The 42,624-nt window shown below is 73.1% G+C and carries 34 protein-coding genes and 1 tRNA gene; 20 read left to right on the forward strand and 15 right to left on the reverse strand.

What is annotated here, in order from left to right; all coding sequences use genetic code 11:
• Positions 1-244 precede the first annotated feature (244 nt).
• Positions 245-1,225, forward strand: a complete 981-nt coding sequence (locus tag V1260_RS07540) for a formylglycine-generating enzyme family protein (protein ID WP_329746202.1) — start codon at positions 245-247, stop codon at positions 1,223-1,225.
• Between the two features lie 279 nt (positions 1,226-1,504).
• The gene (locus tag V1260_RS07545; protein WP_329746203.1) at positions 1,505-3,781 is read left to right on the forward strand and encodes a glycoside hydrolase family 3 C-terminal domain-containing protein; all 2,277 of its coding nucleotides are present in this window, start codon (positions 1,505-1,507) and stop codon (positions 3,779-3,781) included.
• Between the two features lie 146 nt (positions 3,782-3,927).
• Here the strand turns inward: V1260_RS07545 and V1260_RS07550 are convergent, their stop codons facing one another.
• The 3 genes from V1260_RS07550 to V1260_RS07560 all read right to left on the reverse strand — a co-directional run bounded on the left by V1260_RS07550 (position 3,928) and on the right by V1260_RS07560 (position 6,948).
• The gene (locus V1260_RS07550; protein WP_329746204.1) at positions 3,928-5,049 is read right to left on the reverse strand and encodes a LacI family DNA-binding transcriptional regulator; all 1,122 of its coding nucleotides are present in this window, start codon (positions 5,047-5,049) and stop codon (positions 3,928-3,930) included.
• A gap of 100 nt (positions 5,050-5,149) precedes the next feature.
• Positions 5,150-6,142, reverse strand: a complete 993-nt coding sequence (locus V1260_RS07555; protein WP_329746205.1) for a hydroxyacid dehydrogenase — start codon at positions 6,140-6,142, stop codon at positions 5,150-5,152.
• Entirely contained in the window at positions 6,139-6,948 is an 810-nt protein-coding gene (locus V1260_RS07560) for a sugar phosphate isomerase/epimerase family protein (protein ID WP_329746206.1), read from the reverse strand. Before V1260_RS07560 ends, V1260_RS07555 begins: the two co-directional genes overlap by 4 nt.
• A gap of 299 nt (positions 6,949-7,247) precedes the next feature.
• Here V1260_RS07560 and V1260_RS07565 point away from each other — a divergent pair, with 299 nt between their 5' ends.
• Positions 7,248-8,483, forward strand: a complete 1,236-nt coding sequence (locus V1260_RS07565; RefSeq protein WP_329746207.1) for a multidrug effflux MFS transporter — start codon at positions 7,248-7,250, stop codon at positions 8,481-8,483.
• 86 nt (positions 8,484-8,569) lie between these two features.
• On the opposite strand, the gene V1260_RS07570 is transcribed toward V1260_RS07565, so the two are convergent.
• Positions 8,570-9,307, reverse strand: a complete 738-nt coding sequence (locus V1260_RS07570) for a CE1759 family FMN reductase (protein ID WP_329746208.1) — start codon at positions 9,305-9,307, stop codon at positions 8,570-8,572.
• Positions 9,307-10,470 carry an LLM class flavin-dependent oxidoreductase gene (locus V1260_RS07575; RefSeq protein WP_329746209.1) on the reverse strand — a complete coding sequence of 388 codons (1,164 nt, stop codon included), beginning with the start codon at positions 10,468-10,470 and terminating at the stop codon, positions 9,307-9,309. Before V1260_RS07575 ends, V1260_RS07570 begins: the two co-directional genes overlap by 1 nt.
• A 110-nt stretch (positions 10,471-10,580) precedes the next feature.
• Between V1260_RS07575 and V1260_RS07580 the strand changes: the two genes are divergently transcribed.
• Positions 10,581-12,677, forward strand: a complete 2,097-nt coding sequence (locus V1260_RS07580) for a S9 family peptidase (RefSeq protein ID WP_329746210.1) — start codon at positions 10,581-10,583, stop codon at positions 12,675-12,677.
• 75 nt (positions 12,678-12,752) lie between these two features.
• Here the strand turns inward: V1260_RS07580 and V1260_RS07585 are convergent, their stop codons facing one another.
• From V1260_RS07585 to V1260_RS07600, 4 genes are all read right to left on the reverse strand, one after another.
• Positions 12,753-14,222 carry a hypothetical protein gene (locus tag V1260_RS07585; protein ID WP_329746211.1) on the reverse strand — a complete coding sequence of 490 codons (1,470 nt, stop codon included), beginning with the start codon at positions 14,220-14,222 and terminating at the stop codon, positions 12,753-12,755.
• Between the two features lie 337 nt (positions 14,223-14,559).
• The gene (locus V1260_RS07590; protein WP_329746212.1) at positions 14,560-15,081 is read right to left on the reverse strand and encodes a GNAT family N-acetyltransferase; all 522 of its coding nucleotides are present in this window, start codon (positions 15,079-15,081) and stop codon (positions 14,560-14,562) included.
• 66 nt (positions 15,082-15,147) lie between these two features.
• Positions 15,148-15,235, reverse strand: a tRNA-Ser gene (locus tag V1260_RS07595).
• Between the two features lie 251 nt (positions 15,236-15,486).
• A complete protein-coding gene (locus V1260_RS07600) occupies positions 15,487-16,587 on the reverse strand; it encodes a LacI family DNA-binding transcriptional regulator (protein ID WP_329746213.1) in 1,101 nt (366 codons plus the stop codon).
• A 133-nt stretch (positions 16,588-16,720) separates the two neighbouring features.
• On the opposite strand from V1260_RS07600, the gene V1260_RS07605 reads away from it, so the two are divergent.
• The 4 genes from V1260_RS07605 to V1260_RS07620 all read left to right on the forward strand — a co-directional run bounded on the left by V1260_RS07605 (position 16,721) and on the right by V1260_RS07620 (position 22,357).
• On the forward strand, positions 16,721-18,574 hold the full coding sequence (locus tag V1260_RS07605; RefSeq protein WP_329746214.1) for an HAD family hydrolase: 1,854 nt from the start codon (positions 16,721-16,723) through the stop codon (positions 18,572-18,574).
• A 143-nt stretch (positions 18,575-18,717) separates the two neighbouring features.
• Positions 18,718-19,650 (forward strand): cell division protein FtsQ, encoded by a 933-nt coding sequence (locus tag V1260_RS07610; protein WP_329746215.1) that lies wholly within the window; start codon positions 18,718-18,720, stop codon positions 19,648-19,650.
• Positions 19,651-19,676: 26 nt separating this feature from the next.
• Entirely contained in the window at positions 19,677-21,533 is a 1,857-nt protein-coding gene (locus V1260_RS07615) for an ABC transporter ATP-binding protein (RefSeq protein ID WP_329746216.1), read from the forward strand.
• The gene (locus tag V1260_RS07620; protein ID WP_329746217.1) at positions 21,533-22,357 is read left to right on the forward strand and encodes an energy-coupling factor transporter transmembrane component T family protein; all 825 of its coding nucleotides are present in this window, start codon (positions 21,533-21,535) and stop codon (positions 22,355-22,357) included. The genes V1260_RS07615 and V1260_RS07620 overlap by 1 nt, the downstream gene beginning before the upstream one ends.
• 179 nt (positions 22,358-22,536) lie before the next feature.
• Here V1260_RS07620 and V1260_RS07625 read toward each other — a convergent pair whose 3' ends face one another.
• Positions 22,537-22,647, reverse strand: coding sequence for a methionine/alanine import family NSS transporter small subunit (locus V1260_RS07625; protein WP_329746218.1), 111 nt, complete (start codon positions 22,645-22,647; stop codon positions 22,537-22,539).
• Positions 22,648-22,789: 142 nt separating this feature from the next.
• Positions 22,790-24,439, reverse strand: a complete 1,650-nt coding sequence (locus tag V1260_RS07630; protein ID WP_329746219.1) for a sodium-dependent transporter — start codon at positions 24,437-24,439, stop codon at positions 22,790-22,792.
• A 276-nt stretch (positions 24,440-24,715) separates the two neighbouring features.
• Between V1260_RS07630 and V1260_RS07635 the strand changes: the two genes are divergently transcribed.
• The 3 genes from V1260_RS07635 to V1260_RS07645 all read left to right on the forward strand — a co-directional run bounded on the left by V1260_RS07635 (position 24,716) and on the right by V1260_RS07645 (position 28,528).
• Positions 24,716-26,107 (forward strand): M20 family metallopeptidase, encoded by a 1,392-nt coding sequence (locus tag V1260_RS07635; RefSeq protein ID WP_329746220.1) that lies wholly within the window; start codon positions 24,716-24,718, stop codon positions 26,105-26,107.
• A 52-nt stretch (positions 26,108-26,159) separates the two neighbouring features.
• On the forward strand, positions 26,160-27,743 hold the full coding sequence (locus tag V1260_RS07640) for an AbgT family transporter (RefSeq protein WP_329746221.1): 1,584 nt from the start codon (positions 26,160-26,162) through the stop codon (positions 27,741-27,743).
• 227 nt (positions 27,744-27,970) lie between these two features.
• Positions 27,971-28,528, forward strand: a complete 558-nt coding sequence (locus tag V1260_RS07645; RefSeq protein ID WP_329746222.1) for a pyridoxine/pyridoxamine 5'-phosphate oxidase — start codon at positions 27,971-27,973, stop codon at positions 28,526-28,528.
• A gap of 115 nt (positions 28,529-28,643) precedes the next feature.
• Here the strand turns inward: V1260_RS07645 and V1260_RS07650 are convergent, their stop codons facing one another.
• Positions 28,644-29,147 (reverse strand): GNAT family N-acetyltransferase, encoded by a 504-nt coding sequence (locus V1260_RS07650; protein ID WP_329746223.1) that lies wholly within the window; start codon positions 29,145-29,147, stop codon positions 28,644-28,646.
• A gap of 306 nt (positions 29,148-29,453) precedes the next feature.
• Between V1260_RS07650 and V1260_RS07655 the strand changes: the two genes are divergently transcribed.
• Together V1260_RS07655 and V1260_RS07660 are read left to right on the forward strand one after the other, a co-directional pair.
• Complete coding sequence (locus V1260_RS07655) at positions 29,454-29,951, forward strand: CidA/LrgA family protein (RefSeq protein WP_329746224.1); 498 nt, start codon at positions 29,454-29,456, stop codon at positions 29,949-29,951.
• Positions 29,948-30,646, forward strand: coding sequence for an LrgB family protein (locus V1260_RS07660; RefSeq protein WP_329746225.1), 699 nt, complete (start codon positions 29,948-29,950; stop codon positions 30,644-30,646). Before V1260_RS07655 ends, V1260_RS07660 begins: the two co-directional genes overlap by 4 nt.
• Positions 30,647-30,656: 10 nt before the next feature.
• Here the strand turns inward: V1260_RS07660 and V1260_RS07665 are convergent, their stop codons facing one another.
• Positions 30,657-31,457 carry an SDR family NAD(P)-dependent oxidoreductase gene (locus V1260_RS07665; RefSeq protein ID WP_329746226.1) on the reverse strand — a complete coding sequence of 267 codons (801 nt, stop codon included), beginning with the start codon at positions 31,455-31,457 and terminating at the stop codon, positions 30,657-30,659.
• Positions 31,458-31,854: 397 nt separating this feature from the next.
• On the opposite strand from V1260_RS07665, the gene V1260_RS07670 reads away from it, so the two are divergent.
• The 4 genes from V1260_RS07670 (at position 31,855) to V1260_RS07685 (ending at position 38,372) form a co-directional block, all read left to right on the forward strand.
• On the forward strand, positions 31,855-33,618 hold the full coding sequence (locus V1260_RS07670; RefSeq protein ID WP_329746227.1) for an ABC transporter ATP-binding protein: 1,764 nt from the start codon (positions 31,855-31,857) through the stop codon (positions 33,616-33,618).
• Positions 33,615-35,645 carry an ABC transporter ATP-binding protein gene (locus V1260_RS07675; protein WP_329746228.1) on the forward strand — a complete coding sequence of 677 codons (2,031 nt, stop codon included), beginning with the start codon at positions 33,615-33,617 and terminating at the stop codon, positions 35,643-35,645. Before V1260_RS07670 ends, V1260_RS07675 begins: the two co-directional genes overlap by 4 nt.
• A gap of 240 nt (positions 35,646-35,885) precedes the next feature.
• Positions 35,886-37,049, forward strand: coding sequence for an FAD-dependent oxidoreductase (locus V1260_RS07680; protein WP_329746229.1), 1,164 nt, complete (start codon positions 35,886-35,888; stop codon positions 37,047-37,049).
• Between the two features lie 96 nt (positions 37,050-37,145).
• Positions 37,146-38,372, forward strand: a complete 1,227-nt coding sequence (locus V1260_RS07685) for a hypothetical protein (RefSeq protein ID WP_329746230.1) — start codon at positions 37,146-37,148, stop codon at positions 38,370-38,372.
• A gap of 249 nt (positions 38,373-38,621) precedes the next feature.
• On the opposite strand, the gene V1260_RS07690 is transcribed toward V1260_RS07685, so the two are convergent.
• Together V1260_RS07690 and V1260_RS07695 are read right to left on the reverse strand one after the other, a co-directional pair.
• The gene (locus V1260_RS07690) at positions 38,622-39,191 is read right to left on the reverse strand and encodes a dihydrofolate reductase family protein (RefSeq protein WP_329746231.1); all 570 of its coding nucleotides are present in this window, start codon (positions 39,189-39,191) and stop codon (positions 38,622-38,624) included.
• Between the two features lie 247 nt (positions 39,192-39,438).
• The gene (locus tag V1260_RS07695) at positions 39,439-39,858 is read right to left on the reverse strand and encodes a monooxygenase family protein (protein ID WP_329746232.1); all 420 of its coding nucleotides are present in this window, start codon (positions 39,856-39,858) and stop codon (positions 39,439-39,441) included.
• A gap of 318 nt (positions 39,859-40,176) precedes the next feature.
• Here V1260_RS07695 and V1260_RS07700 point away from each other — a divergent pair, with 318 nt between their 5' ends.
• The 3 genes from V1260_RS07700 (at position 40,177) to V1260_RS07710 (ending at position 42,465) form a co-directional block, all read left to right on the forward strand.
• Positions 40,177-40,806 carry a MerR family transcriptional regulator gene (locus tag V1260_RS07700; RefSeq protein WP_329746233.1) on the forward strand — a complete coding sequence of 210 codons (630 nt, stop codon included), beginning with the start codon at positions 40,177-40,179 and terminating at the stop codon, positions 40,804-40,806.
• 126 nt (positions 40,807-40,932) lie between these two features.
• Entirely contained in the window at positions 40,933-41,451 is a 519-nt protein-coding gene (locus V1260_RS07705; RefSeq protein ID WP_329746234.1) for a hypothetical protein, read from the forward strand.
• 9 nt (positions 41,452-41,460) lie between these two features.
• A complete protein-coding gene (locus V1260_RS07710) occupies positions 41,461-42,465 on the forward strand; it encodes an aldo/keto reductase family protein (RefSeq protein WP_329746235.1) in 1,005 nt (334 codons plus the stop codon).
• Positions 42,466-42,624 lie beyond the last annotated feature (159 nt).

The raw sequence follows: 42,624 nt of genomic DNA on the forward strand, positions 1-42,624 counted from the left end.
CTGGTCCTGCCCCACGCGTGAGCCGGGGCAGCGGGACGCGGGTGATGCGAGCTGCACATATCCGCACCTCGCATCACCCGCGTCCCGACCTCCACATGCGCCCCCGACGGCGACGCGCGCCGTCTCGCCCGGCCTCGCTCGGGTGACACGCGCTCCCGCGCCGGGGCCCGGGCGAGGGAGGATGGAGCCCTCGGCCCGGGGACGCACGGCCCAGCCGGAACCACCGGCGACAGGAGACTCCTCGATGACCAACGGATGCGGATGCGGCTGTGGCACCCCGAGCCGGGAGCAGCTGCTGGGGATGCCCGCCCCTCGCCCCGCCCCCGCGCCGAGCGCGCCCGCGACCGGACGCCACCCGATCGAGCAGATCAGCGTCCCCGCGGGCACCTTCACGATGGGCGACTCCTCCGGGGACCGGAACCGGGCAGATGGCGAGGTGCCGCGGCACGAGGTGTCGATCAGCGCCCTCGAGATGGATGCCACGACGGTCACCAACGACGCCTTCGCCCGCTTCGTCGAGGACACCGGATACGTCACTGAGGCGGAGTCCTTCGGGTTCTCGGCCGTCTTCCACCTCGCGATCGCCGCCGCGCCCGAGGACCTCATGGGCCCGGCGTCGGGCACGCCCTGGTGGGCCGGCGTCCGCGGCGCCGACTGGCGCCACCCCGGTGGTCGGCGCTCCGACCTCGACGGGCTCGGTGACCATCCCGTCGTGCACATGAGCTGGAACGACGCCCAGGCCTATTGCGCCTGGGCGGGCCGCCGCCTGCCCACGGAGGCCGAGTGGGAGTTCGCCGCCCGCGGCGGCATCGAGGGGGCGAAGTACCCCTGGGGCGATGCCGAGGTCGACGAGGGCGGCTGGCGCGCCAACATCTTCCAGGGGGACTTCCCGCGGGAGAACACCCTCGAGGACGGCTATCTCACCACCGCCCCCGGACGCTCCTTCGCACCCAACGGCTACGGACTGTGGCAGATGGTCGGCAACGTGTGGGAGTGGTGCGAGGACTGGTTCCACCCCGCCGCCTACCGTCGGCCCGGCCTACGCGGCGAGATCCTCGACCCGACGGGCCCCGAGGAGGGGCAGGCGCGGGTCCTCCGCGGCGGCAGCTACCTCTGCCACATCTCGTACTGCAACCGCTACCGCAACTCCGCGCGCTCGCAGAACACCCCCGACTCCTCGATGGGCAACGCCGGCTTCCGCACGGTCGCCCGCCGGGAGGGGTAGGTCTCGCGGCGGCCGAGCACCGTCAGGCGCAGGTCAGAGCCGCCCCAGACCCCGACGATCGCACCGTTCAGGCCACGCTCCGGGGCGCTGACACGCGGGGGCGCCGACGGGGTGACTGTCATGGGGAGCCCCCATCAGTCAGGTGGGGCCCACCTCAGCGGTCAGGTGGCGGTGCGGGGAAGAGGTGGCGTCCCGTCGCCCCCTGCCCAACCCCTGGCTCCCCTCCGGTTACTCGTGTAAGTTTTGGCCATCCCGTCTGAGCACGCAGAGGAGCTCGCCATGACCACCCCGGATCACGCCACCACCGCGCCCACCCATCCGCTCCTGCGCGGCAGCGACGAGGTCGCCGCCCTGCCCGCCGCCGAGAAGGTCGCGCTGACCGGCGGAGCGGACTTCTGGTACACCCACGGCGCACCGAGCCTCGGCCTCGAGGCCGTCATGACCAGCGACGGCCCGCACGGCCTGCGAACCCAGAAGGCCGACGCCGACCACCTGGGCCTGCACGACTCGGTCCCCGCCACCTGCTTCCCGCCGGCCGTCGGCCTCTCCGCCTCGTGGAGCCGTGAGACCGCCGCCGCCGTCGCCGCCGCGATCGCCGAGGAGGCCATCGCCGAGGGCGTCTCCGTCATGCTCGGCCCCGGCATGAACATCAAGCGCTCACCCCTGTGCGGCCGCAACTTCGAGTACTTCTCCGAGGACCCCCACCTCGCGGGCGAGATGGCCGTCGCCTACGTGAACGGCATGCAGGACCGCGGCGTCGGCACCTCCGTGAAGCACTTCGCGCTGAACAACCAGGAGACCGACCGCATGCGCGTCGACGTCTCCGTCGACGAGCGCACCCTGCACGAGATCTACCTGCGCGCCTTCCGCGCCGTCGTCACCCGCGCCCAGCCGTGGACGATCATGTGCTCCTACAACTCGGTGCTCGGCACCCTCGTCTCCCAGAACCCCTTCCTGCTTTCCGAGGTGCTCCGTGAGCAGTGGGGTTTCGAGGGCCTGGTCGTCTCCGACTGGGGCGCCGTCGTGGACCGCCCCGCCGCCGTCGCCGCGGGCCTGGACCTGCAGATGCCCGCCGATCCCGGCGCCGAGCAGGCCCTCGCCGCCGCCCTCGAGGCCGGCGAGATCGACCCCGCGCACGTGGACCGCGCGGCGACGAAGGTGGTCGAGCTGCTGCGGAAGTCCGCCGCCGTCCGCTCCGCCGACGCGACCTACGACGTCGACGCCCACCACCGGGTCGCGCTCGAGGCCGCCCGCCGCGCGATCGTGCTGCTGCGCAACGAGGACCAGCTGCTGCCGCTCGACCCCGCGGCCGCTGCTGCGGACGGCGGCCTCGCCGTCATCGGCGACTTCGCCCGGACCCCTCGCTACCAGGGCGCCGGCTCCTCGCACGTGAACGCCCACCGCCTCTCCACCGCGCTCGACGCGATCCGCGAGACCGCCGGGGAGGTCCCCTTCGCGCGCGGCTTCGTCCCCGGCGGTGCGGAGAGCCCGGCCGACGACGACGCCCTGCGCGCCGAGGCCGTCGAGGTCGCCCGCGCCGCAGGCACCGTCGTGCTCTTCTTGGGGCTCGGCGAGGACGTCGAGTCCGAGGGCTACGACCGCACCGACATGGAGCTGCCCGCCGCCCAGGAGCGGCTGCTCGAGGAGGTGCTCGCGGCGAACCCGCGCACCGTCGTGGTCCTCTCCAACGGCTCCGCGATCCGCCTCTCCGAGACGCTGCGCAGGGCCCCCGCGGTGCTCGAGGCGTGGCTGCTCGGCCAGGCCGGCGGCGAGGCCACGGCCGACGTCCTCTTCGGCCGCGTCGCCCCCTCCGGCAAGCTCGCCGAGACCATCCCGCTGCGCCTCGAGGACGTCCCGGCCACGCCGTACTTCCCGGGGGAGCACGGCCGCGTCACCTACGGCGAGGGCCTCTTCGTCGGCTACCGCGGGCTCGACGCCCGCGGCACCGAGGTCGCCTTCCCCTTCGGTCACGGCCTCAGCTACACCACCTTCGAGTACGCCGACCTCGCCCTGACCGCGCGCGACGGCGGCCTCGTCGCCGAGCTGACCGTCACCAACACCGGCGCCCGCGAGGGCCGCGAGGTGGTCCAGGCCTACGTCTCCGTCCCCGGCAGCTCGATCGCCCGCGCCCCGCGCGAGCTCAAGGGCTTCGCCGACGTCACCCTCGCCCCCGGCGAGTCCGCCCGCGTCACCGTGGAGATGCCGGAGGCGGAGCTGCAGTACTGGGACGTCCGCGCGGGCCAGTGGGCCGTCGAGGGCGGCACGTACCGGGTCGAGATCGGTGCGTCCAGCCGTGACCTGCGCCTGGAGGCCGAGGCGGAGCTCGCCGGCACCGAGCCGCGGATCGAGGCGTCCTTCTCGACCACCCCGCTCGAGCTCGCCGCGATCCCCGGTGGCGCCGAGGCGTTGCACGACCTCGCCGGTCACCTCCCGTTCTTCCAGGATCCGGAGATGGCCAAGATGTTCGAGCAGATCCCCGTCGGCCGGCTCACCGGCTTCGGCGGCTTCTCCCGCGAGCAGATCCAGGAGTTCCTGGACCGCGTCAACGCGTTCTGACGCCGACGGCGGAGGGGCCGCTCCGTGGGGAGCGGCAAATGGTTTGGAACGTGGGGGGGGGGGGGCCCTTTCGGGGGGGCCCCCCCCCTCCGCTTCAGGTCGGTGTGGCGGTGCTGCTGCGGCGGTCCTGTTACGACGGGGCCGGCTCAGGCGAGGCCGGTCAGCGCCGTGGACTCGCCGAGCACCACGTCGCCGCGGAGGTGCACCTCGCGCGCATCGCCCGCTCCGGGAGCCGGCTCGTCGTCGCCGGCCGACGGAGCCCCCGCCGCGTCGTCGGACCCCACCACGTCGGCGCCGCGGCCGGGGACGGACTCGAGCACCCATTCCGCGGCCTGGCGCGCCATCTCCGCGAGCGGCAGCGCGATGGTGGTGAGGGTCGGGTGCGCGTCGGCCGCCCCGGGCACCCCGCCGAAGCCGGCGACCGCGACCCGGCCGGGCACGTCGATCCCGCGCCGACGCAGCTCGCCGAGCGTGCCGAGGGCCATCACGTCGGCCGGCGCGAAGACGCACAGCGGCCGCGGATCGTCGGCGCCAGGGCCGGCGAGGTGCTCGTCGAGGCGGGCCGCGAGCACGTGCCCGCCGTCGCGGGTCAGCTCCGCGGCGCAGCTCAGCTCCGGCTCGATCCCGGCCTCGGTGAGCGCGGCGACGAACCCGCCGGTGCGGTCGCCGGCCGACGGGATCCCGGCGATGCCCTCGACCAGGGCGAAGCGCTGGTGACCCTCGACGATCAGCGAGGTCGCGAGCTCGTGAGCGGCGGCGGCGTTGTCGAGGACGATCGTGCGGCCGACGCCGAGGGACTGCCCGAGCCCGACGACCTTCCCGCCGTTGCGCTCGAAGCCCTGCAGGAGGGTGCTGATCGCGGCATCGGCCTCGGTGCCGTAGCGGTGCGAGCCGACCAGCACGAGGGCGTCGACCTGCTGGGCGATGAGGGCGCGCAGGGCGCGGATCTCGGTGTCGATCACGCGGTCGGTCTGGGTGAGCAGCACCTGCGACTGCGAGGCGAAGACCTGCTGCTGCACCTCGCGGGCGATGGTCGCGAAGTAGGGGTCGGCGATGTCGTGGACCACGAGGCCGATGAGTCCCGAGCGGGAGCGGGCTAGGGCTTGAGCCTGGGCGTTGGGGACGTAGCCGAGCTTGTCCGCGGAGGCGCGGACCTTGTCGGCGACGGCCTTGCCGGGCACGCGGGCGGAGCCGTTGAGCACCCGCGAGGCGGTGGCCAGGGAGACCCCGGCATCCTGGGCGACGTCGCTGAGGCGCACGGCGGGCATCGGGTCTCCTTCTGCAGGTCCTGCGGGTGGGGTGGGAAACGCTGTCCCGCCCGGTCAGCTTAACGAGGCGGGTGCTCCCGGAGCGGGCCGGGAGGCTCGCTCAGGCCGTGAGATCCCTCCGATTCCCGTCCACCGGCCAGCGGGGCGGCTCCCCGGCGGCGAGCCGCCGGATCTCCTCGAGCGCGGCGCCGCCGAGACGGTGCAGCTCGTTGCCGAGGGAGCCGGCGATGTGCGGGGTGATCGTCGCGAGCGGCGCGTCCCACAGCGGGTCGTCCGTGGCGAGGTCGTCGTGCACGTCGAGCACGGCGGCGAGCCGTCCCGCGACCACCTCGTCGCGCAGGGCGTCGAGGTCCACGAGGGCGGGCCGGGCGGTGTTGACGAAGGTGGTGCCGTCCCGCATCAGCGCGAGCAGCTCCCGGCTGACCATGCCGCGGGTCGAAGGGACGTCCGGGGCGTGCAGGCTCACCACGTCGCTGCGGGCGTACAGCTCCTCGGGCTCGACCTTCGTCGCGCCGAGCTCGGCGATCCGCTCCGCGCCGACGTACGGGTCGGTGATCAGCACCTCCACGTCGAAGCGCCGCAGATGCTCGGCGACCAGCAACCCGATGCGGGAGGCGCCGACGAGCCCGACCACCGCCCCGTGGTTCCCGATCCCGGGATCGGAGGCGGCGGCGTGCTCGGGGCGTCGCAGACGCCGGTAGCGCGCCTCCTGGGCGCGGGTCCGTTTGCCGGCGAGCAGGATGTGGGCGAGCGCGTACTCGGCGACGGGCACCGCGTTCGCCTCGGTCGCGGAGGTGACGGTGATCCCGCCGCGCTCCCACACGGCGTCCGTGACGGTGAAGCGGACGGTCCCGGCGGTGTGCACGATCGCGCGTAGGGTGGGCAGACGGTCGAGGGCCGCGGCGTCGATCGCGGGGGAGCCCCAGCCGGTCACCAGCACCTCGACGGTCGCGAGCTCCGCATCGGGGACGGCGGTGAGGTCCGGCGCGGCGCGCTCGATGTCGATCTCCGCCAGACGGGCCAGCTCCTCGAGCTGACCGGGCGAGAACATGCGGTGCTGCAGGCCGGCGGGCAGGGCCAGCAGGGCTCTCATCGGGCCGGTTCCTCGGGAGCGGCCGACGCCGCCCGGTGCTTCCCGGCGGCGATCAGCGCCCTCAAGGTCTCTGCCTCGCCCTCGAGCGTGGCGGGGTCGTCGCCCGGCACGAACTCGAGCAGGGCGTCGCGGGGCGAACCTTCGGCGACGAGGATTCCGAAGACCTGCTCCCACAGCTCGCCCCGCTCGGCGAGGGGGAGGCGCTTGGAGCCCGGCCACCAGGAGAAGACGTGGATCGTCGAGGCGTGGGGGAGTGTCGCGCGGAGCGTCGCGAGGGCGTCCGCATCCGGCATGTCCTGGTGCGGCTGCCAGTACGAGAGCACGTTCTCCCGGCTCACCTCGTCGAGCAGGGCGAGGGTCGAGCCGATCTCGTCGGTCAGGGTGCGGCCGTGGAACTCGAGGCCGACCTCCACCCCGGCCTCCCCGGCCCGGTCCGCGAAGGCGCGCACGCGAGCGGCGATCCGGGCCCGCTCCTCGGGTGCGACGTCGGCCGATCCCTGGCTGCCTGCCCAGACCCGGATCCGCGGGGCGCCGAGCGCGACCGCCGAGGCGAGCACCGCCTCCCCGTCGGCCCGCACCTGCTCCTCGTCGCCCTCGAAGCGCAGGTAGGAGCCGTAGGAGGCGACGTCGAGGAGGGCATTCTCGGTGAGCGCGCGGACCTCCTCGGCACGCCCCGGGTCGCCCGGCGGCACGTGCACGTCCCCCGCCCATTCGATGCGGGACAGGCCCGCGCCGACGGTCAGGTCGACGATCTGCTCGGGCGACAGCGGGCGAAAGGTGACGGAGCAGAGTCCGGCGCGGATCATGGGGATCCCTCCGTTCGAGGCGGCGACGCGGCACCGGGGCGGAGCTCCGGATCCAGTCGGTGGAAAGCGATTGCACCGAGCGTAGTCCAGGGGTGGCGTCGCGGTGCGCGGTCCGGGGATGCCGCTCCGAGGGGTGCTCGGTCCTGGGGTGCCCTGGGAGGGACTGGCTCGTGCCACCCGCCGATGGTGGACTGAGGACCTCCCTCCTCCCGCCACCGCGCCCTCTGCATCTCCCGCCTCCCCGCCCTGCGTCCCCCACCGCCCCGCCCTGCATTCCCCCGAGGAAGAACCGCCCCGCCGTGACCACCACGCTCCCCGCGCCCACCACCCCGGTCATCCCGAAGGTCCTGCCCTGGATCCTCCTGCTACTGACCGTCTTCGGCCCCATCTCGATGGACCTCTACCTGCCCGCGCTCCCGGCCCTCACCGCGGAGCTCGGCGCCGTCACGTCTGTCGCCCAGCTGACGGTGACCGCCTGCTTGCTCGGCCTCGCCTCCGGCCAGCTGCTCGCCGGACCCGCATCCGACCAGTACGGACGCCGCCGCATCCTGCTCCTCGGCGTCGCCGCCTATGTCGTCTTCTCGACCCTCTGCGCGCTGAGCCCGAGCATCGAGCTGCTGATCGCGGCCCGCTACGTGCAGGGCCTCGCCGGCGGGGTCGGCGTGGTCATCGCCCAGGCCGCGGGCCGCGACCTCTTCGACGGCCGCGAGCTGATCCGCTTCTACGGCCGACTCGCCGTCGCCGGCCCCACTGCCGCGATCGTCGGCCCCCTGATCGGCGGGCTGCTGAACGTCTTCTTCGACTGGCGCGGGCTGTTCGCCTTCCTCGCCGTCGTCGGCGTGGTGCTGCTGATCCTCTCGGCGACCCTGTTCACCGAGACCCTGCCGCCCGAGCGGCGCAGCAGCGGCGGGCTCGGGCGCACCGGCGCCGACCTGCGGGTCCTGATCGCCGACCGCGTCTTCGTCGGCGCCGTCCTCACGCAGGGCTTCGTCTACGCCGCGATCTTCGCCTATCTCGCCGGCTCCACCTTCGTGCTCCAGGAGATCTACGGCCTGTCCCCGCAGGGATACGCCGCCGCCTTCGCCCTGAACTCCACCGGCGCGGTCCTCGGCGGCTGGACGGGCGGGCGCCTCGCCGAGCGCTGGAACGTCCACGGCGCCCTGTTCGCGGGGATCGGCGTGACCGGGCTCGGCGCCCTGGGACTGCTTCTCGCGGGTCTCGCACCGATGCCGCTCGCCGTCGTCGTCGCCTCGCTGTTCCTGCTCGCGTGCGGCGCGCAGCTGGCCTCCCCGGCCGGCACCACCCTCGCCCTGCGGGAGTACCCGCAGATGGCGGGCACCGCCGGGTCGATCCTAGGCACCGCGCGCTTCGGTTTCGGCGCGATCTCGGCGCCCTTCGTCGGCATCGCCGGCTCGCTGAGCATCCTCCCGCTGGGCGTGATCACCACCGGCTGCGCCGTGCTCGCCGTGGCGGCCGGGCTGCTCACGCTGCGGCGACGGCCCGCGCTCGTCGAGGAGCCGGTGGCCATCGGGTGAGCGGTGCGAGTCCCCGGGGGGCCTGTCGGCCGCGTCCCGACCCCGAGAGGGGGCGCGGCCGACAGGGGTGTGAGGCCGGGCGGCGGTCAGCCGCGGCGCAGCAGCTGCCCCATCGGCACGAAGTCCGAGAACTCCGGGTCGAGGGCGGGGCGCGCGGAGCTCTCCGCGACGTCCTCCGCGTCGGGCGCAGGTGCGGCCTCCTCGGCGGCGGTCATCCCGTCGGTCGCCGCCCCGGCACCCGCAGCGATCCCGCGGCGGACTCGCAGCATCGTCGCGAGCTCGGCCGCGGCCCGGCGCACCCGCACGGCGAGCGGCTGCGCGTCGGCCTGGTGCTCGGTGTCGGCGCCGAAGTCGGCCGACGCTGCGAACACCGAGGTGGGGACCAGGTCCGCCTTCAGATAGCCGAACATCGGGCGGAGCGCGTAGTCGATCGCGAGGGAGTGGCGGGCGGTGCCGGCGGTAGCGCCGAGCAGCACCGGCTTGTCCGCCCACAGTGCGGTGTCGAAGACGTCGACGAACATCTTGAACAGCCCCGCGGGGCCGACGTTGAAGATCGGCGTGACCGCCACGATCGCGTCGGCCGCACGGACCTGCTCGATCACCATCGCGAGGCGCTCGCTGGGGAAGCGGGTCAGCAGCGCATCGGTGAGATCGTGGGCGTACTCGCGCAGCTCCACGGTGCTCACCTCGACCTGCGTCCCGTCGGCGCCGAGGGCGGCGGCAGTCTCGCGGGTCATCTGGTCGGCGAGCATGCGGGTGGAGCTTGGGGTGGAGAGCCCGGAGGAGATGGCCAGGATCCGGAAGGTCGCGGTGTGGGCCGTCATCACTTCGCCTCCTTCGCGTCCTCGGCGCGGAGGCCGGTCCAGTTGTCGCCGGTCTCGAACTTGTAGGCGTCGTCGAACGCGCCGCGCTCCGCCTCGGCGGCGGCGACCCGGTTCGCGTGGGTGGGCGCCTCGGGGACGTCGGCGGGCTTGCGAGCCTCGAGCTCGCGGCGCAGCACGGGGACGACCTCGGTGCCCAGCAGCTCGATCTGCTCGAGGACCGTCTTCTGCGGGAGGCCCGCGTGGTCCACGAGGAACATCTGGCGCTGGTAGTCGCCGACGTGGTCGGCCATGGTCAGGTACCGCTCGACGACCTGCTCGGGGGAACCGACGGTGAGCGGGGTGGCGCGGGTGAAGTCCTCCATCGAGGGGCCGCCGCCGTAGACCGGGGCGTTGTCGAAGTAGGGCCGGAACTCGTTCCACGCGTCCTGGCTGTTCTTGCGCATGAACGCCTGGCCGCCGAGGCCCACATAGGCCTGGTGGGCCTTGCCGTGGCCGTAGTGCTCGTAGCGCTCGCGGTACAGCTGCACCATCTGCTTCGTGTGGCTCATGGGCCAGAAGATGTTGTTGTGCAGGAAGCCGTCGCCGTAGTACGCGGCCTGCTCGGCGATCTGCGGGGATCGGATCGAGCCGTGCCACACGAAGGGCGCGACGCCGTCCAGCGGGCGCGGGGTGGCGGTGAACTGCTGCAGCGGGGTGCGGAACTGGCCCTCCCAGTCCACGACGTCCTCGGTCCACAGGCGGCGCAGCAGGTCGTAGTTCTCGATCGCGAGCTCGATGCCCTTGCGGATGTCCTGGCCGAACCAGGGGTAGACCGGGCCGGTGTTGCCGCGGCCCATCACCAGGTCGACGCGGCCGCCGGTGAGGTGCTGCAGCATCGCGTAGTCCTCCGCGATCTTCACCGGGTCATTCGTGGTGATCAGCGTGGTCGCGGTGGAGAGGATGATCTTCTCCGTTTGCGCGCCGAGGTACGCGAGCGTGGTGGTGGGGGAGGAGGTGACGAAGGGCGGGTTGTGGTGCTCGCCGATCGCGAAGACGTCCAGGCCCACCTGCTCGGCGAGCTTGCCCTGCTCGATCATCGAGCGCAGACGCTCGTTCTCGGTGGGCACCTTCCCGGTGGTGGGGTCCGGGGTGATGTCGGCGATGGTGAAGATTCCGAACTGCATGGCGAGGCTCCTCGGTCTGTTCGGTCCGTCTGTGAAGATGTTTCAACTTTAAACTACCGTCTCGCGGGAGCGCAAGCCTCGGGCCGACGGGGGTGGCAGGATGGTGCGCCATGACATACGCGAGCATCGAGGCCCTGCTGGACGCCGCCCGACTGGGACGGCTCGAGACCACGGAGGGCGGGAGGATCCTCGCGACCGTCTCCCGTCCCGACGCGAAGGGCACTGCCTACGTCACCTCGCTCGTCGAGCTCGAAGACGAGCGGGTGCTGCCCCTGACCCGCGGCGCCGCCTCGATCGGCGCGGTCGCCGCCGCGGAGGACGGCACCGTGTACTTCACCGCGAAGCGGATCGGGGAGGACGGAGAGGAGTCCGAAGATGCCCAGCTGTGGGGCCTGCCTCCGCGCGGCGAGGCCCGCCAGCTCGCGGCCCGCCCCGGCGGCTTCGGCGCGCTGCACCTCTCCGGGAAACTGCTGATCGCCGAGCTCGCCGTCCACTCGCAGGCGGCCGACGAGGCCGAGCACGTCGAGCTGGGCCGCGCCCGCAAGGACGCCAAGGTCAGCGCCGCCCTTCACGACGGCTTCCCCACCCGCTACTGGGATCACGACCTCGGGCCGGCGCGCACCGTCCTCGCCGTCGCGGAGCTGCCGGCGGACCTCGCGACCGCCGAGGCGACGTCCGGGCCGTCGGCCGGAGGCGCGAGCGTGCCCGCCGACGAGGCGGACCCGTCGGCCGGAGCCGCCGAGGCGGACCCGTCGGCCGACGACGACGCCCCCGCCGCGCAGGTGCTGCACTTCCGCCACCTCGCGATGCCGGCCGGACGCCTGACCTCCTGGACCGTGGACCGACAGGGCGCCCGCGCGCTCGTCTCGATGTCCGACTCGCACGGCGAGATCCTCGCCTCCGGCCACCTGCACCTGCTCGACCTGCGCGGCGAGCAGCCGCCCCGCCTGCTGCGCGAGCCCACCGGCGAGGTCGAGTACGGACCCGGCGCGTTCAGCCCCGACGGCACCCGCGTGCTGATCTCCCGCCACCGCATCTGGACCGAGACCCAGACCATGAGCTCCGCGGTCGAGCTGCTCGACCTCGCCACCGGCACCACCGTGCCCGTCTGGCCCGAGCTCGACCACTGGGTCGACCCGGTGTGGGTCGACGGTGAGACTCTCGCCGCGGCCTCCGACGACCAGGGGCGCGGCTCGCTCTGGATCGGCGCCCTCACCGACCCGGCCCCGCGCCGACTCGTCGGCGGGCCCGAGCAGGAGCTGTCCTTCGCGGACCTCTCCGTCGCCGGCGGCCGCCTCATCGCCTCGGCCTCCTCCGTCGCCTGCGCCCCGCATCCCGTCGCCGTCGACCCGTCGGACGGTCGCCTCTCCCGCCTGCCGAACCCGGCCGACGAGGTCGAGCAGACCGGCTCCCTCACCGAGGTCACCGCGACCGCCGAGGACGGCACGGCGCTGCGCGCCTGGCTGCGCCTGCCCGACGGGCACGGCCCGCACCCGCTCGTCGTCTTCGCCCACGGCGGTCCGTGGGGCTCCTGGAACGCGTGGACCTACCGCTGGAATCCGAACCCCTTTGTCGCCGCCGGGTACGCCGTGCTGCTGCCCGATCCCGCGATCTCCACCGGCTACGGCCAGGCGATGATCGACCGCGGCCAGCACGAGCTGGGCGGCGCCCCGTTCACCGACATCATGGCGCTGACCGACCAGGCGATCGCCCGCGACGACATCGACGAGGGCGCGACCGCCTTCGCCGGCGGCTCCTACGGCGGATACATGGCGAACTGGGTCGCCGGGCACACCGGGGACCGCTTCCGCTGCATCGTCACCCACGCTTCCCTGTGGGACACCGAGTCGATGGGCCGCACCACCGACAACTCCGGCTGGGAGCTGCCGATGCGTCGGCAGAACCCGGAGCACGATCCGAGCGCGTCCGTGCGCGAGATCGTGGTGCCGATGCTCGTCATCCACGGCGACAAGGACTACCGCGTCCCGATCGCGCAGGGCCATGCGCTCTGGTACGACCTGCACCGCTTCTCCGCGACGCCGCGCGACGCCGAGGGCCGCACGCAGCATCGCTACCTGTACTTCCCGGACGAGGGCCACTGGATCCTGGGCCGCGGCAACGCGCAGGTCTGGTACGAGACCTTCGTCGGCTTCCTCGACGAGCACGTGCGCGGCGAGGACTGGGAGCGGCCGGCGACGCTCGGCTGAGCGGTCGGCCGGGCCGGCGGGGCGGTCGGCGGGCCGGGCCGTGCCCGCCGGGGGCGTCTGGGGCCCGTCAGTCGGTCAGGTCACCTGCTCGACGGGCGCCGCCCAGGTGTTGCACGCCGAGAGGTCGCCGCCGGACTCCAGACCGTTGCGCAGCCATAGCACGCGGGTCGACGGGGTCACCGGGCGGTCACCCTGCTCGGGCCAGGTGGCCTCGTCGAGCAGGCCCTCGCGGAAGGCGCCGCTGGGCTGCGCCTCCGCGGGCAGCTGGCCGAGCGCGGCGGTGGTCAGGCAGCTGCGCTGGAGGTCCCAGCGGATGAACGCCTCGTCGTACGCCGCGGAGTCCCCGGAGTCCTGGAACTGGTTCATCATCGTCACGTAGTACACGGTCAGCGAGCTGTTCCACATGAGGGTGTTCGTGTACGAGTACGAGAGGTCCCACAGGTAGGCCTGGGCGACCTGGTTCTCGTCGGTGAACGCCGTGCCGGTGCCGTAGCCGAGCGGCCAGTAGATCGCGGTGTCCAGGTTGCAGACCGTTGCGAAGTCCGCCCCGAAGTTGTCCGGGTTGTCCGAGCACGACGAGTTCGGCAGCGTCGGATGCTCGTAGACGGTCACCGTCGGGTTGCGCCACGGCAGGCCGCGGTCGGAGCTCGCCGCGGACCACACCTGGTTCAGGCAGCCCGCGCTCGCGTCCAGCACCGCCTGGAGCTGCTCCGCGGTGGCGTCCGGAGGCGTGGGCGGGAGCTCGCAGGTGCCGATGTCGGGCAGGTCCCCGCCGGTGAGCGGGTTGTCCGCGAGGATCTCCGCGAGCTCCTCGGGGGTGCCCGGCGGGCGGTCGTAGGCGGGGATGACCTCGAAGCCCGAGCCCTCCTCGGTGGTCGGATCCGTGGTCGGATCGGTCGTCGGGTCGGACGGCGGGTCCTCCGAGGTGGCGGTGGTCTCCTGCGCCGTGGGGTCCCCGCCGCCGCGGCTGTTCAGGGCGAGGAAGCCGATGCCTCCCGCCACGGCGAGGACCAGTGCGCCGATGCAGGCGATGGCACCGACGAGCAGCGGCCACGTCCGCTTCGACGGCGGCTGCTCACCGGTGGGGCCGGTGGGTCCGGTGGGACCGTAGCCGCCGGGTCCGGAGGGGCTGCCGGGGCCGCCCGGGCCGGTGGGGCCGAAGCCACCGGGTCCGGAGTGGCCGTAGCCGTCCGGGGCGGCGGAGCTGCCGAAACCGCCGGGCGCGTTCTGGCCGTAGCCGCCCGCGGTGCCCTGGCCGTAGCCGGCGGGTGCCGCGGGACTGCCGTAGCCCGGAGAGGGCTGCTGGCCGTAGCCGGGGGAGGGCTGCGCGGGAGAGCCCGTCGGCCCCCATCCCGGCTGCGGGCTGCCGTTCTGCTGCGGGCCGCCGCCATGCTCCGGGCCCTGACCGTACGGCGGAGCCTGGGGAGCCTGCCGGCCCTCGCCCTGCGGCTGCCCCTGCGGCGGCTGTGCCCAAGGATCCGGGCCCGAGCCGCCCTGCCCGTGCTGCGCGCCGGAGCCGTCCCCGCCCCATCCCGGATTCGTCACGTGCTCCCCCTGCGTCGTCGTGGCCGCGTGCCACCGCAGACTAACCGGGACTTTTCGCGCACGGGAGCGTCCCGGGGAAGTGATACGAGGTCGAGACCTCGAGACCCGGCACCCTCCGCGCCACGGCACCCTGTCGCGCCGTCGCCCTTGCGGAGTCCCACGCCGGCCGCCACCGCCTCGCCGCCCCTGCCACCAGACTCTTCGCCACCCCGCGGAAACCCCGCACTTAGGGGGGAATTCGTCGATCATTCCCCCAGGTGCGCGGGGTTACTCGTCGGTCGGGAGCGGAGCTGGGGCCGCGGACGTCAGCGTGCTCCGCGCCGTCCCAGGGCGGAGGTCAGTCGCGCGCCGGCGGGACCGCGGCGTCGTCGAGGCGGAGCAGCAGGAAGCTGAGGTCCAACCAACGCCCGAACTTCTCGCCGACCTGCGGCATCGTTCCCTCGAGGACGAATCCCAGTCGTTTATGGAGCCGGATCGAGCCGACGTTGCCGGCTTCGATGCCTGCGACCATCACGTGGATGCCGGCGGCCCGGGCGTGCTCGATCAATGCCGTGAGCAGGGCGCGCCCGAGTCCCTTGCCTCGTTGGTCCTCCCGCACGTATACGGAATGCTCGACGGTGCGGCGGTAGCCCGAGCGGGTGCGCCAGGTGCCGTAACTGCCGAAGCCGAGAACCTCGCCGGCCTCGTCGACCGCCACCAGCACGGGGAAGCCCGCCGCCTGCCGATCGCTCATCCAGCGGGCGCGATCCTCGACGTCCACCGGATCCTCGTCCCAGATCGCGGTGGTGTGCTCGACCGCGTGATTGTGGATCGCGGTGATGGCCGCGAGGTGGACGGGGGTGGCGTCGATGATCTGCACGATGCTCCTTGGGGCGGTCCGGGACACGAAGAAGGCCCCCCACCGCAGGTGAGGGGCCTTCGCCGCTGGCGGAGGATGGGGGATTTGAACCCCCGAGGGCTTGCACCCAACACGCGTTCCAGGCGTGCGCCATAGGCCGCTAGGCGAATCCTCCAGTGCTCATCAAGAGCAGTGGACAGCGTACCCGACACCCTGGGCCCGCGCGAACCGACCGGGCGCAGGTCACACGGGGCGAGGTCTCCGAGCCGTGTGGACTTCTCCCGCGCCTCCTGGACCGTCGGCTCGTCGGCCTTTCCCGCGCCGCTCTCCCACCTCGCGCTCTCGTTACCCCCGCACACTTGGGGGAATACGAGCGGAACTCCCCCAAGTGTGTGGGGGTTTCCACGACCGGGCGGCGGTGCACCCTCAGCGGCGCGCACGTGGCGCCGGGCCCGTCGAGTCGCGCTCGCGCAGCACGGGCTGGACGAGGAGGTCGGCGTCGTGCGCGCGGCCGGCGAGGCGCTCCCGGATCATCTCCGCCGCAAGGCGTCCCATCTCCTCTCGCGGCTGGTTCACGCTGGTCAGGTGCGGTTGGACGGTGAGGGCCACCGTGGAGGAGTCGTAGCCGACCACGCTCAGCTGCTCCGGCACGCGCACCCCGAGGTCCGCCGCCCAGTGCAGCACCCGCACCGCGGCGACGTCATTGGCCGCGAAGACCGCTGTCGGCGCTGCCGGGTCGCCCGAGCGGATCCGCCGCATGAGGTCGTCGATCCGGGCGTCCATCGCGGCCCAGTTCGCTTCCGGGCCGATCACCTCCACGGACCCCGTGGGTCCGCCCGCCGGCCCGCCCGGCTCCGACCCCGGCCCCTGCCCCGACGCCGACCCTGACCTGAGCCCCGGCACCAACCCCAGGCGCGCCGCCTCCGCCGTGAACCCGGCGCGGCGCGAGGCGGGACCGGGGCGGCTGGACATGGTCACGTGCGCGAGTCGGCGGTGGCCGCGCTGGACGAGATGGCGGACGGCCAGGGCGGCCCCGGCCGCGTCGTCACAGCGCACCGCATCGGTGCCGGGCACGGGATCCTGCATCCTCCCGATCACGGCGACGGGCAGCACCGCGGCCGCCGCGGCGAGGGTCGATGGGCTCAGCCAGGTCGTCACCGCGATCACCCCGTCGACGCCGAAGCCCAGCATCCGCTCGAGCTGCCGCTCGAGGTGGTCCCCGTCGCGTCGGCCGTGCCCGATCACCACCGCGTATCCGACGGATTCCGCGAACCGCTCGATGCCGGTGATGACGTCCGTGTGGTACGCGTTCCCGAGGTCGGTGGGAATCACGCCGAGCACGGTCGCATCCCGCACGGCGCTGCGTCGCGCCCGGTAGCCGACCGTCCGGGCCGCTGCGAGGACCCGCAGCCGGGTCTCCTGACGCACGCCGCCCCGACGGTTCAGCGCCATCGACGCGGCCGAGGCCGAGACCCCCGCGGCGCGGGCGACGTCGGCCAGCGTCGCGCGGCCCGAGGGTGCTCCCATGGCCCCTGGATAGCACCCCGAAGTCGACCCTCTCCAGGCGAAATGCAGATCTGCAGCAGGATTGGCCGTCCCGTGGCGGCGGGTTCACCGGCCGTTCATCCGGGGGCGTCCGCGCCTCCGTACGGTCGAGCCCATGACCACCGCCCAGCCCTCTCCCGGGACCCCGGCCCGCACCGCCGCGTGCTCGACCCCGGCCCCCGCCGACGCCGCTCCCGCCGACGCTGCGCCCGCCGACTCCGCGGAGACCGCCTCGAGCGGCCCGCAGCCCGCGGCTCCCGTCCGTGCCCCGCGGGCGCTGCTGCTGGACTTCGGCGGCGTCGTCGTCACCACCACCGCCCGCGCCGACTGGGTGCACGTCCTTGCCGGCACGGTGCTCGACCTGGCGGCCGCCGCAGGTCACCGCCTCGAGCGGGCCGACGTCGAGGCCTCGCTGCGCGCGGGACGCGCCGCCCTGTCGATGTGGAAGAACGCCGCCTCCCGTCGCCTCGCCCCGCGGGAGCTCGCGCCGCGCGAGATCGTCGAGGACTTCCTCCTCGCGGACCTGCCCGATGCCGCCCGCTCCGCCCTCGTGCTCGAGGCCGAGCGGATCCTCGTCGCGAAGGCGCACGCCGTCTCCGATCATCGCGTGCGCCCAGGCATTTGCGAGCTGCTCGCCGAGGCGCGCGAGCGGGGGATCGTGCTCGGCATCGTCTCCAACGCCCACTCCGGCCGCGCGCACCGCGAGATCCTGCGCGCCGAGGGGATCGACGGCTGCTTCGGCGTGCAGGTGTACTCGGACGAGGTCGGCATCCGCAAGCCGCACCCCGGCATGATCCACCTCGCGGCCGACGCCCTCGGGGTCCCCGCCCGCGACGCCTGGTACGTCGGCGACACCCTCGACCGCGATGTGGTCGCGGGCCGCCGCGCCGGGGTGGGCCGCGTGGTGATCACCCGCGACCGCCGCACCGATCATCCGCCGTTCCCCGTCACGGCCCGCCCCGATCTGGTGCTGGAGACGCCGGAGGGGCTGCTCGCGGAGCTGCGCGCCGCGGTCGGCCCGGCCGACGGTGCTCCGGCCGCCGGGGACTCTGCCGCCGGGGACTCTGCCGACGGGCGCTCGGCCGCCGCGGGTCCCGCCGACGGGCGCACCACCACCGCGGGCACCTCCGCCGGCGGCCGCTCCGTCGGGACCGCGGCTCCCGGCGCCGGCCCGGCCCGCCGGCCGCTCGCCCTGCTGCTGGACCACGGCGGCGTGCTCACCACCTCGACGCCCGATCCGTCCCGCGACGCGGTCGTCGGCCGGGCCCTGGTCGACCTCGCCGAGCGCTGCGGTCACCCCCTCACCGCCGCCGAGGCGGAGCGGGCGGTGGCCGCCGGCTGGGAGCGGCATCGGGAGCGGAAGCGCTCCCGCGACCGCCTCGCCGACCCCGACCATCGCCACGACGAGGTCGATCCCGCCGAGCTGTGGGGCGACCTGATCGGGGCCGACCTGCCCGCGCCGCTGCGCGCCGCCCTCCGGCTCGAGGCCTCCGAGTTGTCCTTCCTGCTCCACCGAGCCAAGGGCGTGCCGAGCCCGCGCGAGGGGGCCGTGGAGCTGGTGCGCTGGGCCCATGGGCGCGGGATCGTCGTCGGCATCGTCTCGAACACGATCTCCGGCCGCGGGGTCCGCGCGACCCTCGCCGAGCACGGAGTGCTGGACCTGATCGGCCCCGCCGCGTACTCCGACGAGATCGGCGTGCGCAAGCCCGGCCGCGAGATCTTCGCCGCCGCCCTCGCGGGCCTCGACGTCGCCCCGGCGGACGTCGTCTACGTCGGCGACAAGGCGCTGAACGACGGTCGCGGCGGCCGCGAGGCCGGGATCGGCACCATCTGCCTGCTGCGCGGCGGGAAGGACGACGGCCCGTCGCTCGACCGCGCGCTCGCCGACGGCCTCGCCGACCACGTCCTCGACGGCCCCGGCGACGTCATCGGCGTGCTCGCCGACCGGCTCGCCGAGCCGGCCCCCTGATCTGCCCGACTCGGCCGACCCGTCGGCCCTGCCCGTCCGCCCCCGCCCCGAGACCGACCCCGGCCCCCGTCGGCGTCATCCACCCCGTCGCATCCCCGCCCCGCCCTGCCCTGACCTGCTCTGACCTGCCGAAGGAGACCCCCGTGTCCACCCAGATCCCCCCGCGCCCCGCCGAGGACGAGCGTCGCGGCACCCTCCGCGGTGTCGTCGACGGCGTGCGCAACGCCCAGCTGTCCACCTCGCAGAAGCTCATGATCTTCGTGCTGTCGATGTCGCTGTTCGGGCTGTCGAACATCATCCTGGAGATCATCCCGGACCCCTCGATCGGCCCCGTCGACATCTCCGTGTCGTACATGGTGTTCGTGCCGCTGACCATCGCCGCGCTGTTCTCCCCGTTCTGGGCCGCGCTCGGCGCGCCGCTCGGCGAGATCGTGTTCACCGACCTGCTCATGGGCGACTTCTCCGGCCTCGCCGAGGTCGAGGGCTTCCTGCAGATGTTCCTCGCCGTGTTCATCGCCGGCTCCCTGATCCGCAACCCCCGCTCGAAGGGCCAGATCGCCCTCGGCGCGATCGTGCTGGTGCTCGTGGACAAGGTCCTCTCCGCGATCGTCGACCTCTCCAAGGTGTGGATCGGCGTCGAGGACGCGGAGTTCGTCGAGGGGCTGCCCGAGTCGATGCTCGCGCTCGAGATCCTCGGCCTCGGCGTGGACGTCATCATGTCCGGCATCCTGCTCGGCGCGATCCCCGCGGTGTGGCTGATCCCGGCCCTGCACGGCAAGATCGAGCCGCTCATGGGCATGCGCCCCCGCGTCCCCGGCGAGCCGATCCCCGGCCAGGCCCCGGCCTCCGGCGTGTTCGTCGGCTTCGCGCTGCTGCTGTCGGTGGCGAGCTTCGGCTTCGCGTTCCTCGAGGCGTTCGACATCTCCGCCGGCGCCTTCGAGCCCGACTTCATCGACCGCTTCGGCGACTGGTTCATCCTCGTGTCCGTGATCGCCATCGCGGTGGTCCTGGGCGTCGCGCTGCTGCTCTTCCGTCGGGCGCAGGCGGCCTCGCGGGAGACCGCGGACCGCGCCTGAGCCCCGTCCCACCCCCGGAGATCCCGATGCAGACCGTTCCCCCGACCACCGCCCCCGCGGCCGTCACCCCCGACGCCGCGCAGCAGGCGCCGCCCGTGATCCGCGTGAAGGACCTGTCCTTCCGCTACCCGGGCACCGACCGCGACACCCTCCGCAACGTCGACCTCACGATCGAGCGGGGAGACTTCGTGGCGGTGGTCGGGGGTAACGGCTCCGCGAAGACCACCCTGTGCAAGACCTTCAACGGCCTCGTCCCGCACTACTGGAACGGCGACTTCGCCGGGTCCGTGCACGTGGACGGCGTCGACACCTGGGACTCGTCCGTCGCGGAGCTGTCCAGCCGCGTCGGCTACGTCTACCAGGACTTCCAGAACCAGCTGGTGCGGCCGACGGTCCGCGACGAGGTCGCCTTCGGCCCCCTGAACTTCGGCCACGCCGACTACCGCGAGCGCACCGACGAGGCGCTCGAGCAGCTCGGCATCGCCCACCTCCGCGACCACTTCGTGTGGCAGCTCTCCGGTGGCCAGTCGCACCTGGTGGCGCTCGCCGCGGTCCTCGCCCTGCGCCCCGAGGTGATCGTGGTCGACGAGCCCGTCGCCGAGCTCGACCCGGCCCGCGCCCGCGAGATCTACGTGCGGCTGCGCGAGCTCAACGAGCGCGAGGGCACCACCATCATCACCATCGAGCACCACGCCGAGTTCATCGCCGAGTTCGCGCGCTCGGTGGTGCTCATGGCCGACGGCGCGCCCGTCTGGCACCTGCCCGTCCAGGAGGCGATGGACCGCCACGCCGACCTCGCCGAGCACGGCGTCCCCGCCCCCGACGCCGTCGCGCTCTCCGCCGCGGTCGGCGCGCGGCCGGTCGCGCTGGACGTCGCCTCCGCCGCGGCGGCGCTGCGTCCCGTGGTGCGGGACCGGCCGACGGGGGCCGACGGGGCGGGCGCGGCATCTGTCGCGAGGGTGACCCGCGGTGCGGGCGCGCCCGACGGCGAGGTCGTCGCCACCCTGCGCGGGGTGCGCCACGGCTACCGCTCCGTCGCGGGCGGCCTCTCGACCGTCCTCGACGACCTCGACCTCGACCTGCGGGCGGGGGAGCGGATCGCGCTCGTCGGCACCAACGGCGCCGGCAAGACGACCCTGATGAAGCTGCTCACGGGCCTGATCGTGCCCCGCGCCGGCACGGTCACGGTCGACGGCATCGACAGCCGCTCCCGCTCCGCCGCCCGTATGGCCGACCACGTCTCCTACCTCTACCAGCACCCGCAGCAGATGTTCCTCAAGGACACCGTGCGGGAGGACGTCGCCCTGTTCCCCCGCGGCCGCAAGGTGCCCGACGCCGAGGCGATCGTCGACCAGATCATCGACGAGGTGGGGCTCACCGCGCTCGCCGAGCGGGACGGCCGCTCCCTCTCGGGAGGACAGCAGCGCCGCGCGACCCTCGGCATCGGCCTCGCGATGCGGCCCTCGCTGCTGCTGCTCGACGAGCCGACCTCGAGCCTCGACATCCGCTCCCGCGACGACGTCACCGCCATGCTCGCGGCTCTCGCCGAGACGGTGCGCTGCGCGGTCGTCGCCACCCACGACATGGACCTCGTCGCGACCTGGGCGAGCCGCGTGATCGTGCTCGACCAGGGCAAGGTGCTCGCCGACGTCACCCCGCGCGAGCTGTTCTCCCGCCCCGAGCTGACCGGTCGCACCCGGCTGATCCCGCCCCAGGCCGCCCGCATCGCGCTCGAGCTCGGCCTCAACCCGCTGCCGCTCACCGTCGACGAGCTGCGGGCCTGGCTGCCGGTGGCCTCCGCTCACCCCGGCCTGTCGGCGGTGCCGACCGCACCCGCCCCGTCGTCGACCCCCGTCGGCCCCACCCCGCAGGAGGTGCGCTGATGGCGCGCAAGACCCACGACGTCCTCAGCGTCGACTGGATCCGGCTCGAGCTGCTGCGCACCGCGTACTCCACCCGCGGCGGGCTCTTCTCCCGCATGGACCCGCGGATCGTGCTCGCCTGGTACCTGGTCATGGCGATCGCGCCGTGGCTCACCCACGACACCGGCGTGCTGCTGGTGCTTTTCTTGATCGGCGTGGCCGCGGTGATCCTCGCCCGTGTGGGACCGCTCGTGCTGGGGCTGTTCCTCATCGGGCTGCTCGGCAACGTGGTGGGCCTGTTCGTGGCGTCATTCCTGTTCGGCGGCAACCTCGACACGCTCGTCGCGCTCGCCGAGCTGAACCTCAAGCTCGGTGCGGTCTCCATGGCGTCGATGGCGGCGTTCGTATCGCTCGACCCGGAGAAGCTCTCCGACGCGCTGCTGTGGTTCCGCGCCCCCGAGCTGCTCGCCTTCGGGGTCAGCTACGGCTACCGCATGCTGCCGATCCTCGTGGACGAGTACGTGACGGTGTTCGAGGGGCAGCGTCTGCGCCACGCGCCCGTGGAGAAGCCGGGCCCGCTGGGCTGGCGGGTCGCCTGGCAGTGGTGCGTCCTCGCCGTCACCGCGTTCTACCCGATCATGCTCAACACGGCGAAGAACGTGCGCACCACCGTGGAGGCACTGGAGACCCGCGGCTTCACGTACGGCGCCTCGAACCCCGCCGGACGCACGCTGCGCCTCGCCTACCTGCGCGTCTCACCGCTCGACCTCGCGGTGCTGGCCGCGTCGGTGGCGCTGGTCATCCTCGCCTTCCCCCTCGGCGCGCGGATCCCCGGGCTCGGGTGACCGGCGCGCCAGCTCGGGTGAGGTGAGCGCGGGCTCGGCGGGGGTGAACGGCGGGCCGGCTCGGGGAGGGGATGGTCGGGTATTGGCGCAGGGCGTGCCACTACGCCTCTATAGCCGTAGTGACACGCCCTGCGCCAGCAGTCGTCAGGCCTCACCGGGGGAGGCCTGCGCCGGGGGTGTCAGTCCTCGGTCGCCTCGGGGTGGCGGGAGAGGTTGATGACGGCGGCGACGAGGCCGCCCCAGACGGTGATGATCGAGACGACCATCATGACGATGGCGGGTACGGACATGGGGTCCTCCTGAGGGGACGGGCCGGCGCAGGACCGGCGGTGGGGCGAGCGGGCCGGTGTGGGACCGGCTGCGGGTCGGGTCGAGCTGCGGGGGCGGGGGTCGGGCGCCGGACGGATCACCGCCGGACGCCCGCCCGCCACCTCAGCGCCCGGGGGAGCGGAGCTCGTGCGGGGTCTGCGCGTCGGGCCGCAGCTCGAGGCCCTGGCCGGAGACGACCTCGGGGGCGATCGGGTCGCCGTCGGAGTCGTCCTTGTGCAGGTTCGAGCCGGCCGACCACGGGATCAGCGACAGCGCGACCGCGATGACGACCAGGCCGATCGCCATCAGCCAGCCGAACACCAGGTTGAACCACCACGGGTACTCCGAGTAGGTCGTGCCGCTCGTGACCAGCGAGATCGTGCCGCCCACGAGGGAGACGCCCAGCACGAGCGGCGCGATGATCGCGACGCACGCGTACCACCATCGGCCGATGCGGAACGTGCCGCGGAAGTTCAGGTGGTCGCGGAGCGTCGGCATGCCGCGCACGACGTAGGCGACGATCAGCGAGGAGACGAGCGCCGCCGCGACGATGCCGTACTCGTTGACCCACTTGTCCATGACGTCGAGCAGAGGCAGCCCCATCGTCGTGGCGAACAGGATCGTCGAGACGACCGCGACCGGGATGCACACCCACAGGGTCGAGGAGACGCGGCCCAGGCCGAACTTGTCCTGGATCGCGGCGATGACCACCTCGACGATCGAGATCAGCGACGTGAACCCGGCCAGCACGAGCGAGCCGAAGAAGAGCACGCCGATCAGGGCGCCCGCGGGGGCCTCGGAGATGATCGTCGGGAAGGCGACGAAGGCGAGGACGATGCCGGACTTCACGACCTCGTCGACCGCGACGCCCTGCGCCTGCGCCATGAAGCCGAGCGCCGAGAACACGCCGATGCCGGCGAGGATCTCGAAGCTCGAGTTCGCGAAGCCGACCACGAGGCCGGAGCCGGTCAGATCGGTCTTCTTCTTCAGGTACGAGGAGTAGGTGAGCATGATGCCGAACGCCACGGACAGCGAGAAGAAGATCTGGCCGTAGGCGGCGATCCACACGCCCGGGTGCAGCAGCGCCTCCCAGTTGGGCCGGAAGAACGCGTCGAGGCCCTCGAGCGCGCCGGGCAGGAACAGCGCGCGGATCACGAGGATCAGGAACATCACCACGAGCAGCGGGATGAAGATGACCGACGCCCCGGCGATGCCCTTCTGCACGCCGAGCGCCATCACGACGATCACCGCGACCCACACGATGATCATGGAGACCAGCACGGCAGGGACGTAGTCGAAGGAGATGTGCACGTCGGCGCCGCCGAGCGCCCGCGTGTACTCGCCGAAGAACCCGCCCGCGCCGTCGGGGTGGGACTCCCACCGCTGGTCGAGGGAGAAGATCGTGTAGTTCATCGCCCACGCGAGGATCAGCGCGTAGTAGAGGGCGATGATCAGGGCGATCAGCACCTGCCACCAGCCGATGAACTCGGTCCAGCGGCGGAAGCGGCGCCAGGCCGCCGGGGCCGAGCCGCGCCAGCGGTGGCCGATCGCGTAGTCGAGGAACAGCAGGGGGATGCCGGCGGTCAGCAGCGCGACCAGGTACGGCAGGATGAAGGCGCCGCCGCCGTTCTCATAGGCGACCGAGGGGAAGCGCCAGATGTTGCCGAGGCCGACGGCGGAGCCGATGGCGGCGAAGATGAAGGCGGTGCGTCCGGAGAACGCGCCGCGGTCTGCGCGGCGGGTCCCGGCCGGTGCGGGGGTCGAAGCGTTCACGAGGGGGGCCTCCGGGGAGTCGCGCGCGAGGCGCAGAGGACGGGTCGTCCGGGGGGACGACGGGGAGGGCCGACGGCCGCTGTCGCGGCAGGGCTCGCGGGACGCCGGGGGTGGTCGCGCCGCAGCGAGGTCGACGGTACGGGGTACGGGATCGCCGCGCTCCGCAGGGGGCAATCGTACCGGCCGACGGTCGGCCCGTCCCCGGGCGCCTCGGCCGGTCCTCCGGACCGCGGAACCCGGCCGGACGACGGCGGGTGATGCCGTACCGTCAGGCGCATGTCGACCACGAACTCCGGGGCCGGGACGCCCCAGCATTCCGAGGTGTCCACGGCCTATCTCGACCAGCTCGACGAGGAGCGGGAGGTGGCGATGCGGCAGTCGGTCCATCCGGGCTCCTCCTTCTCCGGTGCCCCCGAGACGCTGCACGATCGGCTCGAGCAGCGGGTCGCGGAGGGCGCCGAGGAGATGGCCGCACTGATGCTCGACCTGGGGGAGCACCCCGAGGTCGCCTTCGAGGAGCACCGCTCCGCCGCCGCGATCGCGGCCGTGCTCGAGGCGCACGGGATCACGGCGCAGGTCGGGGTGCACGGGCTCGCCACGGCGGTCCGTGCGGAGATCCCGGCGCCGACGGGGACCGGATCGGCGGACGGGTCCGCCGAGGGCGTCCCGACCTTTGCGATCCTCTCCGAGTACGACGCCCTGCCCGGCGTCGGCCACGGCTGCGGCCACAACGTCATCGCCGTGATGGGCCTCGGCGCGTTCCTCGCCCTCGCCGAGCTCGCGAGGGAGGACCCGTCGGCCGTGCCGGGACGGGTCGTCTTCCTCGGCACCCCCGCCGAGGAGGGCCACACCGGCAAGGAGTACATGGCCCGCGAGGGCGCCTTCGAGGATCTCGACGGCGCCGTCATGGCCCACCCGTACGGCGGCTACGACCTCGCCGACCAGGTGTGGCTGGGCCGGCGCACCCTCACGGTCGAGTTCCACGGCCACACCGCCCACGCCTCCGCGCAGCCGTTCATGGGCCGCAACGCCCTGGACGCCGCGAGCCTCATGTACCAGGGCATCGGGCTGATGCGGCAGCAGACCCCGCCGAGCGACCGCATCCACGCCGTGATCCGCGAGGGCGGCGAGCGGGCGAGCGTCATCCCCGACCGGGCGCGCCTCGACCTGTATGTCCGCTCGCAGCGGCCCGAGACGCTCAAGGACCTCTCCCGCCGCGTCGAGGACGTGGCGCGCGGGGCGGCGCTCATGGCCGGCGTCGGCGTCACCATCGCCTGGGACGAGCACCCGCCGAGCCTGCCCGTGCGCACCAACGAGGCGCTCACCGGCCGCTGGGTCCTCGCCCAGCGCCGTCGCGGCCGCGACCCGCTGCCGCTCGGCGTGGTCTCCCCGTCGCTCGCCGCGTCCACCGACTTCGGCAACGTCTCCTACCGGATCCCCGGCATCCATCCGCTGATCCGCATCGCGCCTGCCGATGCCGCCCTGCACACCCGCGAGTTCGCGGCCTGGGCGGTCTCCGACGAGGCCCGCTCCGCCGCGGCCGACGGGGCCTACGGCCTCGCCGCCACCGTGCTCGACGCCCTCCACGACCCCGAGCTCGCCCGGGCCGCCGCGGAGGAGTTCGCGCAGGCCGGCGGGGCGATCGACGTCCCCGCCTACTTCGACTGACCCGCCCCCCGATCCCCCGTCGGACCTCTCCCCATTCCCTACTGGAGTCCCCATGAGCGACGCGACCACCCGCCCGCGCAGCAGCCTCACCGACCGTCTCCTCAACGGCGTCGAGACGGCCGGGAACAAGCTGCCCGAGCCCTTCATGCTGTTCCTGATCCTCTTCGCCGTCACCGGCATCGTCTCCACAGCGATGGCGTGGGCGGGCGTGGTCGTGACGGTGCCCGGCAGCGACGAGCCCACCGTGATCAAGGGCCTGTTCACCGGCGAGGGCCTGACCTGGCTGACCACCACCCTGGGCGAGAACTACATCGGCTTCCCGCCGCTGGTGACGGTGCTGCCGATCCTGCTCGCGATCGGCATCGCCCAGCACTCGGGCCTGCTCGCCGCCGCGATCCGCAAGCTGTTCGGCTCCTCGCCGGCGTGGCTGCTGCCCTACGTGGTCGGGTTCGTCGGCGTGGTCTCCTCGATCATGGCCGACTCCGCCTTCGTGGTCGTGCCGCCGCTGGCCGCCCTGGTGTTCAAGGCCGCCGGGCGCCACCCCGTCGCGGGCCTGCTCGGGGGATTCGCCGCGGCCGGCGCCGGCTACTCCACGAACATCTTCCCGACCTCGCTCGACGCCCTCTTCGCCGGCATCACCACCTCGGTGATGGGCGCCCTCCCGGGCCTCGAGACCACCCCGGTCAACCCGGTGTCGAACTGGTTCTTCAACATCGCCTCCTCGCTCGTGCTCGGCGTGGTGGCGGGCTTCATCATCGACCGGATCCTCGAGCCGCGCCTGAACCGTCAGGGCATCAGCCGGGACCAGGTCGAGACCGAGGACGCCGAGAACGGCGCCGGCGACGACGCCGAGCAGATGCGTGCCAAGCTCAGCCCCACCGAGAACCGCGGGCTGCTGGTGGCGGTGCTCGCGGCCGTGGTCCTGACCGTGGTCTTCCTCCTCGCCGTCCTGACGCCGGACTCGCCGTGGCGGAACGAGGAGGGCGGCTTCCTGCCGAAGTCCCCGCTGCTGAGCTCGATCGTGTTCATCGTGGTCGCGTACTTCATCGTGCTCGGCCTGGCGTACGGCGTGGTCACCGGCACCCTGCGCAGCACCCGCGATGCGGTGCGGATGATGACCGACTCCCTCAAGGAGATGCTGCCCTTCGTGGTGCTCGCCTTCATCCTGGGCAACTTCATCGCCCTGTTCAACTGGTCGGGGATCGGCACCTGGATCGCCGTGACCGGCGCGGCGGGCCTCGAGGGCATCGGCCTGACCGGCTTCCCGGCCGTGCTCGGCTTCATCCTGCTGGCCAGCTGCCTGAACCTGTTCATCATCTCCGGCTCGGGCATGTGGGCGATCATGGCCGCCGTGTTCGTGCCGATGTTCGCGCTGCTCGGGTACGAGCCGGCGTTCACGCAGGCCGCCTTCCGCGTGGGCGACTCCGCGACGCAGGTCATCACCCCGATGAACCCGTACATGATCGTGCTGCTCGGCATGCTGCGGAAGTACGAGCCGGGCGCGGGCCTCGGCACGCTGATGGCGCGCATGCTGCCCTTCGTGGTCCCGTTCTGGATCGTCTGGACCGTCATCCTCGCGGTCTTCTTCGTCGCGGACCTGCCGCTCGGCCCCGGCAACGGGATCTTCCTGGGCTGAGGGTCAGCGGGTGGGTCGGCCGACCTGGTGGGATGGCTGCCCTGATGCCGTGACCCGGCTCTGCCCTGCTGCCCTGACCCGGCACTGCCCCTATGGCCTGTTTCTCAACCACTTTCGGCTTGGAAGTGGTTGAGAAACAGGCCATAGCTCGTGGCGGCGGCGGCGGCGGCGGTGGTGGCGTGGGGTGGCGTGGGGTGGCGCGGCGGCCGCGGTGCGAGGATGGCGGCATGAGCGAACTCGCCGACCGCCTCCGCGCCCTGCCGTCCTTCCCCGAGGACATGCCCGGCCTCGACCCGGACTCCGTCCCCGAGGACCCGGCCGAGCTCTTCCTCAGCTGGCTCGAGGACGCGATCGCGAGCGGCGCCCGCCAGCCGCACGCCCTCACCTTCCAGACCCTCGCCGACGGCGCGCCCGTCGGCCGCACCCTCATCCTCAAGAACCTCGACGAGCACGGCCTGCACGTCTCCACCCACCGCACCTCCCGCAAGGGCGAGCAGCTCGCCGACGACCCTCGCGCCGCGATGACCTTCTTCTGGCGCGAGAGCGGCAGGCAGGTGCAGGTGGTTGGCGAGGTCGTGGCGCTGGACGAGGCGACCTCGCAGGCCGACTGGGCCTCGCGCCCCTCCTACGACGGCTCCCCGAACCCGGACTGGCAGGTCTACGCGCTGCAGCCGGCCTGGTACGAGTTCACCCAGTCGCGGATGGATCGCAAGCACGTGCGCGTCGGCTACCGGCGCGCGGGCGGCGGATGGATGCACGAGCGCGTCACCACGCCGGGGGGCTGACCGGCCGACGCGGCGCCGCTTCGCCCCGCGTGCCCGGCTCCGCCGGCCTCGGATCCGTGCGCCCACCTGCACCGGCCTCGGGTCCACACGCTCCGAGGGAGCCGTCGGCCCTGCCTCACCGCTCGCGGACGACGCGCCAGTGCGGGCGGCCGTAGGCGTCGACGATTCCGTCGTCCGCGAAGCCGAGCCGGGCGAGCACCACCGCCGAGGCCGGGTTCGCGAGGTCGGCGAGGCCGACGAGGCGGCGCAGCCCGAGCGGTCCGTCGGCCGCCTCCACGCACAGCCGTCCCGCCTCGGTCGCGAGACCGCGGCCCCACCGGCCCCGGGCCAGCGTGTAGCCGAGCTCGATGCCCTGGTCGGTGACCTCCAGACCCGCATCGCCGATCAGCTCGCCGCTCGCACGCTCGATCACGGCCCAGAACGCGAAGCCGTGCCGGGCCTGGTGGGCGGCGTAGTCGGCGAGCATCTGCGCGGTCCGCTCCGGGGAGGCGGGCCCACCGTCGCCGACGAAGCGCATCACCTCGGGATCACCGTAGACGCGGTGCGCGGGCGCGGCGTCGTCGGCCGTGAACGGGCGCAGATCCAGGCGTGGACCGCGCAGCGGGAACCGAAGGGTCATCCCGCCAGTATGGCGAGGGGTCGGCCCGGCCGAGAGGTCAGCTGACGACCGTGGCGAGGCCCTGGCGTGCGCGGCGGCCACCAGCCCCTCCTCGAACCGGGCGCGGGTGGCGTGGGCGCCCGTGTCCCGCAGGCCGCTCTCGAGGTCGCCGAGAAGGGCGCCCGTGTAGTCGACGATCTTCTGCGCCGACGTGAGCCCTCCACGGCGTGACAGCCCGCCCGCGCGCGGCAAGAGGTGCGTGATCCACCGCTCGTGCGGCACGGACCACATCCGGGCAGGCGCCCTGGTGCGGGCTACCCTTGCCGGATGTCACGCGCCGCCCTCCTGCCCCCCGTGCTGCTCGGCCTCATGGTCCTGCTGCTCGCGCAGATGGCGGGCCTGGCCGCGACGGCGCTGCTCGACCTGCCCGTGCCCGGGGTGGTGCTCGGGATCGTGCTGCTGGCGCTGCTGGGGATCCTCCGGCCCACCCGCGGCGTGCTCCGCGCCGCGGAGCCCGCGGCGACCCCGCTGCTGGCCCACCTGCAGCTGCTGTTCGTCCCGCCCGGTGTGGGGATCCTGCTCGAGCTGGACACCCTCGCCGCGAACGCGCTCCCGCTCGCGCTCGCCGTGGGCGGCTCCTTCGTGCTCGCGCTGGTGGTCGCCGGGCTGATGCTCCAGGCGCTGCTGCGCCGCCAGGACCGCCGACGGGGTGAGGCGGGCGGTCCCGACGCCCCGCCTCCGGCCGACGGGACGGACGGCCCCGGCAGGTCGCCGGGGCACGGCGGGGCCGGACCGTCGGCGGCCGTAGGAGGTGCCTGCGCATGAGCGCGCTGTACGAGCTGCCGGTCTTCGGCCTCACCCTGACCCTCGCGGTGTACCTGCTGTCCTACGGGCTGTACCACCGGCTGGGTCGTCCCGGTCTGCTCTCCCCGGTGCTGGTCAGCGTGGTGGTGATCGCGACCGTGCTGCAGCTGACCGGGACGCCCTACGCCCTCTACCTCGAGCAGGTCGCGCTCCTGACGCTCCTGCTGGGCCCCGCGACCGTCGCCCTCGCGCTGCCGCTGCTGCGCAACGGGCGCGCGCTGCTCGCCTCGGCGCCGGCCGTGCTCGGAACCCTCGTGGTCGCGGGGGTCGTGAGCATCTCGGCGACCGTCGGCGCGATGGTCGCGCTCGGGGCCGACGAGGTGACACTGCGCGCCGCGCTGCCACGCTCGGTCACCTCGCCCGTCGGCCTCACGATCGCGGAGAGCCTCGGGGCGTCGGTGCCGCTCGCGGTGGTGCTGACCCTGGTCTCCGGCACGCTCGGCGCGGCGGTGGGGCCGGCGCTGCTGAGCCTGGTGCGAGTCCGCGACGAGCGGGCGCGCGGCTTCGCGATCGGCCTGACCTCCCACGGCATCGGCACCTCGCGGGTGCTGGGGGAGTCGATGGTCTCCGGCGGCTGGTCGAGCGCCGCGATGGTGCTGAACGCCCTGGCGATGACGGTGACGCTGCCGATCGTCGCGCACGTGGTGACCGGCTGAGCGCCCGCGTTCAGAGCATCGCGTCGTACCCCGCCCGGAAGTCCGGGAACTCGAGCTCGCCCAGCAGCTCGTGCAGCGCGGTCGCGTCCAGCACGGTGCCTGCTCCGGGATCCGGTGACGTGCGCGGCGGGGCGGGCACGCCGAGTTGCTGCGCGAGATGCGTGACGACCTCGCCGAGCAGGGCGGGTGCACCGTCCGTCGCATGGAGCAGCGCCGGCGGTGCGGGCGAGGACAGCAGCGCGAGGATCGCACGGGCGAGATCGGCCTCGTGGATCCGGTTCGTCCGACGACCGTGCTCGACCGGGCGCCCCGCGAGGACGGTCCGGATCAGACGGTCCCGGCCGGGGCCGTAGATCCCCGCCGGGCGCAGGATCACCGCGCTGAACAGCTCGCGCGCCGTCTCCTCGCCCTCGATCAGCACGCGGGCGCGGTTGGAGCGCGGCCGGGCGGGATCCGCCTCGGTGAGCGGACGCGTGGCGTCGTACCCCTCGAGGACCCGGGTGGAGGAGACGAACACCGTGCGCCGTGGGATCTCGGGCAGCGCGGCCGCGAGATGCGCGAGAGGCTCGCGATAGCTCGGGGCGGCAGACGGGGTGAGGGTGATGACCATGGCGTCGACCCTCGGCAGCGGGGTGGGGAGGGCGGCGGAGAGATCGGCGGCGACGGGCACGAACCCCGTCGGCAGGGAGCTCGGGTCGCGGCGCAGCCCGAGGACCTCGTGACGACCTCTCTCGTCCTGATCAGCGAGCAGCAGCTCGCCCACCCGCAGGCCCAGGCGCCCGCAGCCCACCAGCAGGATCCTCGTGGTCATGGCCGTCCTTCCGCGAGTGGAGCCTCCAGTATCGCGCGATCCGGCCCGCTAGGTGCGGCCGGATCTGACCGGTCGAGCCCGGTGTCGCCGGTACGCCCAGGTGCCTCGGCTCTCAGCCGCGATGGCCGAAAGTCGGGTGCGCCGAGCGGCATGCTCGGGGGAGGATTGCTCCTCGGACCGGCCCTGCCCGCCTGAGCGTCTGTCGCGACCAGCTGTCCCGCTCCGGCAGCGCCCGTCACCTCGGGCCCGGCAGGTCCGGCGCACGTCCCGCCGATCACTTGGCCGACGACCCGTCGGCCTCCTCGGGGACAGGATCTGTCCTCACCCCGTCCTACGCTCACTCGAGAACCCGGTCGCTCACCCCCGTCGGCCGGGCCGCACCACCCCGAGGATCCTCATGCTCTGGACCCTGCTCCGGCGCCATCTGCGCCCCTATGTCCCGCACGTTATCGCCGTCGCCGTGCTGCAGCTCGCGACGGTGCTCGCGACCCTCTACCTGCCGAGCCTCAACGCGGACATCATCGACAACGGCGTCGCCACGGGGGACACCGACTACATCTGGCGCGTCGGCGGGATCATGCTGATCGTCGCGATCGTGCAGCTCATCACCGCGATCGCCTCGGTGTGGTTCGGTGCCCGCACCGCGATGGGCGTCGGCCGGGACATCCGCCGCTCCGTCTACACACGGGTGGATCGCTTCTCGACGGAGGAGATGGGCCGCTACGGCGCGCCGACCCTCATCACCCGCGCCACGAACGACGTCCAGCAGGTGCAGATGCTCGTGCTGATGGCGCTGAACTTCATGGTCATGGTGCCGATCATGTCCATCGGCGGGATCATCATGGCCATCCAGGAGGATCCCGGGCTGTCCTGGCTCGTGTGGGTGTCCGTGCCAGTGCTGATGCTCATCGTGGGCCTGCTCGTGGTGCGCCTGATGCCGCTGTTCCAGCGGATGCAGGACAACATCGACGCGATCAACGGCGTCATGCGCGAGCAGATCATGGGGATCCGCGTCGTGCGCGCCTTCGTCCGCGAGGACCACGAGACCGCCCGCTTCCGCGACGCGAACGCCGTGCTCACCGACACCTCGGTGCGGATCGGTCGGCTGTTCGTGATCATGGGCCCGGCGATCACGGTCGTGCTCCACCTCGCGACCGCCGCGGTGCTCTGGTTCGGCGGTCACCGCGTGGACGCGGGCCTCGTCGAGGTGGGCGCGCTGACGGCGTTCATGCAGTACCTGCTGCAGATCCTGATGGCCGTCATGATGGGCACCTTCATGTTCATGATGTTCCCGCGCGCCATCATCTCCGCGCGGCGCATCGGCGAGGTGCTCGACACGGCGCCGACGCTGCTCGAGCCCGCCGCGCCGACGCCGCTGCCGGGAGCCGACGGGGGAGTGACCGTCGAGTTCCGCGACGTCACCTTCGCCTACCCCGGCGCCGAGGCGCCCGTGCTCGACGGCGTCTCCTTCACCGCCGAGGCCGGCCGCACCACCGCGATCATCGGCTCGACCGGTGCGGGCAAGACCACCCTGGTCAACCTCATCCCGCGGCTGCACGACGCGACCGGTGGCCAGGTGCTGCTGAACGGCGTGCCGGTCACCGACCTGGCCCGCGCGGACATCTCGAGAGCCGTCGGCATCGTGCCCCAGAAGCCGTACCTGTTCTCCGGCACGATCGCCCACAACCTGCGCTTCGGCGACCCGTCGGCGGACGATGCCGCACTGTGGGAGGCGCTCGAGGTCGCGCAGGGCGCCGACTTCGTGCGCGAGCGCACCACCGGCGAGGGCGATGCGGTCGCCTCGGGCCTAGAATCGACCGTCTCCCAGGGCGGCACCAACGTCTCCGGCGGGCAGCGGCAGCGCCTGTGCATCGCCCGCACCCTCGTCGCTGCGCCGCGCGTCTTCGTCTTCGACGACTCCTTCTCGGCGCTCGACGTCACCACCGACGGGAAGGTCCGCGCGGGCCTCGCCGCGCACACCCGCGGCGCGACCACGATCATCGTCGCCCAGCGCATTTCCACCATCACCTTGGCCGATCAGATCCTCGTGCTCGAGGAGGGCCGGATCGTCGGCCGCGGCACCCACGAGGAGCTGCTGGAGAGCTCGCAGACCTACCGGGAGATCGTCGACTCCCAGATCACCGCGGAGGAGATGGCATGAGCGCGAAGAAGAAGACCTCCGCGAAGGAGTCCGCGGCGTCCGCCGAGCTCACCGAGGCGGAGATCCTGGAGATGCAGGACTCGATGAGCAGCGAGTGGGGAGAGGGCGCGCCGCGGAAGGCGAAGGCCTTCTGGCCCTCCGCGCTGCGCCTCATGGGCACCTTCGGCGACCACAAGCTGGGGCTGACCGTGGTGCTCGCCTTCGGGATCCTCTCGACGGTGCTCACCGTGTGGGCGCCCTCGATCCTCGGCGACGCCATGGACGTCATCTTCGACGGCTTCCTCGGCGACGGGGTGGACTTCGCCGCGCTCGGCCGCCTGCTGCTGATCGTGCTGGGGATGTACCTGGTCGCGGCCGTGTTCGACTGGCTCCAGGGCCGGCTCCTGAACGACGTCGTGATGCGGATCGTGTACGGGCTGCGCGAGCGGATCGAGGCGAAGGTCAACCGCCTGCCGCTCAGCTACTTCGACACCCGGCAGCGCGGCGACCTGCTCTCCCGCACCACCAACGACGTCGACAACGTGCAGTCCGCGCTGCAGCAGGCCTTCGCCTCGCTGGTCTACGCGGTGCTCACGATCCTCGGGATCACCGCGATGATGTTCTGGCTGTCCTGGCAGCTCGCGCTCATCGCCCTGATCGCTCTCCCGGTCTCGGGCGTGGTCATCGGGATCATCGGCTCGAGGTCCCAGAAGCTGTTCACCGCCCAGTGGCGGAACACGGGCCGGCTGAACGGGCACGTCGAGGAGTCCTTCACCGGGCACGACCTCGTCACCGTCTTCGACCGGCAGGACTCCATGCGCGAGCAGTTCGACGAGCGCAACGAGGAGCTGTGGGAGGCCTCGTTCAAGGCCCAGTTCTACTCGGGCATGATCATGCCGATCATGCAGTGGGTGACCTACCTCGGCTACGTCGGCATCGCGGTGGTGGGCGGTCTGCGGATCGCCTCCGGGCAGATGTCCCTCGGCCAGGTGACCGCCTTCATCCAGTACTCGCGCGAGTTCAACGCGCCGCTGGGCGAGGTGGCGGGCATGGCGAACATGCTCATTTCCGGCGTCGCCTCGGCCGAGCGGATCTTCGAGCTGCTGGATGCCGAGGAGCAGGAGGCCGACGGGGAGATCGTCGCGCGCGACGGCGCGGCCGATGGTGGTAGCCGCATCGCACGCCGGGAGCTCACCGCGCCGACCCGCGGCCGGATCGAGTTCGACCATGTCGCCTTCTCCTACACGCCCGAGAAGCAGCTGATCACGGACCTGTCGCTGACCGCGGAGCCGGGGCAGACCATCGCGATCGTCGGCCCGACGGGCGCCGGCAAGACCACCCTGGTCAACCTGATCATGCGCTTCTACGAGATCGACGCCGGCGAGATCCGGCTCGACGGCGTGGACATCCGCGCCCTGGACCGCGGTGCGGTGCGCTCGCGGGTGGGCATGGTGCTCCAGGATGCGGTGCTCTTCGGGGGCACGATCCGGGAGAACATCCGCTACGGCCGACTCGACGCGACCGACGAGGAGGTGGTCGCCGCCGCGCGCGCCACCTTCGTGGACCGCTTCGTGCACACCCTCCCCGACGGCTACGACACCGTCATCGAGGACGAGGGCGCGAACGTCTCCGCCGGAGAGCGGCAGCTGATCACCATCGCCCGCGCCTTCCTCGCCGACCCGGCGCTGCTGATCCTCGACGAGGCCACCAGTTCCGTGGACACCCGCACCGAGGTGTTGGTGCAGGAGGCGATGGCGGCGCTGCGCACCGACCGGACCAGCTTCGTCATCGCGCACCGGCTCTCCACGATCCGGGATGCGGACGTCATCCTCGTGATGGAGCATGGCGACATCGTCGAGCTCGGCTCGCACGAGCAGCTGCTCGCCGCCGAGGGCGCGTACCACCGGCTCTACTGGTCGCAGTTCGCCGACGGGGTGGACCCCGACGAGGAGGCCGCGGTGCAGGAGGGGCGGGCCACCCTCACCGGGGAGACCCCGGAGGTCGCCGGCACGACCCCGACGGTGGAGGCCCCTGCCGAGGGGAGCTGACTCAGGGAGAGCGGGGCGGGCATGCACCGCCCGCCCCGCTCCGCCCTCGTCCCCTCCACCCCGCCCGCGCCCCCAAATCGACTCATCCCACCTCGCCGGAAACACCTGCAGACTCGGGGGAATAGCACTCGAATACCCCCAGGTCTGCAGCAGTTCCGGGGGCGATGGTGGGGCGCGTTGGCGAGGGCCGCGTTGGCCGGGGCGTGGCGACGGCGAGGAGGGCCGCGTAGCGTCGAACGCATGGACGTCACCGTCATCGGAGGCGGCATCGCCGGCCTCGCCCTCGCCCACCAGCTCGCCCCCGACCACCAGGTCACGGTGCTCGAGGCCTCCCCGGGCCCGCGCGGCGGCGGCTACATGATCGACTTCTTCGGCCCCGGCTTCCTCGCCGCCGAGCGGATGGGGATCATCGACGAGCTCCGCGTCCGCGGGCACGTCTTCGAGGGGGTCCGCTACGGGACGCCCGACGGCGCCGAGTCCGGGCGGATCGACGTCGGCCCCCTCGTCGCCGCCGCGGGCGGACGCTACTTCTCCATCCTGCGCCCCGAGGTGGAGCGCGGCCTGCTCGCCGTGCTGCCCGACTACGTGGACCTGCGCTACGGTGCCCGCGTCGTCGCGGTGCGACACATCGCCCTCGAGGGAGGCGGCTCTCCCCGAGGCGCCCTGGTCGAGCTCGCCGACGGGGCCACCCTCGCCGCGGATCTCGTCGTGGCCTGCGACGGCCTGCGCTCACCGGTGCGGGAGCGGGTCGCGCCCGGGCATGGGGACATCGTGCCGATGGGCTACCGGGTGGCGAGCTACCTCTACCCGGACCCGCAGCTCGCCGGAGAGCTGGCGGAGCGGATGCTCATGACCGACACCGTCGGCCGTGTGGGCTGGGCGTATGCGGCCGGGGACGGGCGCGTCGGCGCGATGTTCGCCGAGCGCACCGCCGGCTCGGGCCTCGCCCGGCCCGTCCCCGATCGGGCACGCCTCCAGCGCGACTTCGCCGGGCTCCATCCGCAGGTCGACCGGGCGCTCGCCCAGGCCCCGGAGAGCTTCTACCACGACCTCGTCGCGCAGGCGATCGCGCCGCGCTGGAGCCGGGGACGCATCGTCCTGGCCGGGGACGCCGCCCATGCGCCGTCGCTGCTGGCGGGGCAGGGCACGTCCCTCGCGATCGCGGGTGCCGAGGCGCTCGCCTGTAGCCTCCGCGCCGCCGGCCCGCACGTCGAGGTCGGCCTGGCGGAGTACGAGCGCCGATGGCGGCCGACGACCGAGGCGGCGCAGCGCATGGGGCGTCGCAGCGCCTCCCTCTTCGCCCCGGCGAACCGGCTCCAGCTGAGGATCCAGCAGGTTGCGCGCCGCGCCGTGACGCTGCCCGGAGCGAGCCTGTTCGCGGCGCGGAGCGTCCTCGCGCCCTGACCGGACCGGCGATCGACGCCGGCTCTCACCCGTCGGCGCACCCGGTTCCCCCGCGCGGGGGAGGTGCGGGCGGCGGCACCCGAGAAGGCTCGGAGCATGACCACGAACACGACCTCACCACCGCTCACGACCCGTCCCCGCCCGGCCCTGCCGCGGCCCCTGCTGCTCGCCGGGCTCCTCACCTCCCTCCTCGCCGCCGTGCTGGGCCTGACCTGGGCTCTCGCCCCACAGGTCGGGCTGCTCGGCGGTCCGCCGGAGCGCTCCCCGCTCGAGCTGCTGCTCGGGGTCCCGGGAGCCGCCGCGGCGCTCGGGCTCGTCGCCCTCGGGGGAGCGGTGACCGCCCTCGCCGCGAGCGTCCGGCCCGTCCCGCGGCCCCTCCTGCTCGCAGTCGCCGGTGCCCACGTGCTGGTGGCCGGGGTCGGCATGGGCAGCATGTCCACGCTGTCCACCGCCGGCTACCTGCTCGGCTTCGCGATGCCGCTCATCGTGGCGATGCTCGTGGTGCAGGTGATCCGCCGCTATCCGCGGGCGAGGGTCGTCGTCGGCGGTGCCGCCGCGGTCGCGCTGCTCGCCGTGGTCCTGCTGCTGCGCGAGGCGATCGTGGAGCTGGCCGGGCACATGGCCCCCGCGCTCGTCGCGGATCTGCCGGGGATCGCCGTGACCCTCCTGCTCGTCGCCGTCGGCGCGGCGTGGGCGGGTCTGGCCGTGACCGCGCTGCGCGGTGACGGCGCTGCCGAGCGCCTCATCGGCTGGACGACCCGCCACCGGCTGCTGACCACCCTGGTCGCCGCCGCCTGCCCGCTGCCCTACGCCGTCATGCGGCTGACCAGGCTGACGCCCTGGCCCCTGCTGGCCCCCGCCGAGCTCGACCTCGGCACTCGGGTGTGGGGCCTGGGCCTGTCCTCCGGGAGCTGGCTCGCCGTGGTCCTGACCCTCCGGCGGCTTGATGAACATCTTGGTGTGGTGCAGCTGCACGTCCGAGGTGCGCAGCACGGCCGCCGCCACGTCGGTGAACCGCGGATCGGTGAGCAGCCGGGTGAAGGCGGCATCGTAGAACTGGGCGTCGTGGAGGTGCTGGAGCGAGGTGGCGCGGCCCATCGACTGCTCGGCTGCGGCCGCCCAGGTGGGGTCGTCCCCGCGGTCGAGGGACGCGATCAGGCGGTGGCTGCGCTCGCGGTACGCGGCGGCCTCCTCGGGGGTCAGGAGACCCTTGACCAGCACGAATCCCTACTCGTCGTAGGAGTCCGCGAGAGCGTCCAGATCGGTGCGGGTGGGGGAGAGGGTGGTCATCGTCGACCTTCCGTCGAGGGGAGCACGCGGTGATGCGTGTCCGACGAGCGTAGGAAGAGGCCCGCGGCGCCCACCAGGCACCTCCGGGACATTCGTGTTCGCGAGACGGACATCGGCTCGCGCCGCTCGATCCGGCGTCCGGCGGGCGGGATGGTCAGGTACGGGCGTGTGGCGTGCCACTACGGACATATAGCCGTACCGGAACGCCACACGCCCGTACCCGACGAGATCCCGCTCGCCGCTACACGCCGAGTGGGCCGGTGCAGGACGGCCCGTCTCCGCTCAGCGTCGGCGCGCGAACTCGGTCAGGCTCACCCCGGACTCGAAGGTCCGCGTGCTCACGTGCTCTAGCTGCTCCGGCGCGTACTCGCCGGGCGCGAACAGGGGGATCCCGTTCCCGAAGAGGAACGGCTGGCGCTTGAGCACGAGGCGGTCGATCTCGGCCCGCAGCTGGCTCGCGAGCTGTCCGCCGCCGCACAGCCAGATGTCGCCGCCCTCTTGCCGCTTCAGCTCCTGCACCAGCGCGACCGGGTCCTCATCGGTCACGCGCAGGTTCTCCGCCTCCGGCAGATCCCGGTGGGTGACGACGATCTGCTCGAGGTGCCGGTAGGGGCTCGGCATGTCCGGCAGGCCGACGGCATGCGTGTTCGCCCCCATCAGCACGGTGCTGAAGCGTCCGCCGGACTGGTCGATACCGAGATGGGCGGCGGCGTCGGTGGGGATCGTGTCGGGGTAATCCGCGAGGATGCCCTCCAGGTGATCGCCCTCGACGAGGAAGTCGTCGAACTGGCCCTCGGGGCCCGCGATGTAGCCATCGAGGCTCACGGCGACGAAGTAGACGAGTTCTCGCATGGGGGCCTCCTGGGGTCGGTCACCGCGGCGGACCGCGCGGGTCACGGGCGAACCTACGGCACCACTCCGTGGGGCGCCCCTCCTTTTCCGGTCGCAGATCCCGCCGCGGCCTCGGGCTCCCGTCCCCCCTTCCACCGGAAACCACCGCAGAGTTGGGGGAATCCGAGCGCTATTCGCCCCAGTGTGCGGAGGTTTCGGGGCGCGACGGGGATGCGGGCCCTTACGCCGTCGAGCGGAGCGCCCCGCATCACCCCCGTGACGCGGCGCCCACCCCGTCGGCCGCGTGCTCGCCGGCGAGGCGCTGGGCGGCGGTGCGCCCGCGCGAGGTGACCTCCTGCGTGCCGATCATCGCGCCGAGGCCGAGCTCGGCACCGTTGCCGTAGAAGGTCTCGACCCCGCCCGGCGGGACCACGAAGGGTCCGCCGCGGCCGATGAGGGTCTGCGTGCCGAGGAAGCCCGGGTCCTCGCCCTCGTCGCGCTCGTGGGCGGACTTCGCCGCATAGAGCTCGCGGAGCATGCGGGGCATCGCCGCGAACACCGGCCCCCACAGGTCGGGACGGTGCGGCTTGGTGATCGTCATGCCGATGTGGAAGACCACCAGTCCCTCGGACAGTGCCGTGGTCCGGTTCGCGGGGCGCTGGGTGGTGGTCGTGGCGGGACCCCTCACGACGTGGAAAGTGTCACTTACCAGTGTTCGTGCCGCAGTCCGCCGCGTCAACCGCCCGCATCGAGTCCACGTCCGCGGACCTTCGACCCTCCTCCCCGGCCGCGAGGACGTGGTGAGCTGTCGGTGAGCCGTCCCGGCTGGGATCCTCATGCATTGCAGGACAGTCCTCGGCGTGCATCCGTCCTCGTGAGGCGTAACTCTGACCCGCCTGCCCGCCCACCACGCAGCGTGTCCCGGTGTCTCACCCGGCCCCGGGAGCCGTACCGTTCTACTCCGTGCCGCGGGCCCCCGACCGCGGCCGGTTCAGAAAGCAGTGGCATGAAGATCTCCGAGTTGGCCGAGGAGACCGGCGTCCCCGTCGGCACCATCAAGTTCTACCTGCGCGAGGGCCTGCTCCGGCCCGGACAGCTCACCTCCCGCACGAGCGCTGAGTACGACCTCCCCCACGTCGAGCGGCTGCGGCTGATCCGCGCCCTGCTCGAGGTGGGCGGGCTGTCGATCGCGGGCATCCGGCGCATCGTCGGGGTGCTGGACGAGACTGAGCCCTCCCCGATCAACGTGCTCGCGACCGCGCAGCAGGTCGTCGTCGTGGCGAGCGCCAAGCCCGAGCCGGAGGAGCCTCCGACGGACCGTGCGCGCCGCTGGGTCGAGGAGCGCGGCTGGTTCGCGCCGGAGGGCGATCCGATCCTGCACCGGCTGGCCCGTGCCTGGGATGCCTGCGATTCGGTCGACCTCGGGATCGGCGAGGACGACATCGACGTCTACGCCGACGCGATGCGCATGGTCGCCGAGAAGGAGCTCTCCTCCGTCCCGCGCGACGCCGGCGACGCGGTGCGGCTCGTGGTGCTCGGCACCGTGCTCGCCGATCCGCTGCTCTCGGCCCTGCGCCTGCTCGCCCAGCGGCAGGTCGCCCGCGAGTCCCGGGGTGGGGTGCCGGTCCGGCCATGACCTCCCGGATCCCGCCCGCCGAGGACGCGCTGCTGTGTGCCGCAGCCGAGCGGGCGCTGCGCGGATCCGTCGACGCGGACGCGACGTCGGAACACCGTGCCGGGGACCCCGTCGCGGAGCGGCTCCGTGGTGTCCGTGGGGCTCGTGCTCGCCCTCGCGGGCTCGGTGGTCCTGGTGCCCAGCCGACGCGTTCCCGATCCCGATCTCGCGGAGCTCCTGAGCTGGGCTCCGACGCTGCTGGCCGGCGGCGCCGTGCTCGCTCTGGTGGGTGCCGCGCTCGCCCCCCGCTCGCCGCGCACGCGGGCGGCCGGTGCCCTGCTGTCGGCGCTGATCGGCGCCGCGGTGCTGTACGCCGCGGTGCACCTGCTCCTGCTCCCGGTGCCGGACCGGGCCGTCCTCCCGGAGGCGGCGCTGGTCCGCTGGGGTCTCGCCGCCGGGGTGCTGGGCCTGGGAGTCCTGGTCCTGGTGCTGCGTTGGGGGCGCACGCGTCGCTCCGCCGCGTTGCGGGCCGCCGACGAACGGCGCCGCGCGGTGCGTGAGGCGCTGCTCTGGGCCCGGGCGGCCCCGTCGGCGCCGTCGGGCGCACCGCTGGGTAGGACCCCCTGTGACGCAGGCCACCGAACGGCGGCGAGAGCGGCACCCTAGGGTGGAGGGATGGAACATCGTCATCTCGGCCGTTCCGGCCTCAAGATCAGCGAGATCATCTACGGCAACTGGCTCACCCACGCCTCCCAGGTCGAGGACGACCGCGCCCGGGCCTGCGTGCGCGCCGCGCTCGACGCCGGCATCTCAACCTTCGACACCGCGGACACCTACGCGAACACCGCCGCCGAGGTCGTGCTCGGCGAAGCGCTGAAGGGCGAGCGGCGCGAATCGCTGGAGATCTTCACCAAGGTGTACTTCCCGACCGGTCCCAAGGGCCACAACGACACGGGCCTGTCCCGCAAGCACATCCGCGAGTCGATCGACGCCTCGCTGCGCCGCCTGCAGACCGATTACGTCGACCTCTACCAGGCCCATCGCTACGACTACGCGACCCCGCTCGAGGAGACGATGCAGGCCTTCGCCGACGTCGTCCATTCGGGCAAGGCCCTCTACATCGGCGTCTCGGAGTGGAACTCGGACCAGCTGCGCGCCGGTCACCAGCTCGCCCGGGAGCTGGGCATCCAGTTGATCTCGAACCAGCCCCAGTACTCGATGCTGTGGCGGGTCATCGAGGAGCGCGTCGTGCCGACCTCCCGTGAGCTCGGCATCTCGCAGATCGTCTGGTCGCCGGTCGCCCAGGGCATCCTCACCGGCAAGTACAAGCCCGGCGCCGAGGCGCCCGAGGGCTCCCGTGCCCGGGACGAGAAGGGTGGCGCCGACATGATTAAGCGCTTCCTGAACGATGAGGTGCTCACGGCCGTCCAGGGTCTGCTGCCGATCGCGGAGGAGCTCGGTCTCACCCCGGCGCAGCTGGCCGTCGCGTGGGTGCTCAGCAACGACAACGTGGCGGGGGCCATCATCGGGGCCTCGCGCCCCGAGCAGGTCACCGAGAACGTCAAGGCCGCGGGCATCACCCTCGATGCCGACGTGAAGGCCCGCATCGACGAGGTCCTCGGCGACCTCCCGGAGACCGATCCGAACCTCACCCAGTCCCCGGCCCGCCGGCTCGCCTGAGCGTCGACCCGGACCTGCTCGATCCGGCGCCTCGGCCCGGACCCGGCGTCGTGACGCGGCGACCGGACCCGGCGTCGTGACGCGGCGACCGTCCCGAGACATAGGAGCGGGCCATCCCCCCGGGAGGCAGACTCACTCTTTCAGGATTACTCCCGAGAC

Source organism: Brachybacterium sp. J144, assembly GCF_036321705.1.
Lineage (GTDB): Bacteria > Actinomycetota > Actinomycetes > Actinomycetales > Dermabacteraceae > Brachybacterium.

Bases quoted from the DNA above. Each gene is read 5' to 3' on its own strand.
- V1260_RS07555 (WP_329746205.1), bottom strand. From the start codon at position 6,142: ATGAGAGCCCTGCTGGCCCTGCCCGCCGGCCTGCAGCACCGCATGTTC.
- V1260_RS07670 (WP_329746227.1), top strand. From the start codon at position 31,855: ATGCTCTGGACCCTGCTCCGGCGCCATCTGCGCCCCTATGTCCCGCAC.
- V1260_RS07615 (WP_329746216.1), top strand. From the start codon at position 19,677: ATGCAGACCGTTCCCCCGACCACCGCCCCCGCGGCCGTCACCCCCGAC.
- V1260_RS07635 (WP_329746220.1), top strand. From the start codon at position 24,716: ATGTCGACCACGAACTCCGGGGCCGGGACGCCCCAGCATTCCGAGGTG.
- V1260_RS07605 (WP_329746214.1), top strand. From the start codon at position 16,721: ATGACCACCGCCCAGCCCTCTCCCGGGACCCCGGCCCGCACCGCCGCG.
- V1260_RS07675 (WP_329746228.1), top strand. From the start codon at position 33,615: ATGAGCGCGAAGAAGAAGACCTCCGCGAAGGAGTCCGCGGCGTCCGCC.
- V1260_RS07685 (WP_329746230.1), top strand. From the start codon at position 37,146: ATGACCACGAACACGACCTCACCACCGCTCACGACCCGTCCCCGCCCG.
- V1260_RS07600 (WP_329746213.1), bottom strand. From the start codon at position 16,587: ATGGGAGCACCCTCGGGCCGCGCGACGCTGGCCGACGTCGCCCGCGCC.
- V1260_RS07660 (WP_329746225.1), top strand. From the start codon at position 29,948: ATGAGCGCGCTGTACGAGCTGCCGGTCTTCGGCCTCACCCTGACCCTC.
- V1260_RS07650 (WP_329746223.1), bottom strand. From the start codon at position 29,147: ATGACCCTTCGGTTCCCGCTGCGCGGTCCACGCCTGGATCTGCGCCCG.
- V1260_RS07545 (WP_329746203.1), top strand. From the start codon at position 1,505: ATGACCACCCCGGATCACGCCACCACCGCGCCCACCCATCCGCTCCTG.
- V1260_RS07655 (WP_329746224.1), top strand. From the start codon at position 29,454: ATGTCACGCGCCGCCCTCCTGCCCCCCGTGCTGCTCGGCCTCATGGTC.
- V1260_RS07620 (WP_329746217.1), top strand. From the start codon at position 21,533: ATGGCGCGCAAGACCCACGACGTCCTCAGCGTCGACTGGATCCGGCTC.
- V1260_RS07560 (WP_329746206.1), bottom strand. From the start codon at position 6,948: ATGATCCGCGCCGGACTCTGCTCCGTCACCTTTCGCCCGCTGTCGCCC.
- V1260_RS07700 (WP_329746233.1), top strand. From the start codon at position 40,177: ATGAAGATCTCCGAGTTGGCCGAGGAGACCGGCGTCCCCGTCGGCACC.
- V1260_RS07680 (WP_329746229.1), top strand. From the start codon at position 35,886: ATGGACGTCACCGTCATCGGAGGCGGCATCGCCGGCCTCGCCCTCGCC.
- V1260_RS07690 (WP_329746231.1), bottom strand. From the start codon at position 39,191: ATGCGAGAACTCGTCTACTTCGTCGCCGTGAGCCTCGATGGCTACATC.
- V1260_RS07640 (WP_329746221.1), top strand. From the start codon at position 26,160: ATGAGCGACGCGACCACCCGCCCGCGCAGCAGCCTCACCGACCGTCTC.
- V1260_RS07665 (WP_329746226.1), bottom strand. From the start codon at position 31,457: ATGACCACGAGGATCCTGCTGGTGGGCTGCGGGCGCCTGGGCCTGCGG.
- V1260_RS07645 (WP_329746222.1), top strand. From the start codon at position 27,971: ATGAGCGAACTCGCCGACCGCCTCCGCGCCCTGCCGTCCTTCCCCGAG.
- V1260_RS07710 (WP_329746235.1), top strand. From the start codon at position 41,461: ATGGAACATCGTCATCTCGGCCGTTCCGGCCTCAAGATCAGCGAGATC.
- V1260_RS07580 (WP_329746210.1), top strand. From the start codon at position 10,581: ATGACATACGCGAGCATCGAGGCCCTGCTGGACGCCGCCCGACTGGGA.
- V1260_RS07550 (WP_329746204.1), bottom strand. From the start codon at position 5,049: ATGCCCGCCGTGCGCCTCAGCGACGTCGCCCAGGATGCCGGGGTCTCC.
- V1260_RS07625 (WP_329746218.1), bottom strand. From the start codon at position 22,647: ATGTCCGTACCCGCCATCGTCATGATGGTCGTCTCGATCATCACCGTC.
- V1260_RS07575 (WP_329746209.1), bottom strand. From the start codon at position 10,470: ATGCAGTTCGGAATCTTCACCATCGCCGACATCACCCCGGACCCCACC.
- V1260_RS07540 (WP_329746202.1), top strand. From the start codon at position 245: ATGACCAACGGATGCGGATGCGGCTGTGGCACCCCGAGCCGGGAGCAG.
- V1260_RS07570 (WP_329746208.1), bottom strand. From the start codon at position 9,307: ATGACGGCCCACACCGCGACCTTCCGGATCCTGGCCATCTCCTCCGGG.